Annotated in this window: 44 protein-coding genes and 1 pseudogene; 21 read left to right on the top strand and 24 right to left on the bottom strand. The window is 64.8% G+C overall.

Going from position 1 to position 55,803, the window contains the following annotated elements; genetic code table 11:
- Window positions 1-544 precede the first annotated feature (544 nt).
- The gene (locus tag RJ1_RS31540) at window positions 545-1,912 is read left to right on the top strand and encodes an MFS transporter (protein ID WP_073366434.1); all 1,368 of its coding nucleotides are present in this window, start codon (window positions 545-547) and stop codon (window positions 1,910-1,912) included.
- Window positions 1,913-2,032: 120 nt separating this feature from the next.
- Here the strand turns inward: RJ1_RS31540 and RJ1_RS31545 are convergent, their stop codons facing one another.
- Both RJ1_RS31545 and RJ1_RS31550 read right to left on the bottom strand, forming a co-directional pair.
- Window positions 2,033-3,490: an MDR family MFS transporter gene (locus RJ1_RS31545; RefSeq protein ID WP_231914035.1), complete on the bottom strand. Its 1,458-nt coding sequence runs from the start codon at window positions 3,488-3,490 to the stop codon at window positions 2,033-2,035.
- Window positions 3,487-4,731, bottom strand: coding sequence for an acetyl-CoA hydrolase/transferase family protein (locus RJ1_RS31550; RefSeq protein WP_073366435.1), 1,245 nt, complete (start codon window positions 4,729-4,731; stop codon window positions 3,487-3,489). The genes RJ1_RS31545 and RJ1_RS31550 overlap by 4 nt, the downstream gene beginning before the upstream one ends.
- A 195-nt stretch (window positions 4,732-4,926) precedes the next feature.
- On the opposite strand from RJ1_RS31550, the gene RJ1_RS31555 reads away from it, so the two are divergent.
- The 8 genes and pseudogenes from RJ1_RS31555 to RJ1_RS31590 all read left to right on the top strand — a co-directional run bounded on the left by RJ1_RS31555 (window position 4,927) and on the right by RJ1_RS31590 (window position 13,220).
- On the top strand, window positions 4,927-5,718 hold the full coding sequence (locus RJ1_RS31555; protein WP_061045688.1) for an SDR family NAD(P)-dependent oxidoreductase: 792 nt from the start codon (window positions 4,927-4,929) through the stop codon (window positions 5,716-5,718).
- 127 nt (window positions 5,719-5,845) lie between these two features.
- Entirely contained in the window at window positions 5,846-7,030 is a 1,185-nt protein-coding gene (locus RJ1_RS31560; RefSeq protein WP_073366436.1) for a low temperature requirement protein A, read from the top strand.
- A 323-nt stretch (window positions 7,031-7,353) separates the two neighbouring features.
- Window positions 7,354-8,823, top strand: a complete 1,470-nt coding sequence (locus RJ1_RS31565; RefSeq protein ID WP_231914034.1) for an aldehyde dehydrogenase family protein — start codon at window positions 7,354-7,356, stop codon at window positions 8,821-8,823.
- Window positions 8,824-8,862: 39 nt separating this feature from the next.
- Window positions 8,863-9,975, top strand: a complete 1,113-nt coding sequence (locus tag RJ1_RS31570; protein WP_073366437.1) for an NDMA-dependent alcohol dehydrogenase — start codon at window positions 8,863-8,865, stop codon at window positions 9,973-9,975.
- Between the two features lie 56 nt (window positions 9,976-10,031).
- On the top strand, window positions 10,032-10,565 hold the full coding sequence (locus RJ1_RS31575) for a cupin domain-containing protein (protein WP_061045690.1): 534 nt from the start codon (window positions 10,032-10,034) through the stop codon (window positions 10,563-10,565).
- A gap of 54 nt (window positions 10,566-10,619) precedes the next feature.
- Window positions 10,620-11,990, top strand: coding sequence for an MFS transporter (locus tag RJ1_RS31580; RefSeq protein WP_061045691.1), 1,371 nt, complete (start codon window positions 10,620-10,622; stop codon window positions 11,988-11,990).
- A gap of 78 nt (window positions 11,991-12,068) precedes the next feature.
- A pseudogene (locus tag RJ1_RS31585) lies at window positions 12,069-12,236 on the top strand (SDR family oxidoreductase); the annotation flags it as partial.
- Between the two features lie 78 nt (window positions 12,237-12,314).
- On the top strand, window positions 12,315-13,220 hold the full coding sequence (locus RJ1_RS31590; RefSeq protein WP_073366438.1) for an alpha/beta hydrolase family protein: 906 nt from the start codon (window positions 12,315-12,317) through the stop codon (window positions 13,218-13,220).
- A gap of 3 nt (window positions 13,221-13,223) precedes the next feature.
- Here the strand turns inward: RJ1_RS31590 and RJ1_RS31595 are convergent, their stop codons facing one another.
- The 4 genes from RJ1_RS31595 to RJ1_RS31610 are packed head-to-tail and all read right to left on the bottom strand — an operon-like array spanning window position 13,224 to window position 16,461.
- On the bottom strand, window positions 13,224-14,099 hold the full coding sequence (locus tag RJ1_RS31595) for a LysR family transcriptional regulator (RefSeq protein WP_061045693.1): 876 nt from the start codon (window positions 14,097-14,099) through the stop codon (window positions 13,224-13,226).
- A 40-nt stretch (window positions 14,100-14,139) separates the two neighbouring features.
- On the bottom strand, window positions 14,140-14,883 hold the full coding sequence (fabG, locus tag RJ1_RS31600) for a 3-oxoacyl-ACP reductase FabG (protein WP_037229875.1): 744 nt from the start codon (window positions 14,881-14,883) through the stop codon (window positions 14,140-14,142).
- A 14-nt stretch (window positions 14,884-14,897) separates the two neighbouring features.
- Window positions 14,898-16,088: an acyl-CoA dehydrogenase family protein gene (locus RJ1_RS31605; RefSeq protein ID WP_073366439.1), complete on the bottom strand. Its 1,191-nt coding sequence runs from the start codon at window positions 16,086-16,088 to the stop codon at window positions 14,898-14,900.
- A 22-nt stretch (window positions 16,089-16,110) separates the two neighbouring features.
- Window positions 16,111-16,461: an AMP-binding enzyme gene (locus RJ1_RS31610; RefSeq protein ID WP_073366464.1), complete on the bottom strand. Its 351-nt coding sequence runs from the start codon at window positions 16,459-16,461 to the stop codon at window positions 16,111-16,113.
- A 230-nt stretch (window positions 16,462-16,691) separates the two neighbouring features.
- Between RJ1_RS31610 and RJ1_RS31615 the strand changes: the two genes are divergently transcribed.
- The 4 genes from RJ1_RS31615 to RJ1_RS31630 are packed head-to-tail and all read left to right on the top strand — an operon-like array spanning window position 16,692 to window position 20,801.
- Window positions 16,692-17,861: an acyl-CoA dehydrogenase family protein gene (locus RJ1_RS31615; RefSeq protein ID WP_073366440.1), complete on the top strand. Its 1,170-nt coding sequence runs from the start codon at window positions 16,692-16,694 to the stop codon at window positions 17,859-17,861.
- Between the two features lie 4 nt (window positions 17,862-17,865).
- A complete protein-coding gene (locus tag RJ1_RS31620; RefSeq protein WP_073366441.1) occupies window positions 17,866-19,089 on the top strand; it encodes an acetyl-CoA C-acetyltransferase in 1,224 nt (407 codons plus the stop codon).
- Between the two features lie 46 nt (window positions 19,090-19,135).
- Window positions 19,136-19,588, top strand: coding sequence for a MaoC family dehydratase (locus tag RJ1_RS31625; protein ID WP_073366442.1), 453 nt, complete (start codon window positions 19,136-19,138; stop codon window positions 19,586-19,588).
- A 16-nt stretch (window positions 19,589-19,604) separates the two neighbouring features.
- Entirely contained in the window at window positions 19,605-20,801 is a 1,197-nt protein-coding gene (locus RJ1_RS31630; RefSeq protein ID WP_073366443.1) for an acetyl-CoA C-acetyltransferase, read from the top strand.
- Between the two features lie 160 nt (window positions 20,802-20,961).
- Here the strand turns inward: RJ1_RS31630 and RJ1_RS31635 are convergent, their stop codons facing one another.
- Window positions 20,962-22,398 (bottom strand): MFS transporter, encoded by a 1,437-nt coding sequence (locus RJ1_RS31635; protein ID WP_073366444.1) that lies wholly within the window; start codon window positions 22,396-22,398, stop codon window positions 20,962-20,964.
- Entirely contained in the window at window positions 22,382-22,810 is a 429-nt protein-coding gene (locus RJ1_RS31640) for a MarR family winged helix-turn-helix transcriptional regulator (protein WP_073366445.1), read from the bottom strand. Before RJ1_RS31640 ends, RJ1_RS31635 begins: the two co-directional genes overlap by 17 nt.
- A 210-nt stretch (window positions 22,811-23,020) precedes the next feature.
- Here RJ1_RS31640 and RJ1_RS31645 point away from each other — a divergent pair, with 210 nt between their 5' ends.
- Entirely contained in the window at window positions 23,021-26,287 is a 3,267-nt protein-coding gene (locus RJ1_RS31645) for a protein kinase domain-containing protein (protein ID WP_073366446.1), read from the top strand.
- Here RJ1_RS31645 and RJ1_RS31650 read toward each other — a convergent pair.
- The 8 genes from RJ1_RS31650 to RJ1_RS31685 all read right to left on the bottom strand — a co-directional run bounded on the left by RJ1_RS31650 (window position 26,284) and on the right by RJ1_RS31685 (window position 33,751).
- Complete coding sequence (locus tag RJ1_RS31650) at window positions 26,284-26,556, bottom strand: WhiB family transcriptional regulator (protein ID WP_073366447.1); 273 nt, start codon at window positions 26,554-26,556, stop codon at window positions 26,284-26,286. The genes RJ1_RS31645 and RJ1_RS31650 overlap by 4 nt on opposite strands.
- Before the next feature lie 120 nt (window positions 26,557-26,676).
- Entirely contained in the window at window positions 26,677-27,825 is a 1,149-nt protein-coding gene (locus RJ1_RS31655; RefSeq protein WP_073366448.1) for a CaiB/BaiF CoA transferase family protein, read from the bottom strand.
- A 17-nt stretch (window positions 27,826-27,842) separates the two neighbouring features.
- Complete coding sequence (locus RJ1_RS31660; RefSeq protein ID WP_073366449.1) at window positions 27,843-29,066, bottom strand: CaiB/BaiF CoA transferase family protein; 1,224 nt, start codon at window positions 29,064-29,066, stop codon at window positions 27,843-27,845.
- A 10-nt stretch (window positions 29,067-29,076) separates the two neighbouring features.
- Window positions 29,077-29,499: a Zn-ribbon domain-containing OB-fold protein gene (locus RJ1_RS31665; protein WP_005250415.1), complete on the bottom strand. Its 423-nt coding sequence runs from the start codon at window positions 29,497-29,499 to the stop codon at window positions 29,077-29,079.
- Window positions 29,500-29,519: 20 nt separating this feature from the next.
- A complete protein-coding gene (locus RJ1_RS31670; RefSeq protein WP_073366450.1) occupies window positions 29,520-30,731 on the bottom strand; it encodes a thiolase family protein in 1,212 nt (403 codons plus the stop codon).
- A gap of 2 nt (window positions 30,732-30,733) precedes the next feature.
- A complete protein-coding gene (locus RJ1_RS31675) occupies window positions 30,734-31,252 on the bottom strand; it encodes a MaoC/PaaZ C-terminal domain-containing protein (protein ID WP_073366451.1) in 519 nt (172 codons plus the stop codon).
- Window positions 31,253-31,290: 38 nt separating this feature from the next.
- Window positions 31,291-32,445 (bottom strand): acyl-CoA dehydrogenase family protein, encoded by a 1,155-nt coding sequence (locus RJ1_RS31680; protein ID WP_005250421.1) that lies wholly within the window; start codon window positions 32,443-32,445, stop codon window positions 31,291-31,293.
- A gap of 151 nt (window positions 32,446-32,596) precedes the next feature.
- The gene (locus RJ1_RS31685) at window positions 32,597-33,751 is read right to left on the bottom strand and encodes a CaiB/BaiF CoA transferase family protein (RefSeq protein ID WP_073366452.1); all 1,155 of its coding nucleotides are present in this window, start codon (window positions 33,749-33,751) and stop codon (window positions 32,597-32,599) included.
- Between the two features lie 373 nt (window positions 33,752-34,124).
- On the opposite strand from RJ1_RS31685, the gene RJ1_RS31690 reads away from it, so the two are divergent.
- Window positions 34,125-35,246, top strand: a complete 1,122-nt coding sequence (locus tag RJ1_RS31690) for an NDMA-dependent alcohol dehydrogenase (protein ID WP_073366465.1) — start codon at window positions 34,125-34,127, stop codon at window positions 35,244-35,246.
- Between the two features lie 79 nt (window positions 35,247-35,325).
- On the opposite strand, the gene RJ1_RS31695 is transcribed toward RJ1_RS31690, so the two are convergent.
- Window positions 35,326-36,126, bottom strand: a complete 801-nt coding sequence (locus RJ1_RS31695; RefSeq protein ID WP_073366453.1) for an SDR family NAD(P)-dependent oxidoreductase — start codon at window positions 36,124-36,126, stop codon at window positions 35,326-35,328.
- On the bottom strand, window positions 36,123-37,598 hold the full coding sequence (locus RJ1_RS31700) for an aldehyde dehydrogenase (protein WP_073366454.1): 1,476 nt from the start codon (window positions 37,596-37,598) through the stop codon (window positions 36,123-36,125). Before RJ1_RS31700 ends, RJ1_RS31695 begins: the two co-directional genes overlap by 4 nt.
- A 420-nt stretch (window positions 37,599-38,018) precedes the next feature.
- On the opposite strand from RJ1_RS31700, the gene RJ1_RS31705 reads away from it, so the two are divergent.
- The 3 genes from RJ1_RS31705 to RJ1_RS31715 are packed head-to-tail and all read left to right on the top strand — an operon-like array spanning window position 38,019 to window position 41,319.
- Complete coding sequence (locus RJ1_RS31705) at window positions 38,019-39,371, top strand: phenylacetate--CoA ligase family protein (RefSeq protein ID WP_073366466.1); 1,353 nt, start codon at window positions 38,019-38,021, stop codon at window positions 39,369-39,371.
- Complete coding sequence (locus RJ1_RS31710) at window positions 39,368-40,159, top strand: enoyl-CoA hydratase/isomerase family protein (protein WP_073366455.1); 792 nt, start codon at window positions 39,368-39,370, stop codon at window positions 40,157-40,159. Before RJ1_RS31705 ends, RJ1_RS31710 begins: the two co-directional genes overlap by 4 nt.
- Window positions 40,156-41,319 carry a CaiB/BaiF CoA transferase family protein gene (locus tag RJ1_RS31715; RefSeq protein WP_073366456.1) on the top strand — a complete coding sequence of 388 codons (1,164 nt, stop codon included), beginning with the start codon at window positions 40,156-40,158 and terminating at the stop codon, window positions 41,317-41,319. The genes RJ1_RS31710 and RJ1_RS31715 overlap by 4 nt, the downstream gene beginning before the upstream one ends.
- Window positions 41,320-41,691: 372 nt before the next feature.
- Here the strand turns inward: RJ1_RS31715 and RJ1_RS31720 are convergent, their stop codons facing one another.
- Both RJ1_RS31720 and RJ1_RS46900 read right to left on the bottom strand, forming a co-directional pair.
- Window positions 41,692-42,690 carry an alpha/beta hydrolase family protein gene (locus RJ1_RS31720; RefSeq protein ID WP_240319880.1) on the bottom strand — a complete coding sequence of 333 codons (999 nt, stop codon included), beginning with the start codon at window positions 42,688-42,690 and terminating at the stop codon, window positions 41,692-41,694.
- A gap of 254 nt (window positions 42,691-42,944) precedes the next feature.
- The gene (locus RJ1_RS46900) at window positions 42,945-43,250 is read right to left on the bottom strand and encodes a hypothetical protein (RefSeq protein ID WP_162850355.1); all 306 of its coding nucleotides are present in this window, start codon (window positions 43,248-43,250) and stop codon (window positions 42,945-42,947) included.
- Between the two features lie 851 nt (window positions 43,251-44,101).
- Between RJ1_RS46900 and RJ1_RS31730 the strand changes: the two genes are divergently transcribed.
- Window positions 44,102-45,223: an NDMA-dependent alcohol dehydrogenase gene (locus tag RJ1_RS31730; RefSeq protein WP_073366458.1), complete on the top strand. Its 1,122-nt coding sequence runs from the start codon at window positions 44,102-44,104 to the stop codon at window positions 45,221-45,223.
- A gap of 67 nt (window positions 45,224-45,290) precedes the next feature.
- Here the strand turns inward: RJ1_RS31730 and RJ1_RS31735 are convergent, their stop codons facing one another.
- The 4 genes from RJ1_RS31735 to RJ1_RS31750 all read right to left on the bottom strand — a co-directional run bounded on the left by RJ1_RS31735 (window position 45,291) and on the right by RJ1_RS31750 (window position 52,665).
- Window positions 45,291-46,772 carry an aldehyde dehydrogenase gene (locus RJ1_RS31735; RefSeq protein ID WP_073366459.1) on the bottom strand — a complete coding sequence of 494 codons (1,482 nt, stop codon included), beginning with the start codon at window positions 46,770-46,772 and terminating at the stop codon, window positions 45,291-45,293.
- A gap of 932 nt (window positions 46,773-47,704) precedes the next feature.
- On the bottom strand, window positions 47,705-49,078 hold the full coding sequence (locus RJ1_RS31740; protein ID WP_073366460.1) for an MFS transporter: 1,374 nt from the start codon (window positions 49,076-49,078) through the stop codon (window positions 47,705-47,707).
- 1,170 nt (window positions 49,079-50,248) lie between these two features.
- Entirely contained in the window at window positions 50,249-51,643 is a 1,395-nt protein-coding gene (locus tag RJ1_RS31745) for an amidase (protein WP_073366461.1), read from the bottom strand.
- A gap of 29 nt (window positions 51,644-51,672) precedes the next feature.
- The gene (locus RJ1_RS31750; protein ID WP_083400611.1) at window positions 51,673-52,665 is read right to left on the bottom strand and encodes an alpha/beta hydrolase; all 993 of its coding nucleotides are present in this window, start codon (window positions 52,663-52,665) and stop codon (window positions 51,673-51,675) included.
- Window positions 52,666-54,000: 1,335 nt separating this feature from the next.
- Here RJ1_RS31750 and RJ1_RS31760 point away from each other — a divergent pair.
- Together RJ1_RS31760 and RJ1_RS31765 are read left to right on the top strand one after the other, a co-directional pair.
- Window positions 54,001-54,825 (top strand): helix-turn-helix domain-containing protein, encoded by an 825-nt coding sequence (locus tag RJ1_RS31760; RefSeq protein WP_073366468.1) that lies wholly within the window; start codon window positions 54,001-54,003, stop codon window positions 54,823-54,825.
- A gap of 54 nt (window positions 54,826-54,879) precedes the next feature.
- Window positions 54,880-55,803 carry an alpha/beta hydrolase gene (locus RJ1_RS31765; RefSeq protein WP_073366463.1) on the top strand — a complete coding sequence of 308 codons (924 nt, stop codon included), beginning with the start codon at window positions 54,880-54,882 and terminating at the stop codon, window positions 55,801-55,803.

A 55,803-nucleotide genomic window follows, 5' to 3' on the forward strand; every position in this document is an offset into this window, starting at 1 on the left:
CGCCGCCGTCCGGTACGAAGACATGCACGTCGACTACGCCCACATCAAAACCGCCCGCGAGATCCTCGCCTACGCCAAAAGTCTGAGCCGGGTGGCCGACTGATCCGAACCCGCACCCCCGATGCAGGGCATCGCTGACACCAGCGGATCGTCGCCCCGCCTGACTCGAGGGCGCTCGACCTCTCGGCTGGTCGCGACCGCCGACTGACCGTATCGGGCTTCACAGGGCCTCCGCATTGTTGCTGCGGGGGCCCTACAAGCCGTCACCGGGACAAGTCGACAGTAGGTTCGGCGGTATTCGAGCGGACGATCTCCGCTCCCACGTTTCGTGGCGACTATCTGGATTGTCTCCCCGCTCGAGGTCGGCACGGTGACTCGAGCCGGCGACCCGGCGTCGCCCAATTACTGTTTCGTGAACCATCTTTCAACTCATATGTGCGGATCGAGGTCATGTGCACCGGGTGCTCCGGCCTGCAGTTGACAGCATCATATATGACGCATAGTGTGCCAAATCACACGTTGTCTGGAAGAGAAGAGGCTCGACGTGACCCCTCCATCGAAAACCCCCACCGCCGGTGCTCCGCCAAGTCGGAGGTCGAAGTCCGTCGGCCCAGCCGTCGTGGTAGGTACCGCACTGGAATTCTTCGATTTCTATCTGTACGCATCAATGGCCGCCTTGGTGTTCGGCCCGATCTTCTTCCCGTCGGAGAACTCGGCGGTGAGCACGCTGGCCGCATTTTCCACGTTCGCGGTGGGATTCCTGGTACGCCCTCTCGGCGGTATCGTCTTCGGGATCCTCGGCGACAGGATCGGGCGCAAGGCGGTGCTGACATGCACCCTTCTGCTGATGGGTGTGGCAACCGGCTGCATCGGGCTGATCCCGTCGTACGAGACGATCGGGATCGCCGCACCCATCCTGCTGGTGGTGTTCCGCCTTCTCCAAGGATTCGGTGCGGGTGCCGAGTTCGGTAGTGCGGTCGCCATGTCCTACGAGCACGCTGCCAGCAAGTCGCGCGGCCGGCAGGGTGCATGGCCGGCCCTGGGAGTCAACATCGGTTTGCTGGCTTCATCTCTGGCGGTGACGGCCGTGACGAGCCTCAGCGACGACGCCCTCCACAGCTGGGGATGGCGGGTCCCGTTCCTGGTCAGCTTCGTCCTCGTCGGCCTGGGCTACTGGATGCGCCGGAGCCTGCCCGAGACCCCCGAGTTCGAGCAGATGGCCGCTGCGGCCCAGACCCGGAAGAAGGCGCAGCCGCTCCGCAATCTGCTGAAGAACCATTGGCGCGGGCTGACCGTCGTCGCAGTCTCCACTATCGGACTCAACAGCATCAGCTACATCTTCAAGACCTTCTCGCTGTCCTATCTCGCGGAATTCCGCGACGTCGCCGCGAACGTCGGAGCGTTCGGCATCAGCCTGGCCAGTGCCGTTGCGATCGTAGTAGTTCCCTTGGCCGGGCGGCTCTGCGATACCGCTGGGACTCGCCGGGTCATGTTGATAGGTGCCGGGGGTATCGCCGTCCTGGCGTTCCCGTTCTTCTGGCTCCTGGACACCGACCGGCCGATCTACATCTGGGCGGCACTGATCCTGACCGTCGGTATCGTCCAACCTACGCTACTGGCCGCCTCCGGATCTTTTCTGGCCCAGCAGTTCCCACCCGAGGTGCGTGTGTCGGGTCTGGGCGCCGGGAGGGAGGTCAGTGGAGCCTTCGCCGGCGGACTTGCCCCCCTCGCGGCGCTGACCATGGTCACCCTTTCGCCTACTCACTCCACCTGGGGGGTATCCGTGATCTTCATTGCCGGAGCACTTTTCATCGCGGGCTCCGCGCTCGGTGACCAGTACCGTGATGGCACCCTCCGCGTCGGTATCGATGATCTTCAGGCACGACAGGAAGCGACCGTTCGGAGCCAGTGACGTTGCCGTTCGGCGGTTACACCGCGAACGAAGACTGCGCCAACGGATTCCACCTCACACCCTGGACCCGATCGGGACCGGGGTGTGAGGTGGTAGGTCGACACCTGCGGATCGGTGTGCTCAGTCCACACGCGATACACCCGGTTGTTTCGTTCCTTGCCGTTGCGGTGTGACATGCATGTCTCGGGGCAGTATCGACACGGTGAGGATCAACCCGATCGCGGCGAGGAAGACACCGACGAAGACCGGGTGCAGCGCAGCGGCGAGCTGGGCGGGCGATGCCGGATCCCCGCCGGGTGCCGCGGCGAGAGCGCCGAATGCGGCCGCCCCCAGGGCTCCCCCGATCGAGCGGGCGAAGGCCGTACACGACGTGACGACGCCGCGCTCTTCCCATCCGACACTCGCCTGTGCGGCGATGATGGTGGGACTGGTGATGAAACCGAGTCCCGCGCCGACGACGAAACATGCTCCCGAAATCTGCCATCCAGCAGTGTTCACACCGATCAGAACGGTGAGACCGACTCCCACGATGGTGATCGCCGTCCCCGCGAACGCCGTGCGGCGGAAACCGAACCGCAGGTACAGCCGTCCGGACTGGCTCGATGCCAACGGCCACGCCAACGTCAGCGGTGCGAGGACGAACCCACCGGCGAGAGCCGTCATGCCGAGGACGTTCTGCGAGACCAACGGCACGTAGGAGACGAGGGCGGTGACGATGGCGCCGATGATCGCCGAGGTGAGGATCGTTCCCAGGAGGGTCCGCCGGCGGAGGATCCAGAGCGGCACGATCGGGTCGCGTACCCGCCATTCGACGACTCCGAACAGCAGGATGGAGACGGCTCCGGCCGTGACGATCAGAACCCAGGCCCTCGAACCCCACGCCCAGGTGTGACCGCCCTCCAGAAGCCCCAGAACCAGGAGCCCGGCACCGAGGGTCAGCAGTGCTGCCCCGACCACGTCGGGACGCCCGGGCCGTGACCTCTGCTCCACATTCGCCTCGGAGAAGTTGCGGATCAGCAGCAGCGCCGCCGTGGCGCAGATCGGCACGTTGACGAAGAAGATCCCTCGCCAGGAGCCGTACTCGGAGAACAGTCCCCCGACCGCGGGCCCGAGTACGGATGCGGCGGCCCACACACTGGTGATGTAGCCCTGTGCCCGTGGTCGCTCGCGCAGGGTGTAGATGTCGCCGGCGATCGTGAGGACGGTGGGTTGCACCGCGCCCGCGCCGAGGCCCTGCAGTGCGCGGAACGCGATCAGCGCGGTCATCGACTGAGCGAATCCGCACCCGATCGAACCGAGGAAGAAGACGCCGATCCCGACCAGCATGATCGGCTTGCGGCCGACGACGTCGGACAGTTTTCCGAAGATCGGCGTCGTGACGGCGTGGGCGAGCAGGTATGCGGAGAACAGCCAGGGAAACTGGTCGAATTCTCCGAGGTCCTCGACGATCACGGTCACTGCGGTCGCGACAATCGTCGTGTCCAGGGCGACGAGCGTGTTACCGAGCATCAACCCGGCGAGCACTCGCCGCCGGCGCGAACGTGGCTGTGCCTGCGGTTCACGTCCGGGTGGGGTCACCGTTCGGTTCGGTGTCCGCGATCCAGTGCGGCCCGCAGCCCGGCACGATGCGCCGGAGCCGCGACAGCGATGAGCCGCTCGGCCCGCTGGGCTGCCGTGGTCGCGCGCAGATCCGCGACGCCGTACTCCGTCGCGATGATGTCGACATCGCTCTGGAGCGATGTCGTCGGACCGTCGAGTCGTGCGACGAGGGAACTCTTGTCCCCCGCCGGATTGGTGGCCGGTAGAGCGATGACGGACAGGCCGGACTTTGCCATCCGGGTGGCGCGGAAGGAGTCGACCTGTCCGCCGACCGCGCCGACGTAGAGCCCGCCGAGAGACTCGGCATTCACCTGACCGAGAAGATCGACCTGCAGGGCGGAGTTGACGACAACGAACGGGTCGCACGACGCGAGTGCGGCCGGTGCCAGCAGTTCGTCCAGGTGCACGAAGTCGATCCCGGTGTTGCGATCGACGAAGTCGTACAGCCGTGGGCTGCCCAGCGCCATGCCTGTGACACACGATCCGTCGGCGTCGAGGTCGAGCGCACCGGAGGCGACGAGATCGAGAACCCAGTCGCCGATCAAGTTGGAGCGAACCCGCAGGTTCGAACGGTCCCGGATCACGTTGGCGATCTCGGCGGGAATTGCGCCGACACCGAGTTGCAGTGCCGCGCCGTCGGGAATCAGGGCCGCCACGTTCGTAGCGATGGTTCGGTCGAAGTCGGTGGCCGGCCTGGTCGGCGACCCGGGCATCGGGTTCTCCGACGAGACGGTCGCGGTGATCCGTGATTGATGGATACGACGAGAACTGTTGGTTCGTGGCATATTCGGGTTGATCTCTGCGAGTACCACTCGCGCCGAGTCCAGAGCATCGGTGAGGTAGCCGACAGTCCCGCCGAGACTGTGGAAGCCGTCGGCGTCCGCCGGCGGCAGCTGGATGAGAATGACATCTACGGTGAGTGTTCCGTCTCGGAGGTACCGGACCAAGCTGGACAGATGGCACGGCACGATCTGGAGTTGTCCGGTGGCCGCCAACTTCCGCAGGGATCCGTGCGCGGCGTAGGACATCACCGTGGGGTGGCCTTCGGGCACGGTGTGCCAAATGTCGTCGAGGGTGTATCCGCACAGGGCCGTGACGTCGTCGATGCCGCGGGCGGCGTCGAGGAAGTGTCCGACGAGGGTGCGTGGTTCCGCGGTCGCCTCTCCGATGGCGACGAGGTCGCCGGGTCGGAGGTGCTCGGAGATCGAGAATTCGGGCATGTTTCTGCTCATCCTTGTCTGGACGTTTCTTCACGATAGTCGGGGATCGGAGGCTCGGGGGATTCGAAGGCGCCTTCCTCAGGGTTCGCATCATATATGATCGTGTCACGAATTTCTTCGCATCATATATTATTCGTGTTAGGGTCGAGTGAGTTTCGCAGGCTGCGATGCACAGGACGAGCGAGAGGTAGTGGGATGAGTGCCGGTTCAGAATCCGACATGAGTGGAAAGATCGCGCTGATCACCGGAGCCACGAGCGGGGTCGGGCTGGAGACCGCCGTGCGACTGGCCACACGCGGGGCGACGGTCGTGGTGAACGGCCGGTCCGCCGAGCGCGGCAAGGATGCGATGGACCGGTTGCGCGAGGTTTCGGACAACGTGCGGTTCGAAGCAGGTGATTGTTGCGACTACGACAGCATCGCCGCAGTGGCAGGCCGTGTCGTGCGCGAGTTCGATGCCATCGACATCGTGATCAGCGCCGGGGCGCAAGGAGAGTTCGGGCCCACGCCCTTCGCGGAGATGACGGGCGAACAGATCCAGCGTGCCTTCGTGTCGCGATTCTTCCCGCGAATCTATCCCGTTCATGCAGCACTGCCCGGCCTGCGGGTGCGCGGCGGCGCGGCCGTCATGTTGACAACGGATGCCGCCCGGACCCCCACCTCCGGCGAATCCGTCATGGGCGCCGCCGGTGCGGGTGTCATTCTCATGACGAAGACACTCGCGAAAGAGTTGTCACGCTGGCGCATTCGTGTCAATGGTGTTGCTATGACCATCACGTCGGGTACCCCGTCCTGGGATCGAATCTTCGCCACCGAAAGCTTCCAGCAGAAGCTCTTCGACAAGGCGCTGCAGCGGTTCCCCGCCGGCCGTCCTCCCGCGGTCGAGGAAGTGGCCGATGCGGTGACGTTCCTTGCCTCCGATGCGGCCGGACAGATCACGGGTCAGACGCTGAGCGTGAACGGGGGGCTCTCCTTCGGCGGTTGGTGAGCGGGGAGGTCTCCTGGAGAGCCGCACCCGCTTCCCGTCGGCGGCCGTCCTGGTCCGCCGGGCTGTCGCCCTCGAATATGCTGCAGGAAGACCCGACATGCGCGACCGGCACAGCGGGAGGGTAAAGATGAGCACACCCGGGAAGCGATCCCTGCAGCGAGATCCGAACGACCGGAACGTCAGACCTCTCGAACTCTTCTTCGACCTGGTCTACGTCTTCGCAATCGGACAGTTGACGCACCACCTCCTCGCCCATCTCACCTGGACGGGCCTGGTGGAAACCCTGGTGCTGTACTTCGCGGTATTCCTGGCGTGGGCATACACGTCGTGGGCGGGAACTCTCACCGACCCCGACACGTCGTCCGTCCGGATGATGCTGCTGGTGATCATGTTGCTCGGGTTGTTCATGAACGTCGCGATCCCGGAGGCGTTCGGCGAGGCCGGGTGGCTGTTCGTCGCGGCATACCTCACCATCCAGATGGGGCGGACGCTCTGGCTGCTGACCACCGGCCTGGACGAGGTCATGCGTCGGCACTTTCAACGTGCGTTGGTGTGGCTGGTGGCGACCGCCCCCTTGTGGGTCGCGGGTGCGGTGGTCGAGGGTCCGTTGCGCCTGGTGCTGTGGGGTGTGGCGACAGTGGTCGACCTGGTGGGTCTGCTGTCCGCACATCCATTCCCCGGCAAACGATTTCATTCCGAGCGGCTCGACTTCGCGGCCGAGCACCATTTCGAACGGTCTCGGCTGTTCTTCATGATCGCGCTGGGGGAAACTGTGCTGACGACGGGCGCTGCCGTCGCGGGTGCGCCGCTGGTCCCGATGACGCTGTTCACGGGGGCGGTGGCGTTGATCGGCACCATCGCGCTGTGGTGGGTGTACTTCCGTCGTTCCGAACGTGTCGCGGTGCGCCAGGCGGTTGCCGACCGCGATCCGGTCAAAATCAGTCGCTACGCCACCAACACCCTGTTGGTGATGGTCGCCGGCCTGCTCGCGATCGCGGTCGGGGACGAGTTGGTGATCGCACATCCCACCGGACATGCCGACGCCACGACGAATGCGCTGCTGTTCGGAGGCCCGTTCCTCTTCTTCGCCGCGCAGTCCTGGTACATGCGGGTGGTGATGGGCGACGTGCCGCTCTCGCGACCGGTAGCCCTTGTGGTGTTGGTCGCGCTGGCGGTCGCGACGCTTCCGGCTCCGCTCTACGTCGCGGGATGCGCCGCGTTGGCGGTGGTGCTCGGGGTGGCGATCGCCGACGGAAGGCGTGCTGCGGCCGAGGAGGCGAGCGCGGAGTCCCCCTTCGGCGCCGGGGAGTGATCGGACCCGTACCGTCGGCCTCGCGTGAGCGCCTCCCGCTCGCGGAACACGACGTGGTGGTCTATGTCGTCTTCGGGTTTTTCCACTCAATTTTTGGTTAATCCCATTGTTGCAGTTGACATGTCGCGAGTAGTCGCGGTGTTCAGTCGGCCGACGAACAGGGCGTGAACGGGACAACTCTGTGACGGTTGACACACCACTCGCTACTTGTTAGCGTCGACACATCATATTTGATCCATGATGCGGTATTGCTCCGAGAATCACTCGTCGAGCCGCTATCGAGGTCGGAGGCACCTCCATTGACATCAAAAACATCACGCCCGGTGCACCCAGGCGACGCCGACTCCATGCTGGCCCGCGGTGAATGGCTGCCGTGGATTGACGGCATCGCAAGCGGCAGGGAGGGGCGAAAACTCCTCCCGGTGCTGGATCCGGCGACAGACCGTGAGCTCGGAACGGTTCATCTCGCGGACGAGGAAGACGTAGACGCCGCCGTCGACGCCGCGAACCGTGCGTTCGACACCTGGAGCGAGACCGCCGGTCGTGAACGTACCCGCCTGCTGTGGGCGTGGGCCGACCTGATCGAGCGCCACGCCTACGAACTCGCGGCACTCGACGTGCTCGAGAACGGAATGCCGGCGCGACAATCGCTCGCCTACGTTCTCTGGGCCGCCGACACGATTCGTGAAACATCCGGTTGGGCTTCCAAACTCACCGGTCTGACCAGTGATCAAGGGCCGGGCCTCTTCGCGCATACGCTACGGGTCCCTGTGGGTGTGGTCGGCGCCATCTGCCCGTGGAACGCGCCCGCCGCCAGTTTCCTGCGCCAGATCGCTCCCGCCCTCACCGCCGGCTGCACGGTTGTCGGGAAACCCTCCGAACTGACCCCCTTCACGGCCCTGCGCGTCGCGGAACTCGCCGCAGAGGCCGGCATCCCACGGGGCGTCCTCAACATCGTTCCCGGTGTCGGCTCCGTGGCCGGCGAGCATCTCGCCCGCCATCACGGCATCGCCCGCATCAACTTCACCGGTTCCACTGGCACCGGGCGCCGCATCGTCGAGGCCTCGGCCACGAACATGAAACGGATGACGCTGGAACTGGGAGGCAAGTCCCCCGACATCATCTTCGACGACGCGGACCTGTCGGCCGCGATTCCGGGTGCGGCGGCCGGCATCTTCACCAACGCCGGGCAGGTGTGCGTCGCCGGCTCGCGCTTGTTCGTCCAGGCCGGATGCTATGACGAGGTGGTAGCAGGGCTGCAGCAGGAGGCGCGCCGCCTCACCGTCGGACCCGGGTTCGAGCCGACCAGTGACATCGGCCCCCTGATCTCGACCAGTCAACGCCTGCGGGTCCAGGGACATGTCGACGGAGCCGTCGAGGATGGCGCCACCGTCGTGCTCGGCGGCGCGTCGGTCGACGCTGCCTGGAACGTCAACCGCAACTTCTACCAGCCGACGATCATCGCCGACGTCACGCAGGACATGCGCATCGCACGCGAGGAGGTCTTCGGACCCGTGGTGAATGTCGTGCGTTTCCGGGACGAAGGGGAGGCGCTCGCGCTCGCCAACGGCACCGACTTCGGCCTGGCCGGTGGGTTGTGGACGCAGAACCTCAGCCGTGCACACCGTTTCACCCGCCGTATCCGTTCCGGAATGTTGTGGGTCAACTGCTACGGCGCATGGGCCACCTCACTCCCACACGCGGGGCAGAAGCAGAGCGGGTACGGCGCCAAGTACGGATTCCAGGCTGTTGCCGAACACACCGAAGAACGAACTGTCCTGATGAAGCTCTGAAACCCTCCTTCCACTCGACCTTTCGATACGGAGATATCCATGAAGACCAAAGCCGCAGTGCTACTGGAAAACAGCACCGAGTTCGAGATCCGCGAACTCGACATCGACGAACCCGGAGTCGGAGAGGTGCAGATCAAATTCGTCGCCTCCGGACTCTGCCACTCCGACCTACATCTGCTCGACGGCGACCTCACGCCCAGATATCCGATCGTTGCAGGTCATGAAGGTTCGGGCATCATCGAAAAGGTCGGCCCCGGGGTGACCAAGGTCGCGCCCGGCGACCACGTCGTCTGTAGCTTCATCCCGTCCTGCGGAACCTGTCGCTACTGCTCCACCGGCCGACAGAGCCTCTGCGACCTCGGCGCCAACGCCGTCCTCGGCACCTTCCCCGACGGCGGCACCCGCTACCACGGAGACGGCCTCGACTTCGGCAGCCTCTGCATGCTCGGAACCTTCTCCGAACGCGCGACGCTGTCACAGCACTCCGTCGTCAAGGTCGACGACTGGCTGCCGCTCGAGACAGCAGTCCTGGTCGGATGCGGTGTGCCGACCGGTTGGGGCACCGCCGTATACGCGGGCGGCGTGCGTGTCGGCGACACCACGGTCATCTACGGAATCGGCGGAATCGGCATCAACGCCGTCCAGGGCGCGGTCAGTGCCGGCGCGAAGTACGTGGTCGCCGTCGACCCGGTGGCGTTCAAGCGCGAGACCGCCCTGAAGTTCGGCGCCACCCACGCCTTCGCATCGGCGGCCGACGCCGCCGAGAAGATCAACGAGATCACCTGGGGACACGGCGCCGATCAGGCTCTGGTCACCGTGGGTGTCGTCGACGAAGAGGTCGTGCAGAACGCGTTCGACGCCGTCGGCAGGGGCGGCGTCGTCGTCGTCACCGGTCTCGCCGCACCGGAAAAGCTCACCATTCACGTGTCGGGTGCCGTGCTGACCAAGTTCGAAAAGACCATCAAGGGAACGATGTTCGGGTCCGGAAACCCGCACTACGACATCGTTCGGCTGCTCCGCCTCTACGACAAGGGCGACCTGAAACTCGACGAACTCGCCACCAAGACCTATCGCCTCGAAGACATCAACCAAGGATTCCGGGACCTGAAGGACGGCAATCTGATTCGCGGCGTGATACTCCACGACCAATAGCTTTCGACGAACGACCGAAAAGATCTCCAACCACATTTCGAGAAAAGGAACCCCCCATGCCTTCTGATCACAAGCAATTCCAGGCGCGTCGCGTCGTGTCCGGTGTCAACGGCGAAGGAAAGTCCACGATCGTCCTCGACGAGAACACCACCACCCGTGCCGTCACCGACGGATTCACCGTCGCCGACGTCTGGCAGGCCGACACCATTCCGGCGTCGGTAGATGCGAAGGACACTCTGGACGGCACCGTCGCTCTCGCACCTCCGGCCGAGGGTGTCGTCGTGCGGTTCGCGACGTTCCCGCCGGACAGCGAATGGGATGCGGCCGCGGGCTACGAAAGCGCCCTCGGCGACCTGCAAGCCGGGGACGCCTACACCGCAGACGACGCCATCAGCGGACTGCACGTCACCGAGACCATCGACATCGTCACCATCGTGTCCGGCGAGCTGTACGCCGTCCTCGAGGATTCCGAGACACTGCTGCGACCCGGCGACACTTTCGTCCAGCGCGGCACCAAGCACACGTGGAGCAACCGAAGCGACCGTTCCGCCACGTTCGTCGCCACCATGATTCCCGCGACTCGCGATTGATATCCGCCGCCGGCACCCGTGACACCAAACATCGACACGACAAAAGGGAAGACCATGACGACATTCCATGACGGCGAGAGTGGGATCGGCGCTGTTGGCGGCAGTGTGAGCGGCACTCGCCGGAGTCCGGGTGTCATCGTGGCGCTCTGCTTTGCCGCGCTGATTTGTGACGGATACGACCTGGTCGTCTACGGCGCCACGGTGCCGTCGTTGCTGGCGTACGAACCGTGGGGTCTGACCGCGATGGAGGCCGGTGCCATCGGCAGCTTCACCCTCGTGGGGATGCTCGTCGGGGCGCTCGCGTCGGGTGCGGTCTCGGGGCGATTCGGGCCGAGACGGCTCTTTCTCGGGTCGATGGTCTGGTTTGCGACCGCGATGGGATTGTGCGCGGTGGCGCCGAACGCCGAGGTCTTCGGCATGCTCCGATTTGTCGGGGGTCTCGGTCTGGGCGGATTCGTCCCGGTGTCCGTTGCACTGATCATCGAGTTCTCACCCGGCGGTCGGCGCCAGCTCAACAATGCGCTGTCCTGTTGCGGGTACTGCATCGGCGGCATCGCCGCTGCGGTCGCGGGGATCGTCCTACTGCCCGACCTCGGGTTCCGATGGATGTATGCCCTCTGCCTCGTGCCGCTCTTCACGGTGTTCCCGCTGGCACTGCGGTACCTGCCGGAATCGCCGTCGTACCTCGCGAGCCGCGGGAGGGAGGGCGCCGCCGATGCGATCGCCCGCGACTTCGGTGTCGAGCGGACCGGCCCGGCGTCGAGCGAATCGTCAGGGGCCGCTCCCTCGTCGATGCGCGAACTCCTGAAACCGGCGCACCGGCGCACAACTGCACTGTTCACAGTCGCGGCTTTCTGCGGGCTGCTCATGACCTACGGGATCAGCACATGGCTGCCCCACATCATGAGGCAGGCCGGGTACTCCCTCGGGAGTTCGCTGACGTTCCTTCTCGTACTCAACGCGGGCGCCATGGTTGGGGTGCTCATCGCCTCGACACTGGCCGATCGACTGGGCTCGCGGAAAGTCACCGCAACTGTGTTGCTTCTGGCCGCGGTGTCGATCCTGATGCTCAGCCTCCGGATGCCTCTACCGATGCTGTACATCTTCGTGGCGGTCGCCGGTCTGGGCACCATCGGCACCCAGATCCTGATCATGGGGTACGTCGGCACAGTATTCGGAGGAACGATGAGGGCCCCCGCGGTGGGATTGACCGTCGGGATCGGCCGCGCGGGAGCCGTGATCGGACCCATCATCGGCGGGTGGATCGCGGCGTCCACGCTCGGCTACCAATGGAACTTCTACGCGTTCGCGGTCTTCGCAGTCGTCGGGATGGCGGCGATCCTGATGATTTCGGTCGGATCCTCGTCTCGTGCCGACTGTCCAGACGTCGCGGAACGGGTGGATTCGGCGCTGGTGCCGGACTGAGCGTGACTGCGTCCAGAGCTCTGGACACTCGTTGACCGATGCAGAATCATGGACGGCGTAGCTGGGCAGCGAGGTAGGCCGTCAGTGGAGGATGCCCGGGCAGGATGTGCGGACCAGAATCTGATACCCGTTTCGTGGGTGGAACTCGAAGACGTATCGAACGCGCTGCTCTTCCTGGCATCGGACGAGGCGCGATACATCACCGGCGCCGCATTGCCCGTCGACGCGGGATCGATGCAGAAATGAAGAAATGAAATTGGACACCCGAGGCCGTTTCGGAACGCGACAGCGACCGTCCGGCAACATGTTAGGAGTGAACATCCCATGACCGAGGATGCGAAGACGAACGAAGTGATCGACGGCTTGGCCGACTTTTTCGCCACGTCGTACCGAACACCGGTATTCCGACGTCCCGATGAGGTGGGACTCGCCTACGAAGACGTCTACTTCCCGTCACTGGACGGTGTTCCGCTCGAGGGCTGGTTCATCGCAGCCGACTCCGACCGCCTGGTGATCTGCAATCACTTCATGCCGGGAAATCGTTACGGCTACCCCGGACACCTGGAGCCCTGGAAGAGCTTCGGCGGATTCGAGGTCAGCTTCCTGCCCCAGTACAAGGCTTTGCACGACGCCGGGTACAACGTACTTGCGTACGATCTGCGCAATCACGGACTGAGCGGCTCGGGCAACGGTGGGACCGTCGGGATCGGTCTGCTGGAATATCGCGACGTCATAGGCTCGCTGCGATATGCCAAGTCTCGGGAAGACACCGCGAAGATGAAGACGTCGCTACTCAGCGTGTGTCTCGGATGCGACTCCACGATTGTCGCGATCGACAAGCACCCCGAGGAGTTCGGTCACGTCAAGTCGCTGATCGCGCTGCAGCCGGTATCTGCTCGGCCGTTCATCGAGCGGGCGTCCGAGGACGCCGGAATCGAAGACGGGCCGGACCTGTTCGACGCGGCGATCCACAAGCGGACAGGGTTTCATATCGACGAACTGTCGCCGATCGAGCACGCCAAATCCGTGCAACTACCCACTCTCGTGGTGCAGGTGCACGACGACTCGCTGACGAAGCCGTCGGACGTGCAGACGATCTACGACAACATCGCTGCCGAGGACAAGAAACTCTTCTGGATCGAGGGAACGACGGAACGGTTCCGCGGATACAACTACTTCGGCGAACATCCGGACCTCATGCTGGAATGGTTCGACTCGCACATCGATTAGTCGTCACCGAGTTGCGGTGAGTGTCTCGAGGAATGCTCGCCCCGCCGGCGACAATCGGGCGTCGTCGTAGATCACGCCGTACTCCACGGTGATCGGTGGATCGAGCGGTGAGATCCGCGCCCCGCCGCCCGCGGCCCGCTCGGCGAGGGTGCGCTCGAGGAACGACATGCCGACACCCTCGACCACGAACGAGCCCACCGCTTCCCGCTGCTCGACGACGGCGGAGATGACGGTGCGGCTCCCGGACGCCTGCAGGGCCTTCTCGATGACCGTACGCGACGACGACTCCTTGGGCAGACCCACCACGGGCAGGTCAGGAAGGTCGTTCAGCGGGAACGGATTCCGCCAGGTGACGTCGGCATCCGGCGGAACGGCCAGCCAGTATTCGTGGCGACCGACTGCCCGTGTCGTCAATCCGGGTGCGACGACCGGGAAATGGCTGAAAACGATCTCGCAGTGCCCGTCCCGGATGAGGGATGTGACGACGTCGGACGTACGCAGGTCGGCGATGCGCACGATCACGCCGGGATTCTGTTTGCGAAACGCGCCGATGAGCTCGGTGACCTGGCCTTCCGCGACCTGCGCGGACGCGCAGATGTCGAGACGTCCGCGCGGCAGCCCGGAGATGTCGACGAACGAGCCCTCGGCGGCCACGAGGTCTCGCACGATCTGCCGGGCCGGTCCGACGAATGCCTTGCCTGCGGCGCTGAGCACCAGGCCGCGTCCCACGCGATGGAACAGTTCGACACCGAGATCGCGCTCGAGATTGCGCAGCCCCTTCGACAACGACGGCTTGGTGACGCCCAGGGCCTCGGCCGCGAGCGCAAGGCCGTCGTTGTCGACGGTGGCGAGAAAGTACTCGACGTGTCGCGACTCCACCAGTGCAGACTACTGCGTGCGACTGTTGGTCCGCCGGTTGTCAGATGTGACGTCCGCCGGTGACTTCGAGAACGGTGCCGGTCATGTAGCTGGACAGATCGGACGCGAGGAACAGCGCAACGTTGGCGATCTCCTCGGGCTCGGCACCGCGGCCCATCGGGACCTCCTTGAGTTTCGCCTCGATGATGTCGGCGCGCAGGGCGCGGATCATGTCGGTGTTCACCACACCGGGCTGGATCGCGTTGACCCGGACCCCGAGGTGGGCGACCTCCTTCGCGGCCGCCTTGGTCAGGCCCACCATTCCGGCCTTCGCGGCGCTGTAGTTGGTCTGCCCGACCATGCCGACCTTGCCGGAGATCGACGAGATGTTCACGATCGAGCCCTTGCCGGCCTCCCGCATCGCGATCGACGCGATCTGGGTGCCCAGCCACGCGCCCTGCAGGTGCACGTCGATGACGGAGCGGAAGTCGGCTAGCGACATCTTGCGCAGCGTCGCGTCGCGGGTGATGCCGGCGTTGTTGACCCACACGTCCATCGCACCGAACGCGTCGAGCGCCGTCTTTCCCAGGTTCTGCATCTGATCCGGATCCGTCACGTCACAGGCCACGGCGACGGCCTGGAAGCCGTCGGCCTCCAGCTTTCCGGCGGCAGCCTTGACGTTCTCGGCGTGCATGTCGCCGAGGACGACCGACGCACCCTCACTCGCGAACTTCCGGGCCATCTCGAAACCGATGCCCTGGGCGGCGCCCGTGACGACGGCGACCCGTCCCTCGAGAAGTGTCATTGATTCTTCCTTCCTCAGTTGTACGAACGCAGCAGCCCGCGGCTGATGATTTGCTTCTGAATGTCGCTGGTGCCCTCACCGATGAGGAGGAACGGTGCCTCCCGCATGAGACGTTCGATCTCGTATTCCTTGGAATAGCCGTAGCCGCCGTGGATCCGGAAGCTGTCCTGCGTCACTTCCGAGCAGAATTCGCTCGCCAGGTACTTGGCCATCCCGGCCGCGACGTCGTTGCGCTCCCCGGAGTCCTTGAGCCGCGCCGCATTCACCATCATCAGGTGCGCCGCCTCGACCTTGGTCGCCATCTCCGCGATCCGGAACGCGATCGCCTGGTGTTCGGCGATCGGTGATCCGAACGTCTCGCGCGCCTTCGCATACTTCACGCCGAGTTCGAACGCGCGCTGGGCGATCCCGCAGGCTCGCGCTGCGACGTTGACGCGGCCGACCTCGACGCCGTCCATCATTTGCCGGAAACCGCGGCCCGGGGCGCCGCCGAGGATCGTGTCTGCCGCGGCCTGGTAGCCGCTGAACACCATCTCGGTGGTGTCGATGCCCTTGTAGCCCATCTTCTCGAGCTTCCCGGGGATCGTGAGCCCGGGAAGAACCTCGCCGAACCCGGCGGGCTTCTCGATGAGGAAAGCGGTGAGGTTGTCGTGGGGTTTCGCCGCACCTTCCTCGGTGCGGACCAGGACGGCCACCAACGTCGACGACCCGCCGTTGGTGAGCCACATCTTCTGGCCGTCGATCACGTAGTTGCCGTCCGCGTCCCGGACGGCCTTGGTTCGGATGGCCGCGACGTCGGATCCCAGCCCGGGCTCGGACATCGAGAACGCCCCGCGCACTTCACCCGTTGCCATGCGCGGCAGGTAATGCGCTTTCTGCTCGGGCGTGCCGTGATGCGCGATCATGTGCGCCACGATGAAATGGGTGTTGATCACCCCGGACACACTCATCCAGCCCCGCGCGAGCTCCTCGACGCACAGCGCGTAGGTGAGGAGGGATTCCCCGATTCCGCCGAACTCCTCGGGGATCGTGAGCCCGAACAGGCCCATTTCCTTCATCTGCTCGACGATGGCCGTCGGGTAGGTGTCGGAATGTTCGAGCTCCTGCGCCTGCGGAATGACGGCCTTGTCCACGAACTCTCGTACCGCCGAGACGATCTCGCTCTGCGTGTCCGTGAGTCCGGCGGTCTGCGCCAGTCGTGTCATCGTTCCACCTGTCCCATGTCCATCATTTCTCCGTACTCTGCTCGGGGTGCGCGTCGTTCAGACGGTCGCGCAAAGCGGACCGCAGGACCGCGCCCCGCGGGGACAGTGGCAACTCGTCGACGAAGACCACTTCGCGCACCTTCTTGTACGGCGGCACCGTGGCCGCCACGAATTCGATCAAGTCCTCGGCGTCGACCTGCGCTGCCGTGTCTGCCACCACGAAAGCGACCGGCATCTCGCCGACCCCGGGAACGGAGCGGCCGACCACCACGACGTCGAGAACCCCGCGCCGTGACAGCATCAGCTGTTCGAGTTCGTGGGGATCGACGGTGTAGCCCTTGTAGAGAAGCGCGTCCTCGGGTCTGCCAACCATGTCGAATACCGAGTTCCATCTCGCCGGAAATTTCATTGTTCGCGAATATGCCCGAACAATTCCTCCGGACACTGACACCTATTGAAGTGCCTCGGTCCGCCGTGGTCAAAGACGCTGAGGGAAACCGACAGTTGCCCTCTTCCTATGGGTCATAAATGCCGTCTGTGCTGCGAGTTCTGGGTTGCGCCGCTCGCTTGACAGCGAGGCCGGGTTGCTGGATATTCACCTTCATGGCTGAACGTGAAGTGAGTGACGAAGACTTCAAGGACATTCTCGCGCAGACGAGAATCTTTATTCAGAAGGAAGTAATTCCCAGGGAAAACGAAATCGCGGAAAAGGATCTGATTCCGGACGACATTCGCCGCAAGGCGGCCGAGATGGGTCTGTTCGGGTACGCCATCCCGCAGCAGTGGGGCGGGCTCGGGCTCGACCTCACCCAGGACGTGGAACTGGCGATGGAGTTCGGCTACACGAGCCTCGCGCTGCGGTCGATGTTCGGCACCAACAACGGGATCGCCGGCCAGGTGCTGGTGAATTTCGGTACGGACGAACAGAAGTCGGAGTGGCTCGAGCGCATCGCGTCCGGTGACGTGGTCGCGTCGTTCGCGTTGACCGAGCCGGAGGCCGGGTCGAACCCGGCGGGCCTGACCACCCGCGCCGTCCTGAAGGACGGTAAGTGGACGATCAACGGCACCAAGCGGTTCATCACCAACGCGCCGTTGGCCGATCTGTTCGTGGTTTTCGCCCGCACCCGTCCCGCCGACGAGACCGGCACCGGCATCGCAGTCTTCCTCGTCCCCGCCGACACCACGGGTGTCGTGGTCGGGCCGAAGGACAAGAAGATGGGCCAGGAAGGCGCCTGGACGGCGGAGGTTGCGTTCGACGACGTCGTCGTCCCCGAGTCGGCCCTGGTCGGCGGCAGTGAGGAGGCCGGCTACCGCGCCGCCATGACGTCGCTCGCCCGTGGGCGCGTCCACATCGCCGCACTTGCGGTCGGCAGCGCCCAGCGCGCACTCGACGAGTCCGTCGCCTACGCCGCGGTCACGAAGCAGGGCGGCACCCCGATCGGTGACTTCCAACTGGTGCAGGCCATGCTCGCCGACCAGCAGGTCGGTGTCTCCGCAGGCCGTGCGCTGGTGCGGGACGCGGCGCAGAAGTACGTCAGCGGTGAGGACCGCCGGATCGCCCCGTCCGTGGCAAAGCTGTACTGCACGGAGATGGCCGGCAAGGTTGCCGACCTCGCGGTGCAGGTCCACGGCGGCACCGGATACATGAGAGACGTTCCGGTGGAACGGATCTACCGCGAGGTCCGACTCCTGCGCCTGTACGAGGGCACCAGCGAGATCCAGCGTCTGATCATCGGCGGCGGCCTCGTCCGCGAAGCGAAGAAAGCACTCTGAGCCCATGTACGAAGCAGTGATCTGTGAACCCGTCCGCACCCCCGTCGGGGGATTCGGCGGCATGTACCGCGACATCCCCGTCACCACCCTCGCATCGACGGTGTTGAAGGGCCTCATCGAACGGACATCGCTCGCGTCCGACGACATCGACGACGTCATCTTCGGTCAGGGCTACGCCAACGGCGAGGCTGCGGCCATCGGCCGGATCGCTGCGCTCGACGCCGGCCTCGACGTCACCGTGCCCGGCATCCAGCTCGACCGCCGCTGCGGCTCCGGTCTGCAGGCAGTGATCTACGCGGCCATGCAGGTGCAGACCGGGATGAGCGATCTGGTGATCGCTGGCGGCGCCGAGTCGATGAGCCAGACCGAGTTCTACAGCACGGGAATGCGCTGGGGCGTCAAGGGTGCGTCGGTAGAGTTCCACGACCGGTTGGCCAAGCCCCGCACCAACTCCGGCGGCGTGAACTTCCCCGTCGAGGGCGGCATGATCGAAACCGCGGAGAACCTCCGGCGCGAGTACTCGATCAGCCGCGAGGAGCAGGACGCGTACGCCGCCGAATCCCACGCGCGCGCTGTCCGGGCGCAGGACGGCGGACTGTTCGACGCCGAGACGATCCCGGTGACGGTGCCGGGCAAGCGCGGCAAGGACCCCGTCGTCCACACCACCGACGAGCACCCGCGCCGCGACGTCACGGCCGAGTCGTTGTCGGCGCTGCGGCCCATCCGGTCGCGGGTCGACCCGGAGGCCACCGTCACCGCGGGCAACGCGTGCGGTCAGAACGACGCCGCCGCAGCCGCGATCGTCACCACCCCCGAGAACGCGGAACGTCTGGGCCTGCGCCCGTTCGCCCGGCTCGTGAGCTGGGGTGTCGCCGGAGTGGAGCCGAACCGGATGGGCATCGGCCCGGTCCCGGCCGTCGACAAGGCCCTCACCCGGGCGAAGCTCACCCTCAACGACATCGACCTCCTCGAGATCAACGAGGCGTTCGCAGCGCAGGTACTGGCGTGCGCGCGGGAGTGGAAGTTCGACGGGTCCGACATGCGAGACCGGTTCAACGTCAACGGATCCGGAATCTCCCTCGGCCACCCCGTCGGCGCCACCGGCGGTCGCATCCTGGCCAATCTGCTCCGCGAACTGGATCGTCGCCAGGCCCGCTACGGCATCGAGACGATGTGCATCGGCGGCGGTCAGGGCATCGCGGCCGTGTTCGAGAACGTCAACATCTAGCCGTTTCCCCTTCCGCCCGGTACCGGGCCGACCCGAAAAGAGTGTCATGCGTGTATTCCAGGGAATCGACGACGTCGAATCCGCAGTCGGCGAACATCTCGGCCACAGCGACTGGCTCGAGATCACGCAGGAACGCGTGAACGTGTTCGCCGACGCCACCGGTGACCACCAGTGGATCCACGTCGATCCCGAGCGTGCCGCCGAGGGCCCGTTCGGCGCCGCCATTGCCCACGGCTACCTCACGCTGTCACTGCTGCCGAAGCTCGGCGCCGACCTCATGCGCGTCGACGGCGTGAAGCTGGTGATCAACTACGGTCTCAACAAGGTTCGCTTCCCTCAGCCGGTGAAGGTCGGGGCGAAGGTGCGGGCCGGGGGCGAGATCGTGTCGGTCGAGCAGACGAAGCAGGGCGCACAAGTGGTCGTCAAGTACACCATCGAGATCCAGGGTGAGGGCAAGCCGGCGTGTGTCGCCGAGACTGTCCGCGTCCTGGTTCCCTGAGACACGAGGAAAGAACATGCGAAGAGCAGCACTGGTCGCCCCGGTCCGCACCGCGGTCGGCCGTTTCGGCGGCGCACTGCGTGACGTTCCGGCAGAGACGTTGGCCGCCACCGTGATCAAAGAGACCGTGGCCCGGTCGGGGATCGACCCACTCCTCATCGAGGACGTCGTGATGGGGCAGTCGTACGCCAACTCCGAGGCCCCGTGCATCGGGCGGTGGGCGGCCCTCGAAGCGGGACTGCCGATCCGCGTCGCCGGGCTCCAGACCGACCGCCGGTGCGGCACCGGACTACAGGCACTCGTGACCGCGTCGATGATGGTGCAGACCGGCGCAGCCGACGTCGTGCTCGCCGGCGGCGTCGAGTCGATGAGTAACATCGAGCACTACACCACCGGTGCCCGCTGGGGTACTCGCGCCGGGTCGCTGAACCTCTACGATCGCCTCGACCGCGGGCGGGAACGCTCCCAGCCGGAATGGCGGTTCGGGAAGATCAGCGGAATGGTCGAGACCGCCGAGAACGTCGCGTCGCGGTGCGGAATCGGCCGCGAGGAGTCGGACGCGTTCGCCGCCGAAAGCCACGCGAAGGCCCACGCCGCGTGGGAGGCAGGCAAGTTCGATGACGAGGTGATCGAGGTGAAGATCACCGACCGGAAGGGCAACGTCGCCGTCGTCTCCCGGGACGAGGGCATCCGCCCCGAAACCACGCCCGAGACGCTGGCGCGGCTGCGCAGCGCTCTCCCGGACGGCGTCGTCACCGCGGGCAACGCGAGTCAGCAGAACGACGCGGCGTCGTCGATGCTCGTCGTCGCCGAGGACCAACTCGACGAACTCGGGCTCGAGCCGCTGGGCTTCCTCACCGGGTGGGCCGCAGCCGGGTGCGAACCGGGACTGATGGGCCTCGGACCGGTCGCGGCCGCGTCGAAGCTGTTCCGCAGAACCGGCGCGAGCTTCGACGATTTCACGCTGATCGAGCTGAACGAGGCGTTCGCGTGCCAGGTGCTCGGCGTCCTGAAGGAGTGGGGTTTAGAGGATCGGGACCGACTCAACGTCAACGGGTCCGGTATCTCGCTCGGGCATCCCATCGGTGCCACCGGTGCGCGGATGACGACCACGGCCCTGCATGAATTGCGGAGGCGCGGCGGCGGCAAGGCGCTCGTCACGATGTGCATCGGCGGCGGGCAGGGAATGGCCGCCATCGTCGAGGGTGTGTAGGGCGTGTCTCCCGATCCCCATTTCGGCGCTCCTGGCGCCCAATCGTCGTCCTGCTGCGTTGTCGTCGGCGCCGATACAACCGCGGTATCGGCTTCTCCTCCGCCTTGCCGGACGACGATTGTTTCGCCAGGTGCATCCGAGAGGGATCGGGAAACACGCCCTATAGCCGACTGATACGCGCGTCCGCCGGCTCCGACGTCGGAGCCGGCGGACGCGACGTCACATTGTTGACGAGGAGCGCGACGAAGACGACCGCGCACCCGAGGGCGCCGATGGCGAGAGCCGCCCTGATCCCGGTTTCGGTGGGATGTAGGTCCGGTGCCAGGTGAGCGGCGAGCACCGCGCCAGCGATGGCGCTGCCGAACGAGCCGCCGACGGTGCGCAGCACCTGGTTGAAGCTCACGGCGCTGCCGAGTTCGGTGTCGGCGACGCTGCGGGCGATCAGGGCAGGCATTGCCGCGTACGTCATGCCCATCCCCAGTCCGAACCCGAACATTCCGATCAGGATTTCCCACAGTGCATTGTGGGCGAACCAGAGGAGTGCGCTCGAGGCCGTCACGAGGCCGGCGCCGACGAGCAACAGGGTCCGCATGCGGATCCGGTGCGAGACCGCGCGGACGAGCCGGTTCGCGCCGAAACTTGCCACCGACAGCGGGAGCATCACGAATCCGGCCCAGAACAGGGGCAGCGCGATGCCGTACCCGGTGGAGGCGGGCGACTGGGCGATGAGGCTGCCGATCGAGAGTCCGATGTACATCGCGGCGCCGAGGCCGATCGCGGTGCTGTTCGCGACGAGCACGTCACCGTTGCGCAGTACCCGGAGATTGATGAGCGGGTTGGGGGTGCGCAGTTCCACGACGCACCACAACGACAGCAGGATCGCCGCGCCGGTGAAGAACCCGATGGTCCACGGGGAGCCCCACCCCCACCGCGAGCCTTCGCTGACGGCGACGAGTAGCGACGCGAGTCCGGTACCGACCAGCAGTGCGCCCGGCACGTCGAGTGCATTCCGCGGCGCTTGCTCGTCGGGGCCCGCGGGAACGACGCGCCAGACGACCAGGATGGTGGTGATCAGGAACAGTGCCGCGAACCAGAAGGCGAAACGAAACCCGAGAAGGTCGGCGAGGATGCCGGTCAGCGGGTAGCCGAGTCCCAGACCGGTGGTCACCGTCACCGACAGGCTGGAGATGCCGTGCCGGGCCTGGTTCTCGGGGAGATACCGGCGGGCCAGGGCGATCGTCACCGGAACGATTCCGTAGGTGAGTCCCTGCAGTGCGCGCCCGATCAGGAAGACGGTGAAGTTGGGGGCTGTGGCGGCGACGATCGAACCGACGAGGATCGTCGTCAGGGAGCACAGGAGCAGGCGCTTCTTGTGGGGGCCGTCGCTGAGCCGGCCCATGATCGGCGTTGCGATCGCCCCGACCAGGAGGTTGACGGTGAGCATCCACTGCCCGGTGCTCACCTCGACGTGCATGTCCTGGGAGATCGCGGGCACCAGCAGCATGCCGAGTGAACTGACGACCGCGGTGGTCAGGGCGGCGTAGGCCAGGGCAGGCAGTAACCGGGACCGTGCGGTGGACTCAGTCGACGGGCGCATCGTCCACCAACTTGCGCAGAATCGGAACGATGGAGTCGAGGGTCTTCTTCTCCTCGACGGTCAGCCGTTCCGCGATGGCGTGTTCCAGCCACTCCAGGCCCTTGGAACGCTCCTGCGCCAGCCTCTCGCGACCGGCATCGGTGAGCTCGATCCAGATCCGGCGTCGATCCTGCTCGTCGGGGGTCCGCACGACGAGGCCGATGGTTTCGAGTTCGCGCACCGCGTTGGCGATCGCCTGGGGGCTGATCTTCTCGGCCGCAGCGAGTGTCGAGGCAGACGTTTGTCCGTGCTTCGACAGGTATGCGAGCACGCCTATTTTGCCGACGGAGATGGTTCTTCCTGTGGTGAGCTGCCGCCAGATCGGGCGCAGCGCTTCCCGCAGGACCTGCGCGGTGGCCTGTTCGGTGATCATGAGCGAAGCGTACAACTAAATTGATCAATCTAATTGACTAAATGGGAAGGCTCACACCCGCCATCGAAAGGATCGCCCGAACCGATCACCGTCAGCGATATCCTGGAGAGCACGCCATCGAAAGGTGAGTCCACGGTTGAATCTGCGCTGGTCGTGCCGTCGGGACCAGTCCGCGGGAACTCCTTGCCGACGGGGTGAGTAGACCGTCCGATGGGTGAAGGTGATCCGCTCGACACGCAGCGGTACCCGGCCTCGCCGGCCGCGGAGCTGGCAGACACCGGCTTCGACGATGCCCAGGAGATCGGTCGCGGCGGGTTCGGCGCCGTCTACCGCTGCACCCAGGTGGACCTGGATCGCACGGTGGCGGTGAAGGTGCTCACCGTCGAACTCGACGAGGAGAACCGGGCTCGCTTCTTCCGGGAGCAGCGGGCGATGGGCCGGCTGACGGGGCACCCGAACATCGTCAACATTCTGCAGGTCGGTGCCACCGACAGCGGCCGCCCGTTCATCGTGATGCCCTTCCATCCGCAGGATTCGCTGGATGCCCGGATCCGCCGTGACGGGCCGTTGCCGTTGGATCAGGCGTTGCGGCTGGGCGTGAAGATGGCGGGTGCGGTGGAGTCGGCGCACCGGCTCGGGATCCTGCATCGGGACGTCAAACCGGCGAACATTCTGCTCACCGATTACGGGGAGCCGGAGTTGACGGATTTCGGTATCGCGCACATCAGCGGCGGCTTCGAGACGGCGACCGGCGCGGTCACCGGGTCGCCGGCGTACACGGCGCCGGAGGTGCTCGCGGGTGATTCACCGAGCCCGGCGGCCGATGTGTACGGGCTCGGCGCGGTCCTGTTCAGTGCGCTGACCGGGCATGCGGCGTTCGAGCGTCGCAGCGGTGAGCAGGTGGTGGCGCAGTTTCTGCGGATCACCACCCAACCGGTGCCCGATCTGCGGGAGCACGGGATCCCCGAGGATGTGTCCGCGGTGATCGCGCGGGCGATGTCGCGGACCCCCGGTCAGCGCCCGGCTACTGCTGCCGAATTCGGGGAAGAACTGCGTACCCTGCAACGCGACCACGGCTTCCCCATTGACGAGATGGCGCTCCGCGCGGAACCAGATGTGCAGCGCAGCGACCTGCCGCCGACGTCGCGCGGCGGACGAGGCTCGCCCGCGCCCTCCACGCTCGGCACGACGGGCAGTCTCCCCCTGGAGATGACCAGTTTCGTCGGCCGCCGGCACGAGCTGACCGAGGCGAAGAACCTGCTGGGCGGATCCCGGTTGGTGACGTTGACCGGGATCGGGGGTGTGGGGAAGACGCGGCTGGCAATGCGGGTAGCGTCCGCTGTGCAGCGCGAGTACGACGACGGTGTGCGCCTGGTCGAGTTGGGCGAACTGCGCGACGAGTCGTCGCTGGTCGATGCGGTGGCAGCCGGGGTCGGGGTGCGGGACTACTCAGCGAGACCGTTGCACGAGGTCCTCCTGGAGCACCTGGCGGTACAGGAACTGCTGTTGGTCCTCGACAATTGCGAGCAGGTAGTGGACGCGGTCGCAGAATTCGCCGGTCCGTTGCTGCGGGTGTGTCCGCGGTTGCGGATTCTGGCCACCAGCCGCGAACCCCTCGGTATCGCTGGGGAGGCGGTGTTGCGGGTCCCGCCGCTGACCGTCCCCGATCCCGAGCGGAAGCCCTCGCTGCGGGGGTTGCCCAAATACGATGCGGTGACGTTGTTCGCCGAACGCGCTGCCGCCGCTGTTCCCGGTTTCGCGCTCACCGAGGACAACGCGGGGGCAGTGGCGGAGATCTGCCACCGCCTCGACGGTTTGCCGCTGCCGATCGAGTTGGCGGCGGCCCGGTTACGGGCGATGTCACCCGAGCAGATCCTCGAGCGGCTGACCGACCGCTACACCCTGCTGACCCGCGGCAACAGGGGTGCGCCGACGCGGCAACAGACGCTGCGGTTGTGCATCGACTGGAGTTTCGAGTTGTGCACCGCCGGTGAGCAACTGGTGTGGGGTCGGGTGGCGGTCTTCGCGGGAAGTTTCGAACTCGATGCGGCGGAACAGGTGTGCGGCGCGGGCCTGGCACCGGATGAGCTGCTCGACACGCTGACCTCGTTGGTGGAGAAGTCGATCCTGATCCGGGAGGAATCTGGGTCGGTGGTGCGGTTCCGGATTCTCGAGACCCTCCGCGAATACGGTTACGAGAAACTCGAGCAGACCGGTGAGGCTGTGGCGTTGCGTCGACGGCACCGGGACTGGTACGAGGCGTTGGCGCTCGCCGCGGAGGCCGAGTGGATCAGCGCCCGCCAACTCGACTGGATCGCCCGCCTGAAACGGGAACACGCGAATCTGCGTGAGGCCCTCGAGTTCAGCGTCGATGACGACCCCGCCGCCGGTCTGCGCATCGCTGTGGCACTGTTCCTGTTCTGGAGCTCCCAGGGCCTCTACAACGAGGGGCGACGGTGGTACGACCAGCTGCTCGCCCGCCAGAGCGGCCCGCCCACCCTGGATTCGATCAAGGCGCTCTACAGCCACAGCGTAATGGCTTTCGCTCAAGGCGACCTTCAGGCCGCGGCAGCACTCGTCGAGGAGGCGCGGACTCGCACCACCGACACGAGTGATCCCCTCCTGCGCGCCTACGTCGACTGCGCCGACGGCATGCTGGCCCTCTACAGCGGTGATCTCGCGCGAGCGTGCTCGCAACTGGACATCGCCCTCGCCGAGTTCACCGAACGCGGAGATCGACTGCTCCAGGTAGCCATCCTGTATCCGTTAGGCCTGGCGCATGGACTGTCAGGCCGGACGGACCAGGCGATCGAGTGCCACGAACGTGCGATCGCGATCACGGAACGATACGGCGAGACGATGTATCGATCGCATTCGCTGTGGGCCTTGGGAATTGCCGTCTGGCAGCAGGGCGATGCAGATCGTTCGATGCAGCTTCTCGAACAATCACTGGAGCTGGCCAAGCAGGTGCGCAGCCCCCGGGTCGCTGCAGCCTGCCTCGAGGCGCTGGCCTGGATCAGCTTCGAACGTCGCGATGCACTCCGGGCTGCAGTTCTGATGGGAGCCGCGGACGGGCTGGCGCGGTCGATCGGCAGTACTGCGGTCATACATACCAATCTGATACTTCGCCACGAGGAATGCGCCGAGAATGCCCGGAAGGAACTCGGGGACAGGGCATTCGGAGTCGCCCACCGCAAGGGCGAACAACTCGGGTTCAACGATGCCATCGCGTACGCCCTCCACGAGCAACCGGCCGGCACTCCCGCGCGAGACACTGAGCCATCGACACGACTGACCAAGCGGGAACGCCAAGTCGCCGACCTGATCGCCGAAGGCCTGACCAATCAGGCCATCGCCGACCGCCTGGTGATCTCGCCTCGCACCGCACAAGGACACGTGGAGCACATCCTGGCCAAACTGGGCTTCACCTCCCGAACACAAGTCGCGGCCTGGGTCGTGGAGCGGACGCACGATTAGGTGTGCCATCGACTCCACTTGCGGGCGGCGCGAAGCTCGTTCGGGTTCAGGCCACCCCAGATTCCGTGTTGCTCTCCGAAATGGATCGCGCTTGTGCGGCATTCGCTGATCACCGGACATGCGCGGCATATCGCCTTCGCCGCCTGCTCCTGACGGCGTGAACAATGGCGATTGTCTTCGCCATCCGCATAGAAGACGGCGATGTCCATGCCGCGGCACCGCGCCTGTAGTCGCCAATCGTCACGATCGACTGGTGATGCGAGTGTCATGATTCAGCGTGTTTTCTGCTCGTCATAACCGAAAGCGTGTACATCCGCGATCCGGACGGAAATCTCATCGAGCCTGTCGAGGTACGAGACAAGCACATCGACGGGCAGCTGAGATCTCCGTCAGGGACGAACCTTCAGTACCTCCGGAAGTTGGTCGTTGTCCGCCCCGATGTCGCGGGCGGCATGCAGGGGCGGCGGACGGTGGCCGTCGAACGACAGAGGCAGACCGACCAGTCCGATCTCGTCCTCGGACGGCGAGCCGACGATCCCGAGCGCGTGGGTGTGCTCGTGGGCGAGGACTTCGGCGGTGGTCTGGATCGGTGCCGACGGGATGCCGGCACCCTGCAGCAGTTCCTGCCAGTGGGCGCGTGTTTCCTTCCCCAGTTGCTCACCGATCAGCCGGTCGATCTCGGCCCGGTTCTGCAACCGTCCCGCGTTGGTGGCGAACCGGTCGTCGGTCGACCACTCCGGGTGTCCGAGTGCCGCACACAGGCGAGCGAACAGCGCATCGTTGGCGCAACTGACGATCAAATCGCCGTCGCTGGTCGAGTACGCGCGGTGCGGGACGATGAAAGCGACCCCCGAGCCGTGCCTGCCACCGGGTTCGCCGTCGGCGTTGTAGTTCGCGACGCCGATCGACATCCATGCCATGGCAGTCTCGAGGAGCGACGCGTTGACCGTCGCACCGGAGTGTTTCACCTGACGGCGGTGCAGCGCCGACAGGATGCCGATCACCGCCCACATCGCGGACCCGAAGTCGATGATGGACACCCCTGCCCGTACCGGGGGCTGTCCCTCCTCACCCGTGATGCTCATGATTCCGGAGAACGCCTGCATCAGCGGGTCGTATCCGGGGAGCGTGTTCAGCGGGCCCACGTGTCCGAACGCGCCGATCTCGCAGTAGATCAACTCCGGCTTCGTCACCCGGAGGCTGTCGGCGTCCAGACCGTATTTCGCGCTGGAACCCGGCCGGAGGTTGTGGATGAAGACGTCGGCGCGTTCGGCGATCAGCGTGTGCAGCGTCTTCAGCTGGTCTCGATCCTTGATATCGATGCTGATGCAGCGCTTGCCGCGATTGAGCGCATGGAAGGCGGCACCGCTGCCCTTCCAGGTGCTGGGTCCCCAGCCACGGGCGGAGTCGCCCGACGGGCGCTCCACCTTCCACACCTCGGCGCCGAGTTCCGCGAGGATCTTCCCACTGAACGGTGCCGAGGCACTGTCGCCCAGCTCGACCACGACAACTCCCGATAACGGCAGATCACGCAGCATCGTCTTACTCCTCTTGGTCAGTTGACCGTGTGTGCGGCGCGCACTTCGGGTGAGTACGTGGCGCCGGAACTCAACAGCTCATTGATTTCATCTCGGTCGAAACCCGCCTCGGTGAGCAACTCCACGGAATGTTCGCCGAGACGCGGCGCCGGGTACCGCAGGTCCGGCGCGCTCTCACTCCACTGCTGCGGAATCGCCATCGTCCGCAGCGGTCCCTCTGAGGGGTGGTCCTGGTCGACGAAGAAGCCGACCTCTCGCATGTGCGGATCATCCAGCAACGATTCCGGGGTGTTCATCTCGATGACCGGAATATCCGCGTCGGTCAGAAGCTTCATCCACTCCGCGGTCGTCTTCGTCTCGAACACCTGCCCCAGGAAGTTGTACAGGATTCCGATGTTCTGGGTCCGTCCGTTGATGTCGGCGAAACGCGGATCGTCCACCATCTCCGGGTGTCCGGAAATCTCGAAGAAACGCTGCCAGTGCTTGTCGATGTAGACGTTCACCCCGAGGTAGCCGCCGTCGAGCGTCCGATACGGGCGGCGGTCCGGGTTCATCATCCGCCCGTACCCCCAATCGCCGATCGGCGGATCGAAGGTGTGCCCGTACAGGTGATCACCCATGACGAAGTGCGTGAACGTCTCGAACATCGGCACCTGGACTTCCTGTCCGACGCCGGTCTTCTCGCGCCGGAACAGTGCCATCGACACGGCCGTGCTCGCGGCCATGCCGACGACGCGGTCCGCGATCGCGGTGGCCACGTACGCCGGTGGACCCGACTTGCGGCTCTGGAGTACCGGCATACCGACCGCCGCCTGGATCAGGTCGTCGTATGCCGGCCGGTCGGCGTAGGGGCCGTTCTGACCGAAACCGTAAGCGCCGCAGTAGATGATCCGTGGATTGATCGCGCGCGCCTCCTCGTAGCTCAGCCCCAGCCTGGCCATGGCCTTCGGCCGCAGGCTGTACAGCAGCACGTCCGCGGAACGGATCATGCGCTTGAGTGCGGCGGCACCCCCGTCGGTCTTGAGATCGAGGACGAGGCTGCGCTTGTTGCGGTTGAGGTGCAGAAAGATCGCGCTCATCCCGCGGTTGCGGTACGGCCCGACACCGCGCGTCGTGTCGCCATCGCGTGACTCGATCTTCCAGACGTCTGCGCCCATGTCGGCGAGCAGGAGCGACCCGTACGGGCCCATGAAGTTCGATGTCAGGTCCAGGATGCGCACACCCTCCAACGGTCCGGTCATGTCACTGCTCCTACTGGTGGTCCGTCATGGTGAATACGGGGAGTTTCTGCTCCCCGCGCTGTACAAAGCGCATCGTGACCGGTTTTCCGATCGCGATCGCGTCCGGTTCGCCGTCGATCTGTGCGAACAGGGTGTAGCCGTCGTCCATCTGCACGAAGCCGACCGTGTACGGCACGATCGTGGACCAGACGGGTGTCGGTCCGCGCATGATCGTGCTGTACGAGTAAATCGTCCCGCTCCCGGTCGACTGTGTCCACGACAATGCCGCGGATCCGCAGTACGGACAGAACGAGTGCGCCGGCCACACCGCCTCCTCGCAGTCTCCGCAACGCTGGAATGTCAGTCGCTCGTCGGTGAGCGCCTCCCAGTACGGCTCGGCGTCGAGGAGTCGATACGGCTGCGGCCAGTCGTTCGATACGTGCGTGTCGGTCATGCTGTGCTCCATTTCGTGGTTCATGCAGCGGAGGACAGGACCATGACGCTGCCGGCTGCGAGCATTCCGCCGGCACCCTGGACCAGCGCGGTATCCGGCCGGCGTGCGGGCGCGAGCCCGAGCGGTTTCCCGCGCAGTTGCCGGACTGCCTCGACCAGGCTGTCCATGTTGCAGGAGATGCCGGGCTGACCGAACGACAGCCAGCCACCGTTCGTGTCGGTGGGCAGGTCGCCGTCTATTCCGGTGTGCCCACCCCGGTAGAGGTCGATTCCGCGGCCCTTCTCGGCGAAGCCGAGGTCCTCCATGATGATCGGGCCCATGTGCGCGAAGTTCATCGAGATCTGTGCCATGTCGATGTCGGATGGGCCGAGCCCCGACGTCAGGTACGCCTGCCGTGCGGCCTCGACCGTCGCCGTGTGCGTCAGGTTGGGGAACGCACCCATGTCCGGGAACTTGCAACTGCGCATGTTCATGCGGTCGGTCAGATATTCGTGTGTCGATGCCGAACCGTAGCCGAGGACGTAGATCGGATCCTGGCCTTCTCGAACGTTGTCGGGCGAGGTGACGATCAGGGCGCCCCCGGTGCCGCCGCCCCAGGTAGAGCACATCCACCGCCGCAGCGGCGTCGCGACGTACGGGGACGACAGCACCTTCTCGCGGTCGATCTCACCGAACTTCGCCTTCGCTGCATGCGGATGGTGTGCGCCCCAGCGCTGGTTCGCGACGGCGACGTCCGCGAGATCCTCTTCGGTGATCCCGAACTCGTGGAAGTAACGGTGAGCGGCCTGCGCGTAGAGGGCCGGGATCGTCGGTCCGTAGGGGGCCTCGAACTGAGGATCCGCGTCCGCCTCCGCGCCCATCGCCACGGCGTCGACGAACAACTCCGTCGCATCGCTCTGCAGGCACAGCACGTACTCGGCCTTGCCCGCGGCGATCATCTGCGACGCGACGGCGATCGTCGAAGTGAGCCCTGCACCGTGCATCGTGAGCTCACTCGAGAACGTCACGTGCATCTGCATGTGTGAGGCGAAGATGTTGTTCCACTGCGAGCGCTTGTCCGCCCACGGGGAGCGTCCGGTGAAGATCGCATCCACCTGGTTCTTGTGGATGCCGGCATCGGCAAGTGCTGCGATGGTGGATTCCGCTGCGAGTTGCAGCGGATCTTTTCGGTTCTCACGCGATGCATACGCATCGCCCATGCCGACGATCGCTGCGATGGGTTTCGACGACATACTCAGTCCTTCGCGCGCTCGGTGGGCAGCGACGCGCCGACCAGGGCCTCGAGATCCTCGCGCTTGCGCAGCATCAGCAGGCTCCATTCGCTCTTCTGGCACACGTCGCCGTCCTGGTTGAGCGCCTTCATCAGCAGGGTGATGACGCCGTACTTGTCGTCCTTGTCCTTCTTGGCGAGGACCTCGGCGGTGACGTAGATGGTGTCGTTGATGTGCACCGGAGTGAGATACCGGAGGTTGTTGATCCCGTGGTTCGCCTGGATCGGCGGACCGAAGGTGATCAGGCCGGTCATGATGGAGTAGGTCAGCGACCCCTGCACCAGGCGCTCACCGAAACGGGTCTGCGACGCGTAGTGGATGTTCGAGTGGATCTCGATCCAGTTGCCGGTCAGCGCGCAGTAGTTGACCACGTCGGTCTCGGTGATGGTGCGACCACCGCTGCGAAAGACTGTGCCGACCTCGATCTCGTCGAGCGGCATGTCGATGCGGTTGTTGATGGTGGCGGGATTCGTCGTTGTCATCGCTGCTTCCTTGGGACGTGATGGTGATCGGGGCAGATTCAGGCGTTGGTCAGGCGCATCGACTTGGCGATGATCGTGCGCTGAATCTGCGACGTTCCGCCGCCGATCGTGCACTGGATGCTCTCGCGCAGGTAGCGCTCCATGTCGGCCTCGGGGAGGTTGGCGTACCCACCGAGAATCTGCATACCGTCGAGCGCACACTGCTTGAGGGTCTCCGACGCGTACAGCTTGGCCATCGAGGTCTCACGGGCGGCGGGACGATCCTGCGCCTTCAACTGGGCGGCGCGGTAGCAGAGCAGCCGCGCGGCGTCGACACGTGTCTGATTCTCGGCCAGCATGTGCTTGAGCACCTGGAACTCGTAGATCGGCTTGCCGAACTGGATGCGCTGGTGCGCATAGCGGTTGGCGTTGTTGACCGCTTCCTGCGCGTTGCCCATGTAGGCCGCAGCGACCGCGCAGCGCTCCAGTTCGAGGTGCTCGGTGATGACCTTCCAACCCTCGCCCTCGGCGCCGAGCAGCGCGTCACCGGGCACCCGCACCTCGTCGAGGAAGATCTCGGTGGTGCCGGTCGCGTGCCGCGACAGAGTCGGCAGCTTGCGGATGTCCAGGCCCGGAGTGTCATTCGGAATCAGCAGCACGGACAAACCCTTGTGCTTATCGCTGGTGTCGGTCCGCACCAGCATCGCGATGACGGTGTCCTTCGCGGCGGCGCCACTGCACCACAGCTTCTGTCCGCTGACGATCCAGTCTCCATTGTCGTCACGGCGGGCGCGGGTCTTGGTGTTGGCGGCGTCCGAACCGGCATCGGGCTCGGAGATCGACACCGAGAAGCGGATCTGCCCGTCGATGAACGGCTTGACGTACTGCCGCTTCTGCTCGGGCGTTCCGTACTTGATGATGTTCATCGCCGTGAACGTCGGCACCAGCACCGAACACGCGAAGTCGAAACCGAACTTACCGAGCCCCTCGGCCATCAGCGAGTAGTCGAAGATGTCGCCGCCCGAACCGCCCTCCTCCTCGGGGAACAGGATGCCGAGCCAGCCCTGCTTGGCGATCTTCTCGTACGCCTCGTACGGGTACAGGCGATTCTCGTCGCAATTCCGGACATACTCGACGGTGATTTCGTTGTCCATGAAGTCGTTGACGACGTCGAGCCACGCGGCCTGGGATTCGTCGAGGAAATTCGAGTTCATAATTCTTCTCTCCAGATCGGAAGGAATGGTGCCCGCGTTTTCGGTTGCACCGCTTGAATAAATGTTAGAACTGCGTGACTGCCGAACCTAGTGATTCTTTTCGAATCCGCGATTCGACGAATGCGAATCGTGTTCGCGGCAGCGCAACAGATCAGGTGATTGCCCCCGCCGCGCGGAGCGAAGCGAGTTGCTCGGCGGTGAAACCCCAGTCGCCGAGAACGTCGTCGGTGTGCTGTCCGGGCGCAGCCGGGGGGCCCTGGATCGCGCCCGGAGTCCGGCTGAACCGCGGCGCCGGAGCCGGCTGCACTACACCGGCGACCTCCGTGAACGTGCCACGCGCAACGAGGTGCCCGTGCCGCGGCGCTTCGGTCAACGACAGTACCGGCGCCCAGCACGCGTCCTCGCCCTCGGCGAGGGCGCACCATTCGTCGCGGGTGCGGGTCCGGAACAGCGCAGCGAGCCGTTCCTGCATCTCCGGCCAGCGGGTCCGGTCGTGCTGATCCGGCATCTCGGTCTCGTTCAATCCGAGAAGTCGAAGTGTGTTGCGCCAGAACCGATCCTCGTTGCACGCCACGCTCAACCAACGTCCATCCGAGGTCTCGTACACGTTGTACCAGGGTGCGCCCGAATCGAGCCGATTGGTTCCACGCTCGTCGTGCCAGTACCCGGCGGCGTGAAGGCCGTAGAACAGGGCCATCAACGACGCCGACCCGTCCACCATCGCCGCATCGATCACTTGGCCACGACCGGACAGCCGACTCTCGAGAAGCGCCGAGACCACTCCCAATGCCAGATACAGCGAACCGCCACCGAAGTCACCGGCAAGATTCAGCGGTAACGTCGGTGGCCCATCCTTGGCGCCGATGGCATGGAGGACGCCGGTCAGCGAGATGTAATTGGCGTCGTGCCCCGCGGCCTGCGCCAGCGGTCCGTCCTGACCCCACCCCGTCATCCGCCCGTACACCAGCGCGGGATTCACTGCGAGACAGTCGTCCGGGCCGATCCCCAACTTCTCCGCCACACCGGGCCGAAATCCCTCCACGAGCACGTCGGCCCGCCGCACGAGGTCGAGGACCGCCCCGACTGCCGCCTCGTTCTTCAGATCCATTGCTGCACTGCGACGCCCGCGATTGAGAAGATTGAAGCGTGGATCCACCGGCGCGCCGCCGTCGTAGCCGGGCGGCCGGTCGATCCGGATGATGTCCGCCCCCAGGTCGGACAGGAGCATGCAGCAGAACGGAACCGGTCCGACTCCACCCAGTTCGACGATCTTGATGCCCGCGAGGGGGCCCCTGGAATTTTCCATGACTTTCTGGCTCCAATCGAATACTTCCGAGCGTATCCGGCCCTATTGGCACTGCCAATTGAAGAATCGCGAAGCGGCGATTCGAACGGCCCGAATCGCATCGATGCCGATTTTCTGCATCCATTCTCGCTATTGACGGCCTCGACCGGAGACAGGCAATATAACCGGAGTCGTCTTCGGCACAGTGTCACCGGTGCGGTGACCCCCACGTGCAGCTACGGTGCCCCGCGTTCGGCGCTCCGAAAACTGGACGCTGTTCCCGGATCGTCCGAATGCCGCCGTCCACCAGCCAAGCTTCGTCACCGAGGAGTGCAACAGTCATTTGGAAATGCAGATATCGCAGGGTTACCCACGGTTGTGGGGAGATGCGACCGTGCTGACGCGGGGAGGGGTTCTTCGGCAGTCGCCAGGTGAGTACGAGGTCGTCGAGTTGGAGGTCGATGACCCCCGGCCCGGCGAGATCCGCGTCAAGATGGTGGCCAGCGGCCTGTGCCACTCGGACGACCACTTCGCGACCGGAGACCAGCAACCCGGGATCCTGCCGATCGCAGGCGGCCACGAAGGTTCCGGCATCGTCGAAGCAGTCGGACCGTGCACCACAGGCTTCGCCGAAGGCGACCACGTGGTCTTCTCCTTCCTCCCGGTCTGCGGACGCTGCCGCTGGTGCGCCACCGGTCATCAAAATCTTTGCGACCTCGGCCGCTTTCTCGCCACCGGCGCCCGCTTCGACGACCCCACCTCGTTCCGCCTTTCGCTCGACGGCACACCAGTCGGGCAGCTCGCCGGCCTCGGCACGTTCTGCGAATACGTCACCGTCTCCACCGCCTCGGCGATCAAGATCGATCCGACGATCCCCCTGGACGTCGCGTGTCTGACCGGGTGCAGCGTGGGGACCGGGTGGGGTGCGGCGGTCAACTCCGCACAGATCAGGCCGGGGCACGTTGTCATCGTGATGGGCATCGGCGGGATCGGGATCAATGCCGTCCAGGGTGCCGCACACGCCGGGGCAGGCGCGGTCATCGCCGTCGATCCGGTCGAGTTCAAACGCGAAAGCGCCCTGAAGCTCGGAGCCACCCACTCCGCCGCGGGTATCGAAGAGGCCACAGAATTCGCCCGGTCGATGACCAACGGTCAGGGCGCGGACGCCACCATTGTCACCGTCGGCGTTACCAGCGGACGTCACGTGGGACAGGGCCTGCAGTCCGTCCGCAAGGCCGGCACCTGTGTGGTGGTCGGGCTCGGTGACGTCGCAGTTAAACACGGGGACATCAACCTGCACGAGCTGGTCCTGTACCAGAAGCGTCTGCAGGGTTCCCTGTTCGGCGCCAGTTCCCCCACCGCGGACATCCCGGCCCAGCTCGAGATGTACCAGCGCGGGCAACTGCGCCTCGACGAGTTGGTCACCAGCCGCTACACCCTCGACGACATCACCACGGGATTCGACGACATGAAAGCCGGCCGAAACCTGCGCGGCGTCATCGTCCACGACGCCTGATCATCCGAGTGTTCCCGCAACAGCACGCGGGGCGGAGCGCATCACCGCTCCGCCCCGCCCGCTCTCAGGGGAATTCGTATCAGTGAATGGTCAAGCCGCCGGTGGGGCTGACAACGGCTCCCGTGAGGTACTGCGCATCGTCGGACGCCAGGAAGGTCACCACGTCGCCGATGTCCTGGGGCGCGGCGACTCCCAGCGGGCTGCGTTCGATGATCTTCTCGTATTGCTTTCGGTGATGGTCGGATACGCCATCTTCGCGCTGGAAGGCCGCCTCCCATGACGGCGAATCGCGGACCACGGTCACACACACGCAGTTCACCCGGATCCGATGTCTCGCCAATTCCTTGGACAGCACTTTGCTCGCCATGATCACTCCGCCGGAGAAGGTGGCGATCGCGGTCTGTCCCGGCGTCGGCACCCGACCGCCCTCCGACGTGACGAAGACGACGCTTCCGCCGCCTCGCTCCCGCATGTAGGGAACAGTCGACTGCACCACAAGGAGTTTCGCCGCCACCGCCTGCCCGATGAAGTCCGTGACGCGCTCGATATCGATGTCGGCGAAAGGCCCGCGGACGTCGGTCGAGCGAGCTTCGTCGTCGTTGCCTCCGGCATTGGGCACCACGATGTCGATACCGCCGAAGCGGCGAGCGGCTTCCGCTGTGACGGCGTTCATGTCGCTCTTCGAGCGGACATCGCCGGCGACGAAGCCGCCGGCGCCGCCCAGACGTTCGATGTCCGCGAGGACCGACTCGGCCTTGCGTTCGTCCCTGCCGTTGAGTACGACCGTTGCACCGCGCCCAGCCAGCCGCAGAGCGACTCCTTTGCCGATTCCGCCGGTACCGCCGGTGACGACGGCGACCTTGCCTTGGAGGTTGTTCATCGCACTATCTCTTCGGGGACCACGAAGTCGCGGGGAAGACCTACCGATTTGAGTTCGGTGTATGCGTCGAATCCTTCGGGCCCCAGTTCCCGGCCGATACCGCTGTTCTTGAACCCGCCGACGGGAGCCGACAGCCCGACCGGGTTGCCGTTGATCTCCACCGTTCCGGTTCGGATCCGTGCAGCCAGATCTACGGCGTGCTGTACGTCTGCCGTGAAGATCGATCCGTTCAGCCCGTACTGCGAGTCGTTGGCGATCGCAATCGCGTGGTCTTCGTCGTCGTACTCGAGAATCGACAGCACCGGCCCGAAGATCTCCTCGCGGGCAATCTCCATCGACGACTCGACATTCGTGAAGATGGTCGGTTCGACGAACCACCCGCTATCCAATCCCCGGGGGCGCCCACCGCCGAGCGCGATCCCGGCCCCGGAGCCGCGTCCCGATCGGATGAGGGCCTCCACGCGTTGGCGTTGTTGGGCCGTCACCAGCGGTCCGAACTCCGTCGATGGATCGGACGGGTCGCCGACCGGCATCTTCTCGGTCACCGCCACCAGCGCGTCAATCAGGTCTTTCGCGCGTGTACGCGAGACGACGACGCGCGACTTGGAACTGCACACCTGGCCGGTGTTGCGGAAGGCGCCGGCGCGGAGAGACTCGACGGTCGCGTCGAGATCGGCGTCGTCGAGGACGATCGCGGCCGACTTTCCACCGAGTTCGAGCGTCACGCGGCGTACCGCCTCGCCGCACAGGGCGCCGATCCGTCGACCGGCGCCCGTCGACCCGGTGAACGAGACCTTGTCGACCCCGAGATGTGTCACCAGATGCTCGCTGACATCACGGTGTGCTGGAACGACGTTGACGACGCCGGCCGGAATCCCGGCCCTGTCGATCAAGTCCGCCAGGAGATACGCGTCCAATGGGGTTTCGGGGGAGGGTTTGAGCACGACGGTGCAGCCGGTGAGCAGCGCAGGTGCGAGCTTCATCATCGTGACCAGGTGTGGGGCATTCCACGGGACGACGGCGGCCACCACACCAACCGGTTCGCGTGTGACTCGGGCGCGCCCTGTCGCGGACTCACGGACGACGTCGAATGGATACTCGAACGCGAGATCGATCGAGGCGTCCAGGATCAATCGTGGTCGCGCCGCCTGAATTGCGTGCGATTGCGTTATCGGGCAGCCCATCTCCGCGGTCACCAGCTCTGCCATCACAGTTTCGTTAGCGGCGAGTAGTTCACTCAGGTGTCGCAGAATCTCGACCCGCTCGCCGAGCGTCATCCGCGGCCAGGGACCCTGATCGAAGGCCGTGCGCGCGGCCGTCACCGCGTCGTCGACGTCGGCGTTCGCGGCCGCCGGAACCCGAGCGATCTCCTGCTCGGTGAACGGCGACACGACGGAGATCACCTCATCCGTCGACGGCGCCACCCAATTACCGCCGATGTAGAACCGATCGTAATTGCCATGCCACACCATGTAATCTCTCCAGTACTTCGCCGACAATGCGGGTTGGAAATTTCTGCGCGATACCCATTACTTACAAGTCGATTGGTCATCACCGAAGTCGATGACGACCAATTTATCGCGATGTGCTTGCCGTTCCAATTGAAATTTTGCGAAGCGTCGATTCGGGAGACGTGAAGTGAGACCAAATTCTTCTAGGGCAACGTATTTCGATCCATGGGGTGGTTGCAGGCATATGGACATCGTCGATTTCGAGGCTATACTCCGAATCGGCGTCACTGCCGGTGCGAGTGCTTCTCGGCAACCAGCTCGATTTTCACATACTCCTCGACGACACGCCGTCACGTATTCGTGATCGGATATCGAAGTCCGGGGGAATGCGCGGAGTTCGAAGTGGCGCTCACTCATTCACCGGACGAGAAGGAAGACGTCATGGCATCAGGTCCTTTCTCGGCGCACTACTGGAGTGCGGTCGAGGCTATTTCACCCAAGGACGCGCGGGCGGTCCAGAGCGAGCGGCTGAAGGAGCAACTCGCCTACCTGGCCGCCCACAGCGCGTTCTACCGCGCGAAGTTCGCCGAGCACGGAGTCGACGTCACGAAGGTCAGGACGGTAGAGGACCTGGCGGGTCTGCCGTTCACGGAGAAGCAGGAATTGCGGGACAGCCTGACCGCGGCGCCGCCGCTCGGAAACCATGTCGCGGCCGACCAGGCCGACATCGTGCAGATCCAGGCGTCCTCCGGTACCACCGGCAGCCCTTCCTACGTCGGGTTGACGCGGAGCGACATCGACGTGTGGTGCGACCTGGGGGCGCGGGCGCTGTACGCCAACGGCTTCCGCCCCGGCGACCGGCTGTTGCACGGGTTCGGAATGAGCAAGGGATTCGTCGGCGGCATCCCGGTGGTGCAGATGGCCCAGTACATGGGCATCGTCGACATCCCGATCGGTGCCGAGGCCGGCGCCGACCGGCTGCTGCGCGTGCAGGCCGATCAACGGCCGAGTGCCCTGATCGGAACGCCGAACTTCCTGGCTCACCTCGCCGAACAGGCACCGTCGATCGTGGGCCTGCCCGCTCACGAACTCGGGGTGCGCGCCATCAGCGTGGGCGGTGAGCCCGGCGGGGGACTGCCCGCGGTGCGGAACAAGCTCGAGACCCTGTGGGGTGCCACCTCGCGGGAGATGCTGGGCGGCACCGATATCGCGTGCATCTACTGGGGTGAGTGCGAGGCCGGCGACGGCATGCACTTCCTCTCGCCGGATCTGATGGTGGCCGAGCTGATCGACCCCGACACCGACGAGCTGATCGAACCGGTCGAGGGCGCGCAGGGAGAACTCGTCTACACGGCCCTGCGTCGCCAGGCCTCACCGCTGCTTCGCTTCCGCACCCGCGACCACGTGGTGGTCACGGGGACCGACTGCGCGTGCGGCCGCACCGGGTACAAGGTTCGCTGCATCGGCCGAACCGACGACATGCTCATCGTCCGCGGGATCAATCTCTTCCCGTCCGCGGTCAAACAGCTCGTGTCCGAGCTGGCGCCCGCCGCCACCGGGGAGATGCGCATCCGCGCAGACTTCGAGGGCCACTCCACCCAGCGTCCACTTCCCCTGGTCGTCGAGCACGCCGACGGCCTGACCGCCGAGCAGCAGTCCGAACTGCGCACCACCATCGAGCAGCGAGTCCGCTCGGCGCTCAACGTAAAAACGGTCGTCGACCTCGTCCCCGACGGAACCCTGAAGCGCCCCGACCACGTGAAGGTCGCCCTGATCGAACGAGTGAACTCATGAGGACCTACGAAGAGTTTCCGACCCTGGCAATCGACCGCCCGTCCGACCACGTCCTGCGCATCGTGCTCGACGGGCCCGACCTGCATGCCGTCGGCCCGGACATGCACCGCGACCTGGCCGACGTGTGGACGGCGATCGACCGCGACGACTCCGTCCGCGCCGTACTCATCCGCGGCGCCGGCAATCGCGCCTTCTCCGCAGGGGGAAGCTTCGACCTGGTGGAGTCGATGGTGGAGGACTGGCAGGTGCGTACCCGCATCCTCCGGGAGGCCCGCGACCTCGTGCGCAACCTCATTGAATGCTCGAAGCCGATCGTCTCCGCCGTCAACGGTCCCGCGGTGGGAGCGGGACTGGTCGCCGCGCTCCTCGCGGATGTGTCCGTTGCCGGTCGGCGCGCGAAGATCGTCGACGGCCACGTCCGCCTCGGGGTCGCCGCCGGCGACCACGCGGCCATCTGCTGGCCGATGCTGTGCGGAATGGCGAAAGCCAAGTACCACCTGCTGATGAACGAAGTCCTCACCGGTGAGGAAGCGGAGCGCATCGGCCTCGTTTCCCTCTGCGTCGACGACGACCAGGTGCAGAGTCGCGCCCTGGAAATCGCCACCACGCTGGCCGCCGGCGCACCGAGCGCGCTGCAGTGGACCAAACACGCCCTGAACAACTGGTACCGGCAGGCGATGCCGATCTTCGACACATCCCTCGGGCTCGAGTTCTACGGATTCGGCGGACCGGAAGTCGTCGAGGGCGTCGCCGCCCACCGCGAGAAGCGCGCACCGAGGTTCGCATGAACGCGCCACTCGCCGGTGTCACCGTCGTCAGCCTCGAACAGGCCATCTCCGCTCCGCTGTGCACCCGGCATCTCGCCGACCTCGGCGCCCGGGTGATCAAGATCGAAAACCCCAAAGGCGGCGACAGCACCCGCCACTACGACGGCGTCGTGCGCGGGATGGCCGCCCACTTCGTCTGGCTGAACCACGGCAAGGAATCGGCCGCCCTCGACCTCACCGACCCCACCGACCTCGAGGTGTTCACCGGACTCCTCGATCGCGCCGACGTCCTGGTCAGCAACCTCGCACCCGGTGCGTTGGGCCGGCTGGGGCTGGCACCCGACACTCTCGCCGACACTTACCCCCGTCTCGTGGTGGTCGACATCTCCGGGTACGGGACGGGCGGCGTGCTCGACGACAAGCGCGCGTACGACCTGCTCGTGCAGGCCGAGGCTGGGTCCTGCTCGATCACCGGCTGGCCGGGACAGCCGGTGAAATCCGGGATTCCGATCGCCGACGTCGGCACCGCCCTGTACGCATATTCGGCGGTGCTCGCCGCACTGTACGACCGCAAGTCCACCGGCCGGGGCGCCGTCATCCCCATTGCGATGTTCGATGTCGTGGCAGAGATGATGGGGTTCGCGCTCAACCAGGTCGTCCACGCCGGCACCGAACCGCAGCCGGTGGGCATGGGGTCACCGATGATCGCCCCGTACGGGGTGTTCGACACGGCGGACGGGCAGACCGCAGTCCTCGGTACCACCAGCGACCGCGAGTGGCGCAGACTTGCCACCGACCTGCTGGAGCGCCCTGACCTCGCCGACGACCCGCGTTACGCCCGCAATGCCGACCGGGTCACACGGCGGGCCGAGCTCGACGAACTGCTCGGTGACTGGTGCCGGCAACGCACGCTCGCCGATATCCAGTCGCTGGCTGACCGGGTGGGTATCGGCAACGCCCGCCTCAATACGGTGAGGGAACTCGCGACTCACCCTCAGCTCGCCGAACGTGGCCGCTGGCGTGATGTCGGGTCGCCCGTGGGCCCGGTACCGGCGCTCGAGCCGCCCGCCATGGCGCTCGATTGGGCTATCCGCGCCGGTGCCGTTCCCGCTCTCGGCGAGCACACCGCAGCACTGCGCGCCGAGGTTCTGGACGCGCGGACGAACCCGACGGTGGGCTGATCCGAGCGCACGAACGATAGAAGAGGTGGGCACGAACCACACAGGGACCTCACGATTCCCAGTGGTTCGTGCCCACCATGTGTCTCAATTGGGTGTGTCTTCTCCGGTCACGGCAGGGGCAGGCGATGGTGACGCCGCCCCGGCGAACGACTGGGTCGGGCTTCCGGTCGTTGCGATTGTCGGAACGAGAGAGACAAGTACTGCTGCGACGAGTGCCGGAAGCGCGAATGCATAGAAGTTCCATTCGTGTCCGACGTTCGAGCCGAGGATCCATCCGCCGAGCAACGGGCCCAGAATCGCTCCGAAGCGGGCCAGTCCCCCGGGTTGGGGAGCAGTGTCGCCGCGATTCGAGGTCTCCGGAGTCGCGCAGCGTCAGCGCAGATGCTGCCCGAACCAGCCAATGAGCCGTTCGGGGTGTTGGCCGAAATAGTTGTAGCCGGAGAACCGCTGGTCTGATCCCTCGATCCAGAACAGCTCTTTCTCGGTGGTCCCGATCTTGTTGTACAGCTCCTCGATGGTGCCGGGGTCCATCAACCAGTCCCGGCGTAGTTGAGCAACCATCGTCGGGATTTTCACCGCACCGGCATAGGGCGTCGGTGTCATCTGTCCAAGCCGGAAACCTGAAAGCGCGAAGATCCGCTGGTCTACCCGCTCGGCCATTTTGTCTGGATCGAGCTTGAAGTGTCGAGCAGCGCACCTGACGAGAGCCTCCCCCGGGGCGGGCTGGAGGAACAGGGCGGCGCGGATATCGGTGAACTCCTGGGGCCACTTGGACAGGGCAACGATCGTCGAGTTCGCGCCCATGCACCGGCTGTAGAGCCCGGTGGTCATCGTGGCCAAATCCGGACGGGATTGGGCGTACTGGACCGAGCCGAGCACGTCGCGGCATTCCAGCAATCCGATGCCGGCGAGGCCGCCGCTGCCCTCGCCGCTGCGGCCGTGATTACGTAGGTCGTAGGTGAGGATGTTGTAGCCAGCGTCGTGCAAATGTTTCAATTCCGGCAGGAAGCTCACCTCGAAGCCACCGAACATTGTGTTCCACGGCGCAAGGTGCCCGGGGAACCCATAGCGGTTGCACGGCATGGGATGGTTGACGATGAGGAGTTTCTCGGATTCGGCGGGGATGAACCAAGCATCGAGGGTGACACCATCGGCCGAAGGGAACCAGCATTCCTCGAATTCCAGCCCCACCTCGTCAGGTGTGCGCAGCACGGGTGATCGGGCGCCGTGAGTGAAAAGGCTCGCGTACTGCTCGACCAGTGGGTGGGCCTTCTCGGCGACCGAGTCCTTGGCTGCCTTCGCCATATCGCCCACCATGCCCAGAATAGTCGCGTCCTGCTGACCCAAGTCTTCGCCGGTGGAATCGTTCATTATTTCCTCCTCATGGTGACGTGGAGAGCGGCATACTCTGGCAACGCGGCTGCGCCGCGGAATCGACGTCAATAACGAGACCGACGCTACTCTTCGTCAGTCCTAGGGAGTAGCCCGCGAACTTGACATATTGCGAAGGTCCGCTTTCCAATTCGGCAAGTGGTCAATCCGAGGCAGCTACGGACAACGCACGAGCTGATCCGCAAACCCGGCGCCCTTCCTGGGGCGAGCGGGTTGGCTCAGACCAAGCACGTTCAATCGCTGCCCGCGAACAACAACCACATCAGCCGTTTTGACAGAGTGCTCACCGCCGAGGTCGACGACCGCACCAAATGCCATCGCGCGCGGCGGATTGACGGCGCGAAGTCCCCCGCATCACACGGCTCGCCGACTTCGATGTCGATGCCGTGCCGGGCATCTCTGCGGGCACACTCGGGCATTCCGGGGCCGGCGGCTACCTGGACGCAGGGGAGCCGGTCGGTCGGTGCATCAAGATTCCGGCCCGGGAGACGATCAACCCATCGGTGATGGTGGCGTCCCACCTCGACGGACAGCGTCACCGAATGCTCCTGGCTTGTCGCCGATGACGTCCCCGATGTCCCGGGCCTGCGTGCAGGGGTGGCGGCGGCGGTCGAGAACGACAGCGGCAGACCGACCGTTCCGATCTCGTCTTTGACGGCGTGCCGATGATCTGTCAATGCTGCTGATACCGAATGACACTCCGGGTCGGGACATCTGCAAACTGCCTACTCTGTCGCGGCATGCGACCGGTACCACCGAGATCTTCCTCGATGAGGTGCGGGTGCCGGCGACGCGCTGCTCAGCGCGCCCGCGGTTGAGAAGGTTAAAGCGCGGATCCACCTGCGCGCCATAGTCATAGACCGGCGGCCGGTCGACCCGGATGATGTCTGCCCTCAGGTCGGACAGGAGCATGCAGCAGAAGGGAACCGATCCGACGCCACCCAGCTAGACGAGCTTGATGCCCGCGAGGGGACTCTGCAGTTTTCCCATGACTTTCTGGCTCCGATCGAATACTTCCGAGCCTATCCGTCCTTATTGAGGCTGCCAATTGAAGAATTGCGAAGCGGCGATTCGAACGGCACGAATCGAAATCTATGTCGAAATTGACCATTCATTTTTTGCTATTGACGGTGCCGACAGGGGAGAGGCAATATAGCCAGAGTCACATTCGACAAACGGTCCCGGTACGGTGACCTCCACGTGCAGAGACGGTGCCCGCGTTCGGCGCGTCCGACGTTTCGATGGCGATCCTCTTGTCACGAGATCGACCGAATGCCGTGGCGGTGCTCGCCGTCGCCGGCCAGCCAGGTTCGTCAGCGAGGAGTGCAGCAGTAATGATGGAATCAATATCTCGTACGGGTACACGGAACAGCGGGGAGGCGGGGCAGCCGTGCTGACGCGGGGAGCGGTGCTGCGGGAATCCCCGGGCCGGTACGAGGTCGTCGAGTTGAAGGTCGACGACCCCCGGCCCGGCGAGATCCGCGTCAAAATGGTTGCGAGCGGCCTGTGCCACTCGGACGACCACTTCGCCACCGGCGACCAGACCCCCGGCATTCTGCCGATCGCCGGAGGACGCGAAGGCTCGGGGATTGTCGAAGCAGTCGGCGCTGGAACCACGGGCTTCGCCGAAGGCGACCACGTGGTCTTCTCCTTCCTGCCGGTCTGCGGACGCTGCCCCTCATGCGCCCATGGCCACCAGAACCTCTGCGATCTCGGCCGCTTTCTCGCCACCGGCGCCCGTTTCGACGACCCCACCTCGTTCCGCGTCTCGCTCGACGGCACACCAGTCGGGCAGCTCGCCGGCCTCGGCACGTTCTGCGAGCACGTCACCGTCTCCACCGCCTCGGCGATCAAGATCGATCCGTCGATCCCCCTCGACCTCGCCTGCCTCACCGGCTGCGGCGTCGGCACCGGCTGGGGCGCCGCCGTCAACTCCGCGCAGGTGCGGCCGGGGCAGGTCGTCATTGTGATGGGCATCGGCGGCGTCGGCATCAACGCCGTCCAGGGTGCCGCACACGCCGGCGCGGGCGCGGTCATCGCCGTCGACCCGGTCGAGTTCAAACGCGAGAGCGCACTGAAGCTGGGAGCCACCCACGCCGTCGCCGACATCGAGGAAGCCGCCGAGGTAGCGCGGTCGATGACCAACGGGCAGGGCGCGGACGCTGCCATCGTCACCGTCGGCGTCACCACGGGACGCCACATCGGTCAGGCCCTCGGGGCCATCCGCAAGGCCGGGACCTGCGTCGCGGTTGGCCTCGGCGACACCCACGTGCGTGACGGTGACATCAACCTTCACGAGCTGGTCCTGTACCAGAAGCGTCTGCAGGGATCATTGTTCGGCGCCAGTTCCCCCACCGCGGACATCCCGGCCCAGCTCGAGATGTACCAGCGCGGGCAGCTGCGCCTCGACGAACTCGTCACCACCCGCTACGCCCTCGACGACATCACTACGGGCTTCGACGATATGAAGGCAGGCCGCAACCTCCGCGGCGTCATCGTTTTCGACTCCTGATCACCGTTCGAAACGAACACAGGCGGCCTGGTGGCACCAGTGCCACCAGGCCGCCTGTGTGACCGAATCAGACTGGACTGCTCAGGGATTCACGAATCGAGAAGTCACGGGGTAGGCCTACCGACTTGAGTTCGACGAATGCGTCGAATCCCTCCACTCCCAGTTCCCGGCCGATACCGCTGCTCTTGAACCCGCCGACGGGAGCCGAGAGCCCGACCGGGTTGCCGTTGATCTCCACCGTTCCGGTTCGGATCCGTGCAGCCAGATCTACGGCGTGCTGTACGTCTGCCGTGAAGATCGATCCGTTCAGCCCGTACTGCGAGTCGTTGGCGATCGCAATCGCGTGGTCTTCGTCGTCGTACTCGAGGATCGACAGGACCGGCCCGAAGATCTCCTCGCGGGCGATCTCCATCGACGACTCGACATTCGTGAATATGGTCGGTTCGACGAACCACCCCGTATCCAGCCCCCGGGGGCGTCCACCGCCGAGCGCGATGCCGGCCCCGGACCCGCGTCCCGATCGGATGAGCCCCTCGACGCGTTGGCGTTGCTGTGCTGTCACCAGCGGTCCGAATTCCGTGGATGGATCGGACGGGTCGCCGACCGGCATCTTCTCGGTCGCCGCCACCAGCGCGTCAATCAGGTCTTTCGCGCGTGTGCGCGAGACGACGACGCGCGTCTTGGAACTGCACACCTGGCCGGTGTTGCGGAAGGCGCCGGCGCGGAGAGCCTCGGCGGCGGAGTCGAGATCGGCGTCGTCGAGAACGATTGCAGCCGACTTGCCGCCGAGCTCGAGCGTCACGCGGCGTACCGCCTCGCCGCACAGGGCTCCGATCCGGCGACCGGCGCCCGTCGACCCGGTGAACGAAACCTTGTCGACCCCGGGATGCGTCACCAGATATTCACTGACATCACGATGTGCTGGTACGACGTTGACGACACCGGCCGGAAACCCGGCCTTGTCGATCATGTCGGCCAGGAGATACGCGTCGAGTGGAGTTTCGGGGGACGGCTTGAGCACGACCGTGCAGCCGGTCAGCAGCGCAGGCGCGAGCTTCATCATGGTCACCAGGTGAGGGGCGTTCCATGGAACGATCGCGGCCACCACGCCGACCGGCTCACGTGTGACTCGGGCGCGCCCGGTCGCGGACTCGCGTGTCACGTCGAAGGGATACTCGAGCGCGAGATCGATCGAGGCGTCCAGGATCAGTCGTGGACGCATCGCGTGAATCGCATGTGATTGCGTTATCGGGCAACCCATCTCTGCGGTGACGAGCTCGGCCATCACGGTTTCGTTGGCGGCGAGTAGTTCACTCAGATGTCGCAGGATCTCGACCCGCTCGCCGAGCGTCATTCGCGGCCAGGGGCCCTGATCGAAGGCCGTGCGCGCGGCCGTCACCGCGTCGTTGACGTCGGCGTTCGCGGCCGCCGGAACCCGCGCGATCTCCTGCTCGGTGAACGGCGACACGACGGAGATCACCTCATTCGTCGACGGCGCCACCCACTTACCGTCGATGTAGAACTGATTGTAATTACCCTGCCACATCATGTGATCTCTCCAGTAATTCGCCGACAATGCGGGTTACGTAATGCTACGCGAAACCCATTCCTCAACAGGGCAATAATGATCGCCCAAGTGGCCGAGCGGTCACCGAAAGCCGGAGTGACCTCGACGCGGACCGACAGCAGCTCGGCTTACGCTCGCCTTTGCGGGTCGGGATCGAAGTCCGGAACCAGATCTGGCTGTCGCGCCACCGTGGTCCCTCGACGAAGGTGTAGCTCGCCCCGACGGTGGTGATCTCACGACCCATCAGATCCTCCAAAGAATGTTGTGCGACCACGCCCACTCGTCTGCTCCGCAGGCGTAAGACGTATTCTCTTTTTCGCCGAAGCCAATGATCACAAATTTTCCCGCATTTCACGCGGATCCAATTGAAAAATTACGAAGTATCGATTCGCGCAGTGCGAAATGGTGCCGAGTTCCTCTCGGGCAACGTATTTCGAATACACGAGACGTGTACCGGCATATAGGCATAGTCGATTTCGAGGCTATTCCGAAACTGCGTCACTGCCGGTGTGAGCGCTTCTCGGCAACCAGCTCGATTTTCGCATACTCCTCGACGACTCGCCGTCGCGTATTCGTGATCGGTTTCGAAGTCCGGGGGAATGCGCGGAGTTCGAAGTGGCGCTCACTCATTCACCGGACGAGGAGGAAGACGTCATGGCATCAGCTCTTTTCTCGGCGCACTACTGGAGTGCGGTCGAGGCTATTTCATCCAAGGACACGCGGGCGGTTCAGAACGAGCGGCTGCGGGAGCAACTCACGTACCTGGCCGTGAACAGCTTGCTCTACCGTGCGAAGTTCGCCAAGCACGACGTCGATGTCACGAAGATCAGGACGGTGGAGGACCTGGCGGGTCTGCCGTTCACGGAGAATCAGGAATTGCGGGACAGCCTGCCGCGGCGCCGCCCACCACGGACTCAGCGCGGTGTGTCTTCTCTGGTCACGGTAGAGGCAGGCGATGGTGACGCAGCTCCGGCAAACGACTGGGCCGGGCTTCCGGTCGTTGCGATTGTCGGAACGAGAGCGACGAATACTGCTGCGATCAGCGCCGGTAGCGCGAATGCGTAGAAGTTCCATTCGTGTCCGACGTTCGAGCCGAGGATCCATCCGCCGAGCAGGGGACCGAGTATTGCTCCGAAGCGGGCCAGTCCCATGACCGCACCGACTGCGGATCCTCGGCACGAGGCCGGAAAGTGTTCTGCGACGTATCCGTACGTCAGCGTGGAAGTCCCGATCGTGCCGAGTCCGGCGCCGGCGACCGCGACCATCAGGAAAGCGATGTCCAGCTTTTGGCTGAGCACTAGTAGTGACAGTGCGCCCACGAGGAAGAACGGTATGACTATTCGCTTCGAGCCGAAGCGATCAGCGAGCAGCGAACCGCCGAGCGCACCGATGATGGCACCGACCTGAAGTACGAGTAGGAACTGTAGAGAGGATCCGAGGGGATAACCGGCTTCCCGCATGAGCTGCGGCAGCCAGGTATTGAGGCCGTAGACAATCAGCTGTGCGCAGAAACCCGTGATTACGAACAGAATTGCCGACGCCCGAAAGCCATGCGACAGCAACAGTTGGTAGCCGCGCCGCACCTGTGCGTCCTGATTCGCTGCGGCAGCCTGTTCCGCGTGCTCGGCCGCCATGGCGTCGAAATCGAGGCGGTACTGTTCCGCCAATTCCCTTGCCTCGGACGTCTTGCCCTGGACCGCGAGGTAGTTGACGGATTCGGGGAGCCTGAAGTACATCACCGGCAGCACCACCACGTAGAGGGCTGCGATGGCGTACATCAGGCGCCAGCTGTGTTCGGGGAGAAGGGCGATGGCCGCGAGGGCGGAGATGATGCCGCCGACGGAGTATCCCGTCAGCATGAGTCCGTTGTAGAGCTGCCGGCGCCCCTTCGGCGCGAATTCGATGGTCAGCGCGACTGCCGAGGGCACGACCCCGCCGAGACCGATTCCCGTGAGAAATCTGGCGAAGCCGAAGAACTCGGGTGACTGCGCCAAGGCGCACGCAGCCGAGCCGGCCGAGAACCAGAGGACTCCGACCATCATGACGTTGCGGCGGCCGATTCGATCGGTGAGCGGACCCGCGAGGAGGAAACCGACCATCAGGCCAGCCAGCGTCCAGCTGCCGATCAAGCCGGCACTGCCGTGCGACATCTCCCATCCGGGCTCGTCGAGCAGGCTGGGAACGGTCGCGCCGTAGACGATCAGGTCGAAACCGTCCGCAACGATGGTCAAGAAGCACAGGGCGACCACGAACAGGCCACTGCGTGTACTCGGCACAGAGGGTGCCATATTGTTCTCCTGGGTGTGCTTGAATCGGATGTTCAGAGAAAGTGTTTCAGCTACTGCTGGTCGATGTTGCGCATCCCGCGATGCCATTTGATCGTAATTCTCGTCACAGTCGGTTCCTACTGAAAAAATGTGAAGTGACGATTCGAATGGTTCGAATCGCGTTTTCCTATCCGAAACCGGTCTTCCCCCGACTGCCTCGACACCGTGGTCTGGGACCGCATCACCGCGATCTGGCCAATCCCCAGCTGATCCGCACCGAGATCGACAAACGGCTCGACAGCGCGCGCACCTCCAACCCTGCCGCAAAGAAGCGAAACGTCTGTAGACGGTACTGGCCAAAAGCCAATATCCGGATCACGCGCACGATCGAGGCGTTCGGAGCAACTGATCACGACCGCCGAGATGGGGCACGCATGTCCGACCTACGTGACCGGGAAGTATACCTGCACAATCAAATTGAGAAACTCGACTCACATCTGCTCGCCGACCGCGAGGCCTACATCGAACTCGCCTCCGACCTCGAAGTCTTCCTCTCCCACTCCACACCAAGGCTGAGATCTCCACTGTTGGCGATCGCCAACGCGTGCTCCGGCTGCTCGTCAAAGACGTCCTCATCAGACCCGACAAGATCACCATCCGGCACCGCATCCCCACGGAGGACGCACCACCGACGACGCTCAACACCTGGACGACACCGACACGGAGGGGACCATACTTGCCCATTGCCCACTGCGTTGGGGCGTGCTCTCGCCCCTGCTGGCCAACCTGTTCACCCCCCCGCGGGAATCGGAGCACACCAGCTTCCAGCTTCGACTCCCTGGGTTACACCTTCCGGGCCGTCTGGCTCGGGCCGGAGAGGCGACTTCGTGAGCTTTGCTCCGGCCATCAGCGCCAAGGCGAAGAAGGCAGTCGGTCAGGTGGTCAGGGCTTGGCTCCTCAACCGTCGCAGCGGCACGGACGCTGTCCAGCCTCGCCAAGGAGGTCAACCCTCGGGTGCGCAGCCGTATCGGCTATTACGGCGCCTTCTATCGCTCCGAGCTGGCGCTCTTGACGTGGCGCATCGATCAGCACTTGATCCGGTATCGGATCTGAATCGAGCGGGCGCTGCCGGCGGTCATGATCCTGCACAGATGTTCTCGGACTTGAATTGGAGCATCGGTAGGAGCGGTTTCAGGCGACGCTGGTCAGCGGGGGAGTCGCACGATGCCACGAGGTGTGTTGTTGATACGCATGACCCACGCCGAGAGCAAGGTCGTCGCGTCCCTCAACCGAGACGATCTGTAGTCCGATCGGAAGCCCCGCGCTATCGAAGCCCATCGGCACGGATGTAGCAGGAAACCCGACGGCGTTCCACGCTCGGGTGAATGTTGGGGGTAGCAATCCAGCACCTGCGCGGACCGCCTCGACTGTCGCCGGTGCGTAGGGCGCCGTGGGAGTGAGCAGAATTCCGTTGCCGAGAAAATCGATGAGCTCGGTGCGGATGGAACCCACTGTCCTACGGGCTAATGCATAGTCTCGGGGAGTCAGGCCTGGGTGCTGGAGAAGTGTTTTGATCGTCGCCGGACTATATGGTGCGCCGCTCGCCAAACGCGCGGCGTGGGTCTCGCGGGCCTCAACAGCGGCGATCACCGACGCGGCCTCACTCAAGGCGGCATAACCTGGAACTGGCGAGTGGACTATCCGGCCGCCCAATCTCTCCAATACCGCACAGGCGTTCTGGAATGCCTCGATCACATCCGCAGTCACCGCGTCGCTTACCAGGGCGGGGTCGACGATTATCGGCAGACCCTCGAGTCCGATCTGCGTGATGGATTCGGCACGAAAGGAGTTCTGGTCGGTGATCGCTTCGAGTAACAGGGCGCAATCGCGCGCCGACCTTCCCATTGGGCCGACATGGTCCAGCGACTCCGACAGCCGGAGGAGTCCGGTCCTGGGCACCAAATCGTAGGTTGGCTTGTGCCCGGTGATTCCTGTATACGAGGACGGCAGTCTGATGCTCCCACCGCTGTCGGTACCCAGACCACCGAGAAACAGCCCCGCGGCTGTGCCGCCCGCCATGCCCGAACTGGAGCCACCCGTCCAGTGATCCAGTGACCACGGGTTGTGTGGGAAAGGAAACGGAGCTGTGAGATCTGGGTACCCCTTCGAGTACTCCATGAGCGTTGTCTTGCCGAGGATCACCGCACCAGCACGCCGCAACGCTGCAACCGGCGCTGCGTCGACGAGTTGTGCTTCGTCGTCGGGCACCAACGATTGCGCGGTTGTCGGCCCCTCCTCAGTCGTGAGCATGTCTTTGATCGCCAACGGAATGCCGTGCAGGGGACCGAGGTCGACGCCTCGCTGACGGTCCCTGTCGGCTTGTTGAGCGGCGCGAAGTGCGTCGTCGTCGAACCGCCGGATATACACACCGAGGAGGGGATCGAGGCGGTCTGCGCGATCAAGGGCGCACCGAACGAGATCTGCAGACGTGGTGATGCCGTTGCGGAGTGCGTCTGCGGCCTCGGCGATACTCAAAGGCAACTGTGTCAGCGCCTCAGCGTTTGTAACTTTTACCTTGTTACCCATGGTGACTCCACTACCCTTCGCTGAGCATCTCACCGTCTCGGTGTGGTTGCCGCTTCATCCCGCCAGTCGGAGCAAGCTGTTTCCGGCTCCTTACCCTCGAGCCGCGGAAGGACCCATGCCGCGAAATCGTTGATGGTCCGGTCAGCTTCTGGGTCGTTGCCAACCGCGAATGGATAGACATGTTGGCGCTCATCGGCGACATCGAGATGGACATCGATACCGGCTGCTGACGCTTTGTCGAAGAACTTCTCAGCAGCGCCAAGCAAATTCTCGTGACCGCCAGCTGCGACATACACCGGTGGGAAGCCCGCTAGGTCCGCATAAAGCGGGTTCGACAGCGGGTCGGTCACACTCCCGCCGGCAAAGGCAATGGAGCCCATCCCAACTATGACTTCCTTGGAGGCGAGCTTATCGTTGGCCTGATTGACCATCCATTTTCCTTCCCAGTCGAGACCTGGCGAAATCGCCAGCACTGCTCCAGGAAGTGGGAGCTCAAGCCTCCGAAGTTTCTCTACTATCGCTAGCGATAGTGTTCCGCCCGCAGAATCGCCTGCGCTGACGAGGTTATCCGAGGAATACCCCTGTTCGAGTAGCCATGCGTACGCTTTCACACCGTCGTCCAGTTGGGCGGGGAAAGGGTGCTCTGGCGCGCGACGATAGGCGATCACGAGAACACGGGCCCCGACGGCGCGTGCAATGTGGCCGGCGAGTTTCCGATGGGACATTGGCGATCCAACAATGAAACCGCCACCATGAAAATACAGAACTGCTAGCTCAGGATTTGATTGAGCAGGGATACACCACAGAGCCTTGAGGCTGTCGATGTCGACATCCTCATAGGTCACGCCCAGCGGCTCGGTCGCTACCGTTTGCCACGATTCCTGCATCTCCCGCATCGATTGAATCGACATGTTCGGATCGCCTTGCATCCGGGAAGTCCATTCGAGATAAAGAGACCGAAGGGAATCGTTGAATCGATCTGCCACAGTTAGCTCCTCGGGTTTCGATTGACTGATCGTCATTCAGGTGGTGTTGACGGCCTGATGCGTGAATGCTTGTAGCTCAGTGAGCGCATATCGACAAGCCCCGCTTAACATCTACTCGACGGCGCCGCCGCGCTGTATACGGCTGTTCGGGGCCACATTCCGGTGTCAGTGGCGCTGTGTATTCACCGGCATCGCAAAATGACTCGTGTCGTCGGACCATCGAGGAGTTATCGCTGTATGCGTAGATGGCCGATCACACGTTGGTGTGACACCGCACGATGTGCGGGCCGCCGCACTGCGCTGTTGCCCTCGATTCGTCACGCATCGTGCCGCTCCGCGGCGGCTGTGGCCCGGAGACAGTGTTTCGGTGATGATTTCCAGCGGGTGCTGCGATCGCGGAGCACGTTGCGAAGGCTGTGACCAGAGTCGGTCGCTAACGCTGGTCCCCCATGCGTTCGACGAGCAACATGCGCCGCCACGGCACGGTGCCGAAGGCTGTGCATGCACCGGACCGCGTGGTTCATATCTGCTCGAGAACTGGTCGCGATGTCAGCCAGCGACTTCTCAGTGAACTGCGCGACCACCCTCAAGTGCACAAAGCTTTCGTGCGACGGCATGTGACTAGCTCCTGTCGTCGGTCGTGGATGTGAAGGCTGGTCTCGATGCCCGGTTATGAGATAGTTCACACTCGCGGGCCCGAGATGGTCAATTGAAAAATTTCGAACTGCCGGTTCGGTTGGGGTGAACCTCGGACCACCTGCGTGGACTGGCGATTCTCCGCGGCCTGAGGGCGTCGTCGGGGAAGGCCGGTCCGGGCGCCGTCGCCGACATCTTGACCCGGATCGAGGTGCACCTCGCGCAGAATGACGGGTACCTCGCGTTCTCCGGTGGCAAGGACTCCCTGATCGTCCTCGACCTCGCCTGCCGCGTCGACCGGATGTGCCGGTGATGTTCTTCGACTCCGGCGTCGACTACCCCGAAACCTACGACACCTCTGCGAACTCGACTAGACTTGGCGGGCGGACCTGCATGGCATCCCCACCCATCCACCCCTACTGCACGTGCTCGCCGACTCCAGCCACTGGGATCATTTCACCCCTGTCGGGGCGCACGTCGATCTGCATAGGGTGCTGATCACCGCTCCCGCTTGCCGCACCCACGAACTCCTCGGCCCCGTGCAAGCGGCGCGGCCGATGTGACAGTGGCGCCCAAGGGATCGTCAATTCCACCATCGGTGACAGACAGCAGATCGCAATGTCCATTGCTGCCGCCGGCGACGATTCGCTGGTCCGGGTCCTTGGCGAGGACGCCCGCGAACGCGAATCGATCGCTACTGCCTGTCCCCACGGGATTCGCCCTATCCTCGATATCGTGAGTACGACCACAGCGAACCGAACCGAGCTGGGGGCATTCCTGCGTGCGCGGCGCGGTGAGGTACCTCCCGCCGAGGAGTCCCTCGGCGCCCGCCGCGTCCCTGGGCTGCGCCGCGAGGAGGTTGCCGAGCGGGCGTACATCAGCGTCGACTACTACAAGCGGCTGGAGCAGGCCCGCGCGCCGGTCTCCGTCGGAGTGCTCGACGCCCTCGCCGATGTCCTCCGATTGAACGCGGAGCAGCGCGCCTACATGTTCACGCTGGCGGGTAAGCTCGAACCCGGCTCGCGTGAGAAGGAGTTCACCACCTCTGTGGTGCCACGCCTGCAGCGAGTGCTCGACCAACTCGTGGAGACGCCGGCCATAATCCTCGGCCCGTACCTCGACGTCCTCGCCTGGAACCATCTCGCGCAGAGGGTGATCAGCGACTTCTCGATTCTTCGACCCGAACAGCGGAACCTGGTGCGCATCATGTTCCTCTACCCCGCGATGCGGGAGCGGTACGTGCATTGGGAGCACGAAGCACGGATCGCCGTAGCCAACCTACGCATGGACGCCGCACGCCGCCCCGGTCACGCTCGGCTCGAGACCATCGTCGCCGAACTCGAATCCGACCCACTCTTCCGCCGTCTGTGGAAGGCACAATACGTCGACATCCGCCGGTCCGGACATAAGGAGGTCTACCTGACAGCGACAGGGTTACTGAGCCTCGAGTGGGACACCTTCGCCTACTCGGATTCCCCAGCGCAACAGCTCATCGTGCTCACTGCGGAGCCGAACAGTCCCTCGCTCGCGGCGCTTCAGGCGCTCGCCGGCCAGGTCTGAGGGGGAAGCGAACGTCCCTTGCTGGCACGATCGCCCACCGCGAGTATGAAAAACATGAACGAAACAGTCACATTCACCAGTCAAGATCTCAACGTCGTGGGAACCCTCTACACGCCCGACGCCACGTCAGGTCCCCTACCCGCCATCGTGGTCGGACATCCGGTGACCAGCGTCAAGGAACAGTCCCCCACCATCTGGGCTAAAGCCCTGTTCGAGCTCGGCTACGCGGTCCTCATCTTCGATGCCACCTACCAGGGCGAGTCCGCGGGCGAGCCCCGGCTCCTCGAGGACCCGATCGCTCGCAGCGAGAATATTAAAGATGCGGTGTCGTTCCTGACCTCGCTGGATCGGGTCGACAGCGATCGGATCGGAGCCCTCGGGATCTGCGGGTCCGGCGGCTACGTCCCGTTCGCGGCTCAGACCGATCGGCGAATCAAGGCCGTTGCCACCGTCAGCGCGGTGAATATCGGCGACATGTTCCGCGAGGGTCTCGACCTGACCGGCGTCGACCGCGAGGATCTCGATCAGCAGCTGGCTGCGGCGAACACGGCACGCACCGTCGAGGCATCCGGACAGCCCGCCCCCGCAGAGGCACTGTTCCCCCAGGCCGCGGACGAGGCCGCCCAGGTACCCGCGCGCTCGATGCTGGCGGAGGCCTACGACTTCTACCGCACCCCACGTGCAGAACACCCCAACGCGCCCAGCAAGGTCGCGGTCCGCAGCTTCGATGAGATCGCGCAGTTCGACGCCTGGCAATTCCTCCAGCTGATCGCCCCGCGCCCTCTGCTGCTGATCGCGGGCACGGACGCGGAGACCCGCTTCCACAGCGAGCGGGCGCTGGAGAAGGCTGCAGAGCCCAAGGAGCTCCTGTGGGTCGACGGCGCCAGCCACGTGGATCTCTACGGCGACAAGCCGGAGTTCCAGGAGCCGGTTCTCGCCAAACTCACGGAGTTCTTCAATAAGTATCTGGCCGCCTAG

This window comes from Rhodococcus jostii NBRC 16295 (assembly GCF_001894825.1).
Classification (GTDB): domain Bacteria; phylum Actinomycetota; class Actinomycetes; order Mycobacteriales; family Mycobacteriaceae; genus Rhodococcus_F; species Rhodococcus_F jostii.

Coding starts and splice junctions, on each gene's coding strand:
- RJ1_RS31550 (WP_073366435.1), bottom strand. CDS start 4,731: ATGCCCGAATTCTCGATCTCCGAGCACCTCCGACCCGGCGACCTCGTC.
- RJ1_RS31555 (WP_061045688.1), top strand. CDS start 4,927: ATGAGTGCCGGTTCAGAATCCGACATGAGTGGAAAGATCGCGCTGATC.
- RJ1_RS31560 (WP_073366436.1), top strand. CDS start 5,846: ATGAGCACACCCGGGAAGCGATCCCTGCAGCGAGATCCGAACGACCGG.
- RJ1_RS31570 (WP_073366437.1), top strand. CDS start 8,863: ATGAAGACCAAAGCCGCAGTGCTACTGGAAAACAGCACCGAGTTCGAG.
- RJ1_RS31575 (WP_061045690.1), top strand. CDS start 10,032: ATGCCTTCTGATCACAAGCAATTCCAGGCGCGTCGCGTCGTGTCCGGT.
- RJ1_RS31580 (WP_061045691.1), top strand. CDS start 10,620: ATGACGACATTCCATGACGGCGAGAGTGGGATCGGCGCTGTTGGCGGC.
- RJ1_RS31590 (WP_073366438.1), top strand. CDS start 12,315: ATGACCGAGGATGCGAAGACGAACGAAGTGATCGACGGCTTGGCCGAC.
- fabG (WP_037229875.1), bottom strand. CDS start 14,883: ATGACACTTCTCGAGGGACGGGTCGCCGTCGTCACGGGCGCCGCCCAG.
- RJ1_RS31605 (WP_073366439.1), bottom strand. CDS start 16,088: ATGACACGACTGGCGCAGACCGCCGGACTCACGGACACGCAGAGCGAG.
- RJ1_RS31610 (WP_073366464.1), bottom strand. CDS start 16,461: ATGGTTGGCAGACCCGAGGACGCGCTTCTCTACAAGGGCTACACCGTC.
- RJ1_RS31615 (WP_073366440.1), top strand. CDS start 16,692: ATGGCTGAACGTGAAGTGAGTGACGAAGACTTCAAGGACATTCTCGCG.
- RJ1_RS31620 (WP_073366441.1), top strand. CDS start 17,866: ATGTACGAAGCAGTGATCTGTGAACCCGTCCGCACCCCCGTCGGGGGA.
- RJ1_RS31625 (WP_073366442.1), top strand. CDS start 19,136: ATGCGTGTATTCCAGGGAATCGACGACGTCGAATCCGCAGTCGGCGAA.
- RJ1_RS31630 (WP_073366443.1), top strand. CDS start 19,605: ATGCGAAGAGCAGCACTGGTCGCCCCGGTCCGCACCGCGGTCGGCCGT.
- RJ1_RS31635 (WP_073366444.1), bottom strand. CDS start 22,398: ATGCGCCCGTCGACTGAGTCCACCGCACGGTCCCGGTTACTGCCTGCC.
- RJ1_RS31640 (WP_073366445.1), bottom strand. CDS start 22,810: ATGATCACCGAACAGGCCACCGCGCAGGTCCTGCGGGAAGCGCTGCGC.
- RJ1_RS31645 (WP_073366446.1), top strand. CDS start 23,021: ATGGGTGAAGGTGATCCGCTCGACACGCAGCGGTACCCGGCCTCGCCG.
- RJ1_RS31650 (WP_073366447.1), bottom strand. CDS start 26,556: ATGACACTCGCATCACCAGTCGATCGTGACGATTGGCGACTACAGGCG.
- RJ1_RS31655 (WP_073366448.1), bottom strand. CDS start 27,825: ATGCTGCGTGATCTGCCGTTATCGGGAGTTGTCGTGGTCGAGCTGGGC.
- RJ1_RS31660 (WP_073366449.1), bottom strand. CDS start 29,066: ATGACCGGACCGTTGGAGGGTGTGCGCATCCTGGACCTGACATCGAAC.
- RJ1_RS31665 (WP_005250415.1), bottom strand. CDS start 29,499: ATGACCGACACGCACGTATCGAACGACTGGCCGCAGCCGTATCGACTC.
- RJ1_RS31670 (WP_073366450.1), bottom strand. CDS start 30,731: ATGTCGTCGAAACCCATCGCAGCGATCGTCGGCATGGGCGATGCGTAT.
- RJ1_RS31675 (WP_073366451.1), bottom strand. CDS start 31,252: ATGACAACGACGAATCCCGCCACCATCAACAACCGCATCGACATGCCG.
- RJ1_RS31680 (WP_005250421.1), bottom strand. CDS start 32,445: ATGAACTCGAATTTCCTCGACGAATCCCAGGCCGCGTGGCTCGACGTC.
- RJ1_RS31685 (WP_073366452.1), bottom strand. CDS start 33,751: ATGGAAAATTCCAGGGGCCCCCTCGCGGGCATCAAGATCGTCGAACTG.
- RJ1_RS31695 (WP_073366453.1), bottom strand. CDS start 36,126: ATGAACAACCTCCAAGGCAAGGTCGCCGTCGTCACCGGCGGTACCGGC.
- RJ1_RS31700 (WP_073366454.1), bottom strand. CDS start 37,598: ATGGTGTGGCATGGCAATTACGATCGGTTCTACATCGGCGGTAATTGG.
- RJ1_RS31705 (WP_073366466.1), top strand. CDS start 38,019: ATGGCATCAGGTCCTTTCTCGGCGCACTACTGGAGTGCGGTCGAGGCT.
- RJ1_RS31710 (WP_073366455.1), top strand. CDS start 39,368: ATGAGGACCTACGAAGAGTTTCCGACCCTGGCAATCGACCGCCCGTCC.
- RJ1_RS31715 (WP_073366456.1), top strand. CDS start 40,156: ATGAACGCGCCACTCGCCGGTGTCACCGTCGTCAGCCTCGAACAGGCC.
- RJ1_RS31720 (WP_240319880.1), bottom strand. CDS start 42,690: ATGAACGATTCCACCGGCGAAGACTTGGGTCAGCAGGACGCGACTATT.
- RJ1_RS31735 (WP_073366459.1), bottom strand. CDS start 46,772: ATGATGTGGCAGGGTAATTACAATCAGTTCTACATCGACGGTAAGTGG.
- RJ1_RS31740 (WP_073366460.1), bottom strand. CDS start 49,078: ATGGCACCCTCTGTGCCGAGTACACGCAGTGGCCTGTTCGTGGTCGCC.
- RJ1_RS31745 (WP_073366461.1), bottom strand. CDS start 51,643: ATGGGTAACAAGGTAAAAGTTACAAACGCTGAGGCGCTGACACAGTTG.
- RJ1_RS31750 (WP_083400611.1), bottom strand. CDS start 52,665: ATGACGATCAGTCAATCGAAACCCGAGGAGCTAACTGTGGCAGATCGA.
- RJ1_RS31765 (WP_073366463.1), top strand. CDS start 54,880: ATGAACGAAACAGTCACATTCACCAGTCAAGATCTCAACGTCGTGGGA.